The organism is Intestinibacillus sp. Marseille-P6563, from assembly GCF_900604335.1.
Classification (GTDB): Bacteria; Bacillota; Clostridia; order Oscillospirales; family Butyricicoccaceae; genus Butyricicoccus_B.
This window is the reverse complement of record NZ_UWOD01000002.1, coordinates 1,084,389-1,141,511: the sequence shown is the minus strand read 5'-3', so window position 1 is coordinate 1,141,511 and position 57,123 is coordinate 1,084,389. Positions and strand designations below refer to the sequence as shown.

The following is a 57,123-nucleotide window of genomic DNA, read 5'->3' as shown; positions in this document are numbered from 1 at the left end:
GATTATGAAGGCATTGCCAAAGCAGTCGCCGAGAGCGGCTGCAAGGTTGGAATGATCATCACCGGCCGCCTGAACACCGAGGGCAAGTGCGACCTGATGAGCGACATCCCATACATCACCAAAGCGGCCATTGACGGCATGAAGCAGTACATCGACATGGCGCAGAAGATCGGCGCCGAAGGCATTGTCGTGGGCTGGGTCAAGGGCAATGTGCCTGCAGGCGGCGACCGGGACAAGTATATGAACCGTCTGGCCCGCAACTTGAAGATTCTCAATGATTACGGCAAGGAGCGGAATATCAAGCTCAACATCGAGGTCATCAACCGGTATGAAGTGAATGTATTCACCACAGCCGACGAAATGATGAGCTTCCTGGAAGCGCATCCGGAGCTGGACAACTGCTATGCCCACCTGGATACCTTCCATATGAATATTGATGAGTGCGATCCTGTGGCTGCCATCCGGCGCTGCAAGGGACGTCTGGGGTATTTCCATCTGGCGGACAATTCCCGCCGCTATCCGGGCACCGGGCTGCTTGACTTTAAGCGCATGTTTGAGGCACTGGAGGAGATCGGCTACGATGGATACCTGTCCATTGAATGCCTGCCGTATCCCACCCACGAGGAAGCGGCCGCCAAGGGCATTGCTTATGTGAAGAGTATCTTGAACGCATAAAAAGAAAAGACACCTGATGAGTTTCCTCATCAGGTGTCAATTTTTTATGCCTTCCGGTTGACGAATGCGAACAGGATGAGCAAAACAGCCGGCACCAGCAAGACGCCTAAGCCCACGCGCATGCCAAACTGTCCGGCAACGGCACCGATGACCGACGGCGCAATGACCGAGCCGATGCCGGTCAGGGTGACGAAAAAGCCCATGGCCAGCGGATAGGTCTTGAATACTTCGGTGGCATTTGAAACCGTCGTGCCATACATCCCGGCCATGCACAATCCCAGGCCGATGGTGCCCAGCAGCAGGGGGACAAAGCTTGGGCTGGCGATGACGACCACCAGGAACACTGCAATGCCCAGGCTGGCGCAGCGTAAGAAGGTAGGCGGGGATACATGCCCGGCGATCAGGATGCAGCCGGTCCGGCCCAGCAGGATGACCACCCAGAGCAGGGCGGTCAGCATTTGTGCCGAGCTGGCGCTGGCGGCGCCCGAATCGATAAAATAGGTAACCAGCCAGCCCATGACTGAAGCTTCAATGCTCAAATAACACAGCATGATGGCTGCGGTCAGCCAAAAACGCCGTTCCCGCCAAAAGCCGAAGGGCTGCGCAGGCTGCACGGCCTGCCCGCCTTCGGGCGATACGCTGTCCATCTGCATGCGGGGAGAGGTCAGCATACTGACCACACCCATACCTATTATAATATATACGGCGGTGCGCCAGCCGCTGTCACCGCCGCTGGTGCAGGCCAGCACCAGGAAGGGCGAGAGCAGAGCGCCGATGGCAAAAAAGCTGTGCAGCATATTCAGTGGGCCAGACGAGCCATGGGATAGAAAATTGATGATTTGGTTATTATAGTAATTCACGGCACCGCGGCCAATACCGGTCAGCAGGATGGCCAGAAACAGGAGAATGGGGTTCCCGGTCACCAAGGTGATGGCAAAGCCCAGAAACGGAAGCACATTAAAGTAGAGGAGCGTCCGTTTGTAGCCCAAAAGGGCGGGCAGCATGCCCACGAACATGCCGGTGATCAGCGAACCGATGTTGTGGGCCGAAATCAGCGCACCGCCTACCTCATAACTAAGGCTGTACTCGGCTTTCATCATCGGGAGCAGCGAGCCGATGCCGATGACGAAGATACCTTGCACAAAATAGAGGAAAAACAGGTTGCCCACCATATATTTTTCACCCGATGACAGGCTTCTCCAAAAGGAAGTGCGCGAACGGTGCATAAAATTAACCACCTTTCAAAAATATACACACCGATTGATTACAAAATGCAAATCGCAAGAATACACAAAAATCAAAAACCCAAAGAAAAGACAGTTTTGCGGGGTGATGAGGGGGTAGAATTTTGAGATTTTGGATTGCTGCGCTATTATACAGCAACCGGGCACAAAAGTAAATTCTATTTCTTGCGATATTTGTGTTGCTTCTTGGTGGCAAGAAGGAGAAAAGCTGGAGCATCGTCGCGTGAAAAATGTATAAAAAAGTAAATTAAAAAGTCGTGTTCACAAAACCGTAAAATCTGGGCGGTAAAAAAGTTTGAAAAACAGGAAAAATACAAGAAAATCACGGTCTATTTGCTGAAAACTTGCAGTGCGCCAAAAATTATTTGTGAAAATTGTATAGTTTGCCAATATCCAAGCGGGGGATTTCTTTGCATAATGAAATAGACGCAAGAAATAACAACCGAAAACAGCAGCTGGCAAGATTCGCCCAAAGCGATCAGGTCTGGCAAAATGACGAAAAACATGGTATACTGTTGTTGATCGGTTGTGAATAGCGGACGATGGGGCATTTGATAAAGACAAGCCCCGCGCATCCGGATTGCCGCTGTTCGCCAGACAGGTGGACAAGCAGGCATCCACTGATCCTAGAGATTTTTTTCTTAGGGAGGAAAAAAGTATGGAAAAGAAAGTAAAAATCGGCGTGCTGGGCGCTGGCCGTATCGGCAAGCTGCACATCATGAACCTGTGCCAGTCGGTACCGAACGCAGAAGTCGTTGCGGTAGCGGACCCGTATCTCAATGATGAGACGGCAGAATGGTGCAAGGGCCTGGGCGTAGAAGTCACCTCGAAGGATCCGGAAGTTGTTTTCGGCAACAAGGACATCGACGCGGTATTCATCTGCTCGTCCACCAACACGCACGCAGATTTCATCATTGAAGCTGCTAAGGCTGGCAAGCACATCTTCTGTGAGAAGCCGATCCACACCGACCTGGCCAAGATCCACGAGGCTCTGGACGCTGTTGAGAAGGCTGGCGTAAAGCTGCAGGTTGGCTTCGTTCGCCGCTTCGACCACAACCACAAGAAGGTTCATGACGTTGTTGCTTCTGGTCGCCTGGGCGCACCGCACATCGTTAAGGTTTGCTCTCGTGACCCGGAAGGCCCCCCGATGAGCTACGTTGAAGTTTCGGGCGGCATCTTCCTGGATATGATGATCCATGACTTTGACATGGTTCGTTACCTGTCCGGTTCCGAAGTTACCGAAGTTTGCGCTTACGGTACCGTAAAGACCGATCCGGATTACGCAAAGTACGGCGACGTTGACACCGCAATCTGCATGCTGAAGTTCGAAAACGGCGCAATCGGCGTGATCGACAACAGCCGTGTAGCAAACTACGGTTACGACCAGCGCACCGAAGTACACTGCGACAAGGGCTGTGTACAGGTAAGCAACGACCTGGACAACCAGGCTATGATCTCCACCCGTGACGGCGTAGAAGTTGCAAAGCCGACCTGGTTCTTCCTGGAGCGCTACAACGACGCGTTCATCACCGAAGAGAAGGACTTTGTCGATGCAATCGTAAACGGCACCGACGTACCGGTTAACGGTCACGACGGTCTGATGCCGGTTATCATCGCAATGGCTGCTGGCAAGAGCCTGAAGGAAGGCCGTCCGGTCAAGCTGTCCGAAATCGAGTAATTCGTAAGTTGTCTGAGCATCCGGCGCGTGTAACGCGCGCCGGATGATCCCTAAGGAAGAGAAATTTGCCGGCATACTCGGCCGGTGGATAGGCCGACGGTCTATCTGCGAAACCGCGGAAACAGAAGGGTTCGCCCTTTCTGTGGCAGGGTACAAAAAATGGCCCTGTCGGATAGAAAGCTTCACTTTAAGGAGGAGAAAAGATGAAGAAGAAGAGATTACTGGCCCTGTTGATGGCAGGCGCAATGGCAGTGTCCATGACCGCATGTGGTGGCAGCGACAACTCCGCATCCGGTTCCGGTGCAGCAGCTTCCGGCTCTGGCGCTGCTGGCGGCGACAAGGAGTTCACCATTGTTGTTAAGTCCCTGGCTGACCAGTACTGGGTACTGCTGAAGGCTGGCGCTGAGGCAAAGGCGAAGGAGCTGGGCGTTAAGGTTAACGTTATCGGCCCGAACGCAGAATCCGAAGTACAGCAGCAGGTTGACATGATTCAGAATGCAATCGGCGCAGGCGTTGACGGCCTGGCAATCGCTCCGTCTTCTCCGGACACCGTTCTGCCGGTTCTGGAGCAGGCAGACAGCGCTGGTATCCCGGTTATCGCGGTTGATACCGACCTGCCGAACTACGAAAACAAGAAGTCCTTCATCGGTACCGGTAACGAAGCTGCTGGTAAGCAGGGCGGCGAATATGCTGCTGAGCTGGTAGGCGAAGGCAAGAAGGCTATCATCCTGCGCGGCCGTGCAGGTGACACCACCCACGACGACCGTGAAAAGGGCTTCAAGGAAGGCCTGGAAGCTGGCGGCGTAGAAGTTATCGAGGTTCGTGACTGCATGTCTGAGGCAGAAAAGGCTATGAACGCTATGCAGGACCTGATGAACCGTTATGACCAGATCGACGTTGTCTGCACCACCGCTGACTCCATGGCACAGGGTGCACAGCGTGCAATCGAAAACGCTGGCGCAGACATCCCGGTTATCGGCTTTGACGGCACCATCCCGGTAGCTGAACTGATCGCTCAGGGCAGCGTTATCAAGGGTTCGGTTGCACAGGCTCCGTACACCATGGGCGAGCTGGCTGTTGAAAACCTGCTCAAGCTGGTTAACGGCGAAGAAATCGAAGAGCGCATCGACTCCGGCACGCAGATGGTAACCCCGGACAATGCAGCTGATTTCAAGGCTGACCTGGAAGCAAAGGTTAACGGCGCAGCCTAAAAAAGGAAGTAGGCAGTTAGGAATCCTCTTAATTGCTTGGATTGGAGACCGGGGGGCGGACCCCCCCGGTTTTCTATACCCAAAAGAAGAGGAAAAAGAGAAATCCACATGTGCAAATGAAAGACGGTGATTCAGGAATTATGAATGAAGTAATCATGGAGCTCAAGAATATCACCAAATATTTCCCCGGCGTTGTGGCACTGGATAACATGTCATTTACCGTGCGCAAGGGTATGGTACATGGACTCATCGGCGAAAACGGCGCCGGCAAGTCCACACTGATTAAGGTTTTTACCGGCGTTAACCAGCCGGATAAAGGTGAAATCCTCATTGATGGCAAGCAGGTACATCTGAGCAACCCGATGGTCGCGAAAGCAGCTGGCGTGGGTTGTGTGTATCAGGAACTGAATATCGTACAGGAACTGAACGTAACGGACAATCTGTTCATCAATTACTATAAGAAGAAGGGCATCCTGCTCGACTACAAGGCAATGCACAAGCGTGCAGCCGAGATCATGGAAGATCTGGGCCAGCCGGTTAATCCCCGCACCGAATGCTCTAAGCTGGGTATCGGTGTACAGCAGACCATTGAGATTGGTAAGTCCATCCTGTCGGATGCACGTCTGATCATCATGGACGAACCCACATCCTCCCTGTCGGAATCCGAAGTACAGCAGCTCTTTAAGACCATTAAGATGCTGAAGGAAAAGGGCATTTCGATCATCTTCGTTTCGCATAAGCTGGAAGAAATCTTCGAGTGCTGCGACGATATCACGGTTATGCGTGACGGCCAGTGGATCTCGACCACTCCGGTCAAGGACATGACCAAGGACCTGCTGATTTCCCACATGGTTGGCCGCAGCCTGGACAACCTGTTCCCGAAGGAAGTTGCAGAAAAGAAGGGCGAAATGCTGCGTGTAGAACACCTCAACAGCGCAGGCGTTCTGTATGATGTCAGCTTTAAGGCATATGGCGGCCAGGTACTGGGCTTCTCCGGTCTGGTTGGTGCCGGCCGTACCGAAACCATGCGCGCCATCTTTGGTGCGGATCCGAAGGATTCGGGCGATATTTACTTAAGTGGTGAAAAGGTAGAGATCAACTGTCCGAAGGATGCGATTGAGCATAAGATCGCATTCCTCACCGAGGACCGTAAGGGCGAAGGTCTGATTTTGGACTTCTCGGTTATGAACAATCTGCACCTGGCAACCATTGACCGTGACCGCAAGGGCTTGTTCCTCGATTCGAGTAAGCACCGGAAGATCGCGGAAGAAAATGTTGCAACTTACCGCATCAAGACCCCGACACTCGATACCCCGGTCGGTACGCTGTCGGGCGGTAACCAGCAGAAGGTCGTTATCGGCAAATGGGTCAACACCGATGCTGATATCTATATTTTCGATGAGCCGACTCGTGGTATCGACGTTGGCGCAAAGATCGAAGTGTACAATGTTATGAACAGCTTGGTCAAACAGGGCAAGTGTGTCATCATGGTATCTTCGGAACTGCCGGAAATCCTCGGCATGAGTGACCGTGTCATCGTTATGCGTCATGGCCATATCATGGCGGAGATCGACCGCGATTCCGAACACTTCAATCAGGAAGATATTATGAAGGCTGCATGGGGAGGTAAACTGTAATGGATGCTACAAAAAAGAACTCGACGTTAAAAGACATTCTTGGTAAATTGGGGCCGCTGCTCGCCCTTGTAATCCTGTGTATTGCGCTGGGCATTGCAACCGGCGGTACATTCTTCTCGGCTGCAAACATCTCCAACCTGTTCCGTCAGGTGCCGATCGTTGCACTGATGGCAGTTGGTATGCTGTGCGTCATCTTGCTTGGCGGTATCGACCTGTCGGCTGGTTCTCTGCTGGCAATCGGCTGTATGGCTTCCGGCGTTATGATGCAGAAGTTCTTTGATGCAGATACGCTGGTAAACTCCATCATCCTGATCCTCATCTGCCTGCTGGTTTCCACTCTGTGCGGTGTCATCAACGGCCTGCTGCTGACCAAGCTGCATCTGCCTCACCCCTTCATCGCAACCCTGGGTATGAAGAACATCTGCCGTGGTGTTGCACTGCTGATCTCGGGTTCGGCTGCAATCTCCGGTTTCCCCAAGGCAATGCTGGTCATTGGTGCGAAGGACATCATCACGATCCCGGTTCCGGGCGGCGTGTTTGCTCTTCCGATTTCCTTCCTGGTAACGATCATTGTGTTTGTTGTAATGCACATCTTCCTGAGCCGTACGGCTCTGGGCCGCAAGATCTACTCCTTCGGCGGTAACGCGGAAGCTGCTCGTCTGGCCGGTATCAATACCGACAACGTACAGATCTTCTGCTATGGTATGTCCGGTTTCATGTGCGGCCTGGCAGGCGTTATCTACATCGGCCGTCTGAACTCTGCAGTTCCGCTGGCATCGCTGGAAGGCGACCTGGACGCAATCGCTTCCTGTATCATCGGCGGCGCTTCGTTCCTCGGTGGTAAGGGTAATGTTTGGGGCACCCTGATCGGTGCGTTTATGATCCAGGTTATCCGTAACGGCTGTAACCTGCTCGGCGTTTCGTCTGACCTGCAGCAGATCGTCATCGGCGCGATCATCATCATCGCGGTATTCATCGACGTAGTTCGTACCGCAATGGAAGCAAAGGCAAAGCGTCTGGCGGTTGCCAAGGAAAACGGCTAATCCCACGTACATTTGCAGAAAGGCAACCCATCCTTGGGTTGCCTTTCTTTTTGATGCAAAGGAGGGGTTCTTTATGGCGCGTCGCCCCAAAAGCGTTTTGAAACTCCTGTGCCGGGCCATCGCGGTACTGCTGGCGGCGATTGTGTTGTCCGGGGTGTGGATGCTGCTGCGTGAGTGCAACACCATGGGCATTGTGAATCGCACCGATGCCACCACCCAGATGCAACAGGCCCGGGCCGGAGAGCAATAAAAAAAGCCAATCGCAATCTTGCGATTGGCTTTTTTTAAAAGGGTGTGTGCAAATCAGGTGTCTAAATTTTAGATAACAAAGAAGAACACCAAAAGATAATGGCATAGACTGCCGACCAGCACAAACAAGTGAAACAGTTCATGGAACCCTAAATCGGGATGCAGATTGGGGCGCTTGGCGATATAGATGACGCCGCCAATGGTGTAAGCAATGCCGCCGGCCGCAAGCAAGGCAATGGCCGGAGCCGGCATGGATAAAACCACATCAAAATCCACAACAATGGCCCAGCCCAAAATCAAATACAAAGCCGTGCCGAGCAGACGAGGTGCATCGATCCACAAAAGCTTAATGGCAATGCCGAGCAGCGCAATGCCCCAAATGGCGGCCGTAAAATAAAAGGACTGGGGCTGTGCCATGAATTTCAGCACAATCGGTGTATAACTGCCGGCAATCAGGACATAGATCATACTGTGGTCGAGCTTTTTCAGCATACGCAAGACCGCTTCTCCGCGAAGGGAGAAATGATACACGCTGCTGGCCGCATACAAAGCGATGAGCGACAGGCAAAACAGGGTGACAGACAGCAGCGTCACACCGTTTGCACCGACCCACAGCATTCGCAGCAGCATGACGCCCAAACCGACCCCGGACAAGACAGCGCCGAGAAAGTGCGAATAGCTGGAAAAGGGCTCGCGCGCTTTGAGGAAAAGATGTGGCATAGAAAACACCTCCATGTAGTTTTTAAAACTATGTTATATTTATTATAACACGACTTTTGAAAAAGACAAGCACGACTTGAAAAAATATTGCAAAACATTTATAATAAAAAACAGGCATAGAAGGGGGAAGAAAACACATGCGCACGTTTGCGGAGATTTTGCGGGAGGTCTTTTCCGACCGTGATTTGACACCCGAACAGGTGCCCGAACTCGATTTATATATGGATCAGGTGCTGACCTTGCTCAGCGAAGGCTTAAGCGATACCAAGCGCCATCCGGATGAGAAACTCATCACCAAGACCATGATCAACAATTATTCCAAGGAAAAATTGATCAGCCCCATCCAGGGCAAGAAATACAGCCATCAGCATATCATGCAGATTTTGTGCATCTATCAGATGAAGCAGACCCTGGCGCTGGCCGATGTCAAGCAGCTGACCGGGCGCGACGATGTGGATTTTGAAACCTGTTGGCGAGCCTATCTGGACATCAAGCAGCGGGTGCGCGACCGCATCCCGGAGCAGCTTGCCAGCTTGGATGCCAACTTGGAAGATCCGGGGGAACGGTTAGCGCTTTGCTTAGCATTGTCCGCAATTTCCACTTATATGCGCCGGCTGTGTGAAACAATCATCGATGATACCATGCCGCAGGCATAAAAAAATCCCTGAACCGACCGGTTCAGGGATTTTTGATTTTATTCGTGTTCGATGGGCACCCAAATGTTGTTGTTGGCATTGGATTTCAGGCAGGCATCCACAAATTCAATGCCGCGTACGCCATCTTCGACCGTCGGATACCGGAACGAACCCGGGTCGCCGCCGGTCTTTTTGGCGATCAGATTCATGCAGAAGCCACGGTACAGGTTGCCGAACGCCTCATAGAAGCCTTCCATATGGCCAGAGGGCAGGCGGCAAAGCTCCTTAGCTGCCGGATACAGGTAATCGCGGTTGGTGGTATACACCTGGGGCGGTTGGTTGATGCGGGTGACCCGCAGTTCCCACGGCCGCAGATGATTCCATTCGACCGAACCCTTTTCGCCAAAGATACGAACACCGACTTCGGTTTCATGGCCCATGGCGACCTGGCTGGTCCAGATCATGCCGGGGATGCCGCCGTCAAACTCGACCATCATCTGGGCGTTGGTTTCCAGCGGGATGTCAGCCGGGATGCTGTCAAACCGGGCGATAACACGGGTAGGATGCAGGCCGGTCATTTTGGAAATCAGGCATTCGACATGGGTGCCGATGTCCGCGCAGCAGCCCGATGCGCCCGAACGGGCCGGGTCCTGCCGCCAGGTGGCTTGTTCCGAACTGCCCGATACCAGCGAAACGGCCAGCCATTCCTGGGGGTATTCGCCCTGGATGCAGGTGATGCGGCCGATTTCACCGGCGTCGATCATTTCCCGTGCCTGCCGAATCATGGCATAGCCAGTGTAGGTATAGGTCACACCGAACAGGAGGTCTTTTTCCTTGGCCAGTTTGGCCAGTTCGCGGCCCTGTTCGGCATTGAGCGCCAGGGGTTTATCGCACATAATATGAATCCCGTGTTCCAGGAAGCATTTGGCGATTGGATAATGGGTGTCATTGGGCGTGGTGATGGACACAAAATCGATGCCGTCCTCACGCGCTGTCTCGGCTTCGGCCATGGTCTGATAATCGGGATAGACCCGCGAAGGGTCGGTGATGTTCCATTTCTCCGCAAAGGCACGGTTTTTGTCCATATTCCGGGAGAAGCAGCCAGCCGTTAGAAGGGCCAGGTCATCCATGTGTGCTGCATGACGGTGAACGTCGCCAATGAAGCCGCCCGCACCGCCAACCATTCCGAATTTTAGTCGCATACGATAAAACACCCCTTTGTAAAAAAATAAATTTGTTCAAATATACTAATTCCAGTATAAACAAACCACGGGGCGGATGCATTAAGAATCTTGCGGAAACGGATGCTTTTCTTTGCTATCCTTGGGCAGAGCGGCACGTTTTTGCCGCAGCGTGGTCCGCAGCGCCTCGGGCAGTCGGCGGGATTCGAGCGCCTTTTGCAGCGTCTTGCGATAGGTCCAAAGGTCGAGCGGATGCGTTTCCAGGTGAGCTAAGGTTGATTCCGGGAATTTCACCAGGCATTCGGCCAGCGCCCAAGCGACCGCCATGCGGGCATTATAACCGTTGGCGGGCAGGGCGGTCAGGGTACGCAGCGTATCGTCCAGCGTATCCGGCCGGACAAAAAAGCGCAGCAGCATAACCGCGCCAAACCGCGCAGGAAATTCCTCGGAAGAGGTGACATAGGGCTCCAAAAAGGCGCGCACGGACGGCAGGTCGGCGTCGCGGAATTTCAAGCCACTGACAAAGGTATCGCACACCGCCCAGTTGACAATATAGGGCACAAACGCTGCAATTTGTTCCAGCCGGGCAGCAAGGTCCAGCTTGGCACAGGCGATCACCACACCGCGGATGACCGTTTCTTCATAATAGGTGTCCGGGGTGCGGTCAGCCAGGATGATTGCCGCATCCGGGCCTTTGGCCAGTTCGCGGCCCAGTTTGCGCAGGGCTGGCATACGAATCCCTAACATCTGGCTGGCATCCAGTTCGGGCACCAGTTTGACATGAAAATCCCGATAGGCCGGTTCGGCCAGCGGTAACAAGAGGGGCAGTAGATCGTAAGTCATGCGGCATCCTCCAGATCGGTGGTGTCTTGGTCATCCGGCGATACGTCGGTGTCATCCTCATAGACAATCAGTCCAAGCGCATGCTTCCAGTCGAGCACCCGGCGGACATGTTCATCGATTTCGCTCTCGGTCAGGGTCCCGTCGTAGACCGCATCCAGAACCGCCTGATACTGGGTCGGGAAATCCGAACTGATGATAAGATCATTGCCCGCCTGAATGGCCAATACGGCCGCGTCATGGTTTTGGGTAAAGTCGGCAATGGCGTCCATCGCAAGGTCATCGGTCAGAATGACGCCTTCAAAACCGAGTTCCTCCCGCAAAATATCGTGTACCGCCGGGGACAATGAGGCTGGCAGGTTTTCATCCATGCAGGAGATGATCAAATGACTGACGAGCACGGCGTCGGCGCCAGCTTCGATGCCAGCTTCAAATGGCAGGAAATCTTCGGTGCGATAGGTTTCCAGATCGCGCATGTCGATGACGGTCTGTTCGTGGGTGTCGCCGTTCGGACCATAGCCGGGGAAATGCTTGAGCACCGAGCCCATGCCGTCCTTTTCCATCTGGGATACGGTCGTGCGCACATATTCGGCAGTTGCTTCGGCATCCTGGCCGAGCGTGCGGTCATACATAAAGTCCTCTTCGTCGGTCGAAACATCGCAGACCGGCGCGAGATTGACGTTGATGCCCAAATCGGAAAGCAGATCATCCTTTTCGGCGGTGTCATATACAAACGCATCCATGCCGTTTTCTTCAAACAGTTCTTGCGGCGATTGGAACGGCCAGCGGCGGAAAGCTTCGTATTTGCTCACCCGGACGACCGTGCCGCCTTCCTCGTCCACGCCCATGAGCATGGGGATTTCCGAACCTTGCTGATAGGTCGCAATGGTGTCTCGGACCGAATCCTTGGTCTGGCCTTCAAAATCGCGGCTGAACAGCAGGAAACCAGCCGGACGTAGGGCCAAAGTCTCTCCCAGGGCATCTTCTTCCGGGCAGCGGACAAAGAAAAGCTGTCCGACTTTTTCTTCCAGCGTCATAGTGTCCAGCAGCGCATCGGCCGGATGGGATTCGAGCGAATCCGAGGTGTCGGGCGTTGCGGGTTCTTCTTCGGGCACGGTGCTGGACACCGCGCTGCTTTGTGCCGCCTGCGATTTCTTGTCGCAGTCAAACTGAATGGTCGGCATGCAGATGGGCAGCGAGATGCCAAAGACGGGCAGCAAAAAATAGGCCAGTGAAATCACCAGCAATAGGACGATCACAAAATAAAGAGCAATTTTCTTGAGCAAATGTACATTCCCCCCTGGGTCTATCTGCATTCAATTTTATCATAATTGCATCAAAAATGCTACATCCCAAAATCGCCGCAAACCAACGGGAAAGGGACCACGCCTTTTCAAATGAGGGCCGCAGTGGTACAATAACGGGGAGAGGAGGCGTTTGCTTGGAAACATCAACAGTCGGACGGTTCGCACCCTCGCCCAGCGGGCGGATGCACCTGGGCAATGTACTGTGTGCCCTGCTCGCCTGGCTGAGCGCGCGCAGCAAGGGGGGCGCCTGCCTGCTGCGCATTGAGGATTTGGACGAAATGCGCTGTCCGCGGAGCCATGCCGCACAAATCATCGACGACCTGCACTGGTTAGGGCTGACCTGGGATGACCCGGACCCGAAAAATCCGGGTGCGCAGCATTATGCGGCCGTGTTGGCAGAGATGCCGGAAAACGTCGTGCAGTCGGCATATCAGAGCGACCGGACACCGATTTATCTGTATTTTGAAAATATCTTGCGGGAAAAAGGACTGCTGTATCCCTGCTTTTGTTCGCGCGCCGCGCTGCACGCAGCCAGCGCGCCCCATCTGTCCGATGGACGGGTGGTGTATACCGGCACCTGCCGCGGTTTGTCGGCTGCGGAAGTGGCTGAAAAGCGCAAGACCCGGCAGCCGGCCACGCGCGTGATGGTGCCGGATGAGGAGATTTCGTTTACAGACGGCTGCATGGGGCCTTATCGTGAACGCTTGACCGAAGAATGCGGCGATTTTATCATCCGGCGGTCGGATGGGGTGTTCGCCTATCAGTTGGCTGTGACCGTGGACGATGGTTTGATGGGCGTGACCGAAGTGGTGCGCGGCAACGATTTGATCGGCTCGACGGCTCGTCAAATCTGGCTGCACCGGCTGTTCGGTTTCACACCGCCCGCGTTTTATCATATGCCGCTGTTGCTCGCGCCCGACGGGCGGCGGCTGAGCAAGCGGGATGAGGACCTTGATCTGGGACGGCTGCGGCAGCATATGCGCCCCGAACGGCTGGTGGGCGCGCTGGCGTTCGCCGCCGGGCTGATCGACCGGGATGAGCCGGTCGCGGCGCGGGATTTGGTCGAGGCTTTTTCGTGGGATAAAGTCCCCCAAACCGATTTGTATTTGCCCGACATCTTCCGCGATTTCTGAAAATTTACCTTTTTGCCGCGATAAGATAAAAATTCATGAAAAGTTCGCAGGAAAAGGCTTGAATTCCCCATGCCTTTGGGGGTATGATAATTGTTAAGGTGGGCTAACCGCCGCTTTGTTTGTAATTTATAATACCGAGAGGAAGTAAATCATATGACGAAAATTGACATTATTTCGGGCTTTTTGGGCGCCGGCAAGACCACGCTCATCAAGAAGCTGCTGGGCGAAGCCCTGAAGGGCCAGAAAGTCGTGCTGATCGAGAACGAATTCGGTGAAATCGGCATCGACGGCGGCTTTTTAAAGGAAGCCGGCATTCAGATCACCGAGATGAACTCGGGCTGCATCTGCTGCTCGCTGGTGGGCGACTTCGGCAAGGCGCTCGAGGAAGTTATTGAAACCTATCATCCCGACCGCATCATCATCGAGCCGTCGGGCGTGGGCAAGCTGTCCGACGTGATTCGTGCCGTGCAGGGCGTTGCCGAGCACGAACCGGTGGTTTTAAACAGCTTTGTCACGGTCGTAGACGTGATGAAGTGTAAGATGTACGCCAAGAACTTCGGCGAATTCTTCTTGAACCAAATCGAACACGCGGGCGCGATTTTGCTCAGCCGTACCCAGAATGCAAAGCCGGATAAGCTGGACCAGTGCGTCCATCTGCTGCGTGAGCACAACAAGGATGCGCGCATCGTCACCACGCCGTGGGACGAACTGACCGGCGGACAGATGCTGGATGTCATGGAAGCCAGCCATTCGCTGGCCGAGGAACTGCTCGAACAGATCAAGCACGAGCATCACCATGAACACGAGCATGAGCATCATCACGAACACCCGCATGACCATGAGCATCCGCACGAGCACCATCATGAGCATCCGCACGACCATGAGCACGAACATCACCATGACCATGGCCCGGAATGCACCTGCGGCTGCCACGATCATGACCATGAGCACCATCATCACCATCATCACCATCACCACGACGGCTGCTCCTGCGGCCATGACCACCATGCCGACGAAGTATTTCAGAGCTGGGGTGTGGAAACGCCCAAGAAGTTCACCGAGGACGAGCTCAAGGGCTGCCTGACCGAACTGGGCGACATTTCGCTCGGTACCGTGCTGCGCGCCAAGGGCATCGTGCCCAGTGCGGATGGCGGCTGGCTGCATTTTGACTATGTGCCCGGCATGCCTGAAATCCGTCACGGCGCTGCCGACTACACCGGCCGCCTGTGCGTCATCGGCGCCGAACTGGACGAGAGCCGTCTGGTCGAGATCTTTGGGATTTAAGGGGGCAAGCGCATGAAACCGCCTGCTTATATCTTCATTGGCTTGCTGGAAAGCGGCAAGACCACCTTTATTAAGGAAGTCATTGCAGACCCAAACTTTACGCTCGATGAAAAGACGCTGCTCATCCGCTGTGAGGATGGCATCGAGGAATACGATGAGGAATTTCTGGAGAAATACAACATTGTCCTGGTCGATGTCGAAGATGAAGACGAACTGACCACCGCAGCGCTCAAAAAGGCGCACGAGGCCGAAAAGCCCGACCGGGTTGTGATCGAGTTCAACGGCATGTGGGATTTGGGACACTTTGTCGATGAAGTGATGCCCAACTGCTGGGAACTGTATCAGATCGTCGCTTCGGTCTGCGGGCCGACCTTTGAACTGTATTCCAACAATCTAGGGCCCAAGATGTTTGAGCACATCACATCGGCTGATTTGATCGTCTTTAACCGCTGCACCCAGAAGGATAAGGATTACCTGCATCAGCGCAACATCCGCGCGATGAATCCGCGGGCAACCATCTTCCTGGATGATGTGGACGGCAATTCGGAAGATTACCGCGACAATATGGTCATGCCCTTTGACTTGGACGCCGATGAAATCGACATCAGGGATGAGGACTTCGGCCTGTGGTATGTGGACGCGAGCAGCGAGCCGCAGAAATACGACGGCAAGACCGTGCGCTTTAAGGCGCATGTGCTGGTCACGCCTCAGCTCCCCAAGGGCTGGATCGTGCCTGGCCGCCATGGCATGGTCTGCTGTGCGGATGATATTCAGTTTTTGGGCTTTGCCTGCAACGCGGGCGACCGTTTCCCGAATATCGAAAACAAGGGCTGGTATACCCTGACCGCGCACATCCATGTGGAGGAACTGCCGCAGTATAAGGGCGCGGGTCCGGTGCTCGATTTGGTCGATATCCAGCCGGCCGAGCCGCCCCAGGAAGAAGTTGTCTACTTTAATTAAATACAAAAAGCCGCATCCGATTTGGATGCGGCCTTTTTTTAAAATTTTTTTGTATAAGCCGGGGCGCGGCGGACATACTAACACCGTATCCTTTGAAGAAAGGAAGGTGAATGCCATGTCTCGCGAACGTAAGAACAATCAGAAGAACAGCGCGCAGAACCAGAAGAACACTCCGTCTTCCCAGAGCATGAAGGACTGCCCGTCTTCGCAAAGCCAGAAGGGTGAATAACGTCCCTCCATGATCCGATCCCCCTGATCCCATACAAAACGGGAAAGCGCCGGCCGTGTGAACCAAATGTTCATACAGCCGGCGTTTTTCATTCTTCATACACCACAGCAGTACCCGAGGCGCTGACCATCAGCATGTTATTCCCCGAGCCTAAAATTTCGTAATCGATATCGACTCCAATGACGGCATTGGCGCCGCGGGCCATGGCCCGCTGTTCCATCTCGGCCAGCGCCGCTTCGCGCGCCTGCTGGAGTTCATCTTCATACGAGTTCGACCGGCCGCCAAAGAAGTTGGTCAGACCGGCAGCAAAATCGCGGACAAAATTAACGCCCGAAATCACTTCGCCGAATACAATGCCCTTGTATTCCACAATGCGTTTTCCATCAATGGTGGTGGTTGTTGTCGTGATCATGGCAGATACCTCCTTATTTTTTCGCCAGGATTTCAGGGAAATCCTGCGAGATGACGGTATACAGTTGGTTCAGGCGATCGTATTCCCGGCGCAGATACAGCCAGCCGAACAAGGTTTCCAGCGCGGTAGCATAGGCATATTCGGAATGCGATGCTGCCTTGGGGATGGTTTTGGGCTTGGCGTTGCGGCCGTGGCGGAATACATCGGCTTCGGCTTCGCTGAGCAGCGGCAAAATAAGCTGCGCCGCGCGAAATTGGGACGACGCGCGCACCAGGGCAACCGTTTTGGCGTGCAGGCCACGGGCGGTCTGCATGCCCTGGCAGACCAGATACGAGCGGGTCATGATTTCATATACACCGTCGCCGATGTGGGCAAGCCCGAGAGCCGAAATGCGCCCGAGTTCGGCGTCATCCAGTTGCGGATGTAAAAAGTCAGTCATGGAAAAACACCTTCCGTTTCTTCTGGTTTCAGTGTACCATGTCGGGGGACAAAACACAAGATGCCGAAAAATCCAAATTAAGCTTAAAATTTGTCAGCGACTGTGATACAATAAGGGCATGTGAAATCGGTGGTGTGCATGCCGCATCCGACCACCAGACCGAAGGGATGTGAACCAAATGTATGAATATTCGGTCCCACAGTGGCTGATGATTTTTTACATCTATTGTTTTCTGGGCTGGGTGTTTGAGTCCTGCGTCGTATCGGTGCAGCAAAAACGGCCGGTCAACCGCGGCTTCTTGCGCGGGCCGATGCTTCCCATTTATGGCTTTGGCGCCGGGATCATGCTGCATGTATCCTTGCCGCTGGAAGGGCATCCGGTGCGCATCTTTTTGGCCGGTATGGTGGCAGCGACCGCCTTTGAATATGTGGTCGGCGTGGCGATGGAAGCCATTTTTAAGGTAAAGTATTGGGACTATTCCGAGCATCGGTTCCAGTTCCAGGGGCGCATCTGTTTGCAGTCCTCGCTGGCATGGGGCGCGCTGAGCGTGCTGCTGGTCTATGCCCTGCATCCGCCGGTCGAATATCTGGTGAAACAGTTTACCACGCTGCCGCTCCTCTTTACGACCATCGTGCTGTCGGTGTATTTTGTGACCGATGTGGTCGCTTCGGTCAAGACTGCGCTGGATTTTGCCAAGCTGCTCGAAGAATTGGACCAAAAACGTGCGGATATTATGGCTATGCGCGATCAGTTCGCGGCTGCCGCCTGGCAGAAGAAAGCCGAAATTTCGGCGGCTGCGCAGGAGCAGTATGACCGTTTGGCCGATGCGGCACAGGATAAGCGGGAGCGCTTGACGGCAACCGCCGAGAATGCACGGCTGCAAATGTATCTGGCCATTCAGGACGCTGAAGATCAGCTGAACGACGCCATTCGCAACATGAAGCGCACTCGCAAAAGCCTGGTGCGCGGCAACCCGACCTTGCGCTCAGCGAAATTTGACGGGACCCTGCGCGAGATCAAAGAGCGTCTGGGACGCAAAAAGTAATAAAAACAAGCCGCTGGAATGCTCCGGCGGCCTGTTTTATCGCAAAAAAGATTTCCCGGCGGCGCAGAGGCGCACCGCCGGGAAAGAGAGGATGGTTAGAAAATGGCAAATTAGTCTTCTGCGATCGCCATAATGGCCTTGACCGCGGTCTTGGTGTCCACCAGCGGGAACAGTTCGCTGCCCACGGTGCCCTGGAAGCCGAGCGAATCGATGTGCTTGGCAATGGCCTTGTAGTTCATGTAACCGGTGCCCGGCTCGTGACGGCCCGGAGCATCCGCAATGTGGATGTGGCCGATGACGTCGATGTAGGCGGACAGGGTGTCCATGACCTTGCCTTCGTTCAGTTCCATATGATAGGCGTCATACAGGAGCTTGAGGCGGGGCGAACCGATGATGCGCAGCATTTCGGCGCCCATCTGAGTGGTTTCCAGGAAGTTGCCGACATGGTCGGTCAGCACGTTGAGGGCTTCCAGATTCATGTCGATCTCGTATTTTTCCGCCATCTTAGCGCAGTCCTTCAGGGTGTCGAACATTGCGCACAGCTTGACGGTATGAGAAAGTTCGGTATAATGGTTGACAACAACACCACCATCGCCCAGAGCGTTGGAGTGGATGGTCACGCTCTCTGCGCCAACCTTCTTGGCTGCCTTGCACGATTCTTCCAGGGCTTCGAGGTACTGCTGCTTCTGGGAAGGATCGACGAGCGAATAATCGGCGTCGCCATTGAAGCCGCTGATGCGGATGCCAGCCTTTTCGGCCGCTTCACGGGTTGCATCCAGGTCGCGGATGCGCCAATCCCAAAATTCCACAGCGACAAAGCCGTCGTCCTTGGCCGCCTGGAAACGTTCCAGCCACGGCAGTTCCGTGTATAACGTATCGATGCAAGCGCATTGTTTGATCATGGTTTTGAATTCCTCCATCTCATCTTGTAAAAAAACGAAAAAAGTGGCGGCTGCCAAACGCAGACCGCGTCTTTGGGAATAGAAAATTTACATTCCCGATCTTTTTCTATTGTAACCGATTTGCAGAAGCATGTGAATATGCTATAATAAACAAAAATAAACGTTGGTTTTTTGATGGGGACGCGGTAAATTCGGTTTTCCCTAAAGAATTTACAGCAGAATCAAAAAAATTACCTCTTGACGTGTCCTTCCAGTGGTTTTGATTTTTTTCGCTTGCCCCGCAAGCAGGCAAAGGAGATATGCAAATGAAAAAATGGCTTGCTTACATATGCGCCTTTGTGCTGTTGGCCGGGCTGCTCGGCGGATGCCGCACATCCGGTCTGGCCGATACGGTCGCTCAAATCCGCATCGGGTTATGTTTGCCCACGCGAACCGATTTTCTGACCGCCATGGAAAGCGCAGCCATGCGCGAAGCATCCGATTCCGATGTCCGGTTGGATGTGGTCAATGTCGACGACGACCAGGACGCTCAAATCGCCCAGATTGAAGAATGGCAGGAAGCCGGGTATGCGGCAGCAATCGTGGTGCTCTGTGAGGACACCGCGGCCGCAGAGGTGCTGGAAAAGGCCGGCACCATGCCGGTGGTGTTTGTCAATCGGCAGCCCGCCGATATGAGCGTTTTGGAAAGCCGCAACAATGTGATTTACATTGGCTGCTGGGAGCCGGATGCCGGCAAGATGCAGGGCGAATTTTTGGCGGCCTATTTTCAGGTGCAGCAAAATGACTCCCCGCGAATTGCCATCATCGCTGGCGACAAAAAGACCAATGCTTCTGCCGCACGCATCGACGCTGCCAAACAGGCGCTGGCCGATGCCGGACTGACCCCTAAGTACCTGTTCGAAGAAAATGCCGAATGGGACCGGGCTTCGGCACAGAAGAACTTTGCCAAATTTTTAGAAGAAAAACCGGAGATCGACGCAGTGCTTGCCGCCAATGATGCCATGGGCATCGGCGCGGCCGAAGCCCTGGCCCAGGCTGGGTATGCGATCTCCAATATCCCAGTGGTGGGTGTGGACGCAACGGCCGAAGGCCGGGCGGCCATCCGCGATGGACGGCTGAATTTTACCGTATTCCAGGACCCGGATGCCCAGGGTGCGGGTGCGGTACAGGCCGCGATGAGCCTGCTGGGCGGCACCATGCCCGAAGGTGTGGTGGACAGTGTACTTTGGATCGACTACCAGCCGGTCGATGCCAGCACTATCGATCAATTATTCCCTGACGACTAAAAGGAAGCAAAAACTATGCAAACCATTACAAACGCGCTTCAGGCAGCCTTGGATGCCATTACCGGATTGGCTGCCGATTTTCCCATGTTCGGCACGTGGTATACAACTGTGATCCGGTTCGTGCTGCCCATTTTGGCCCTTCTTATCCTGCTGACGCTCATCCGCTCGCTGATTGCGGTCAAGCATTTGCCGGAAACCTGGGCCTATCTCAGTCTGCCCAATGGCGAACGCATCCCGCTGACCCACTGGGAAAATATCATCGGCCGCGCCAAAAACGCCGATGTCGTGCTCAGTTATCCTTCGGTATCGCGGACCCATGCGGCCATGAACCGCAACGACCGCGGCGAATGGACGCTGTATGATTTGGATTCCACCGGCGGCACGACGGTCAATGGCCGCAAGGTCGATGGCGATGCCATTGCCAAGGATGGCGATGTGCTGGCCTTCGGCGGGGTAGAGACTGTGTTCCTGCCTGTGCCGGTCGAAGAAAAACGCGCCGAACGGCGTGCCCGTGCCGAGGAGACCCGGCCGGTTTCGCCGTGGGGGCCGCTCATCCTGTTGACCCTGTTCCAGGTGCTGACCGCAGTGCAGCTGATTGTCAGCAAGGGAGCCGAAGCGACGGTCAACATTCCACTGACCTTCCTGGGCGCTACGGCAACCATGTGGATCTATTGCCTGACCCTGCGCGCCATGCGGCGGGTGGGCTTTGAGATGGAACTCATTGCCTTTTTCCTGTGTACGCTCGGTCTGGCGGTCACGGCTTCGGCGGCGCCGGACGACATGGTCAAGATCTTTTTGACCATGCTGGTGGGCCTGTTTGGCTTTTTGGTGCTTTGTACGATTTTGCGCAACCTGGAACGGGTGCAGACCATCCGCTGGGTCATGGCGGCCGGTGCAATCGGCCTGCTGGCGCTCACGCTCGTGATCGGTACGGGCGACTTTGGTGCGAAAAACTGGATTAAGTTCGGCGGATTCTCGATTCAGCCGTCCGAAATCGCGAAGATCTGTTATGTCTTTGCGGGCGCGGCTTCGCTCGAGCGTCTGTTCAAAAAGCGAAACCTGACCTTGTTTATTGTGCTGACGGGCATGTGCGGCGGCTGTCTGGCGCTCATGAACGACTTTGGTACGGCACTGATTTTCTTTGTCACTTTTATCGTCATCGCGTATATGCGCTCGGGCGACTGGGCGACTCTGGCCCTGATTTGCTCGGGCTGCGGCATCGGCGGCATGATGCTGCTGCGCCTGAAATCCCACGTGGCAGCCCGTTTTGCGGTCTGGGGTCATGCCTGGCAGGATGCGTCGGATAAGGGCTTCCAGCAAGTGCGCACCATGTCGGCATCGGCTTCGGGCGGCCTCATTGGCGTCGGCGCGGGCAACGGCTGGCTGAAAAATGTCTTTGCAGCCGATACCGACCTGGTTTTTGGTATGATTTGCGAAGAATTTGGCTTTGTCATCGCTTGCCTGTCCATTTTGTGTATCATTACGCTGGCGGTCTTTGCCGTGCGCGCTTGCCGCGCCGGCCGGTCCAGCTTCTATACCATTGCCGCTTGTGCGGCGGCATCGATGATGGTGTTCCAAACCTGCCTGAATGTGTTTGGCGCCGTGGATATTTTACCGCTGACCGGCGTTACCTTCCCGTTTGTGTCAAACGGTGGTTCGGCCATGCTATCGGCCTGGGGATTGCTCGCCTTTTTGAAGGCGACCGATACCCGGCAGAATGCAAGTTTTGCGGTCCGTTTGCCCAGCCGAAAGGAACTGCGCAGAGAGGAGGCGATGGGCTATGAGGAAGATTGAGCGGCGCGCGATTTTGTGCCTGTTTCTGGCGTTTGCCCTGTTTGCCGGCCTGTGCCTGTTTGGCTTCCGCTTTGTGACCCAGGGAGGGGATTGGGCTTCGTTCCCGGCCAACCGGCATTTATATGATAAAAGCGGCCGTCTGATCTCGGGCGCCATTGCCGACCGGGATGGCGATGTGCTTTCTGATGTTGTGGATGGCGAGCGGGTCTATTATCCGGATGAAACCGTCCGCAAAGCGACCCTGCATGCCGTGGGCGACCGGCAAGGCAACATCGGTACCGGTGCGCTCCATGCCTTTGCCGACCAGCTTTCGGGCTATAATCTGATTACGGGCGGCTATTCGCCGGTGGGCAACCAGCGGACGATGAATTTGACCATCGATGCAGCGTTTAATGTGACGGCATATAAGGCGCTGAATGGCCATAAGGGCACCGTGGGTGTCTATAATTACGAAACCGGCGAAATTTTGTGCATGGTATCGACACCGTCCTTTGACCCGGACAATCCGCCCGAGAATCTGGACAGTGAAGAATACGATGGTGCATATGTCAACCGCTTTTTGTCGGCTGCAATCGTACCGGGCTCAATTTTTAAGATCGTTACCTTGAATGCTGCGCTCGAAAACATTCCCGACCTGAACGAACGCACGTGGGAATGTGACGGCAGTGTGACGGTTGGAGGCACCGAGATCACCTGTCCTTCGGCACATGGCACCTTGGATATTGAATCGGCGTTTGCCAATTCGTGCAATGGTGTATTTGGCCAGCTGGCCGCCGAAATGGGCGGTGAAGTCATGCAGGAATATGTCGATAAAGCTGGTCTGACGAGCAGCTTGTCGGTCGATGGCATTCAAACAGCAAAGGGTACTTTCTCGTTTGAAGGGGAAGACGATGCACAGATTGCCTGGTCGGGCGTTGGCCAGGGCAAAGACGCGCTCAACCCCTGCTCGATGATGACGTATATGGGTGCAATCGCCTGTGAAGGCAAGGCAGCCGTTCCGCGTTTGATCGAATCGATCGATACCGGCTCGATTTTACCGGGCGGGATTTTCCGCACCAAGAAGACGGGGGAACTGATTTCGGCAGAAAGTGCACGCACTTTGCGCAGCATGATGCACAATAATGTCGTACAGACCTATGGTGCAGACCGTTTCCCGGACAATACCTGTGCGAAATCGGGTACTGCGGAAGTGGGCGGCGGTTTGACGCCCAATGCATGGTTTGCCGGATTTATCGATGATCCCGATCATCCCTATGCATTTATTGTTCTGGTGGAAAATGGCGGCGGCGGTTCCAGCGTTGCGGGTAATGTTGCCAGCGAAGTGCTGAACGCAATCGTCGAAAAAATGGATTGATAGAAAAATCCCTTGCCGGGTAGGCAAGGGATTTTTTTATGCGCGAAAAGTTGGGTATGGGCATAGAATGGTTTGAACCATTTTATGATAGGAGGGTGATCATTTGAATATGTATCAGCCAGATTTCTGCTGCCCATATCCGAACCCGATCTGTGGACCAACGGGGCCAACCGGTCCTACGGGACCCACCGGTCGGCCGGGTCCAATTGGGCGAAACGGTCCGATGGGTCCACGGGGATGTCCTGGCCCAACAGGCCCCACCGGTCCAATGGGACCGCGTGGTGTGCCGGGAGCCAATGGTTGTCCGGGTCCGACTGGCCCGACGGGGCCGACCGGTGCTACGGGTGCAACCGGCGCCACAGGAGCCATGGGCCCCACAGGTCCGACCGGTCCTGCTGGCGGCCCCACCGGCCCGACAGGTGCCCCAGGCGCAACGGGTCCGACCGGCCCTATGGGCGCCCCAGGTGCAACTGCCCCGTCAATATATGCACAACAAGGAAAATGCCGTAACCATGCGGCTTTCAGCACATTAAAGACAATTAAACACCCCCTATAATTACACCTAAAACGCCGTAGCAAGGTTGGACAAGCCTTGATATGGCGTTTTTAAGTGAGTAGGATATGTCGCCGCAGCTTGAAAAGAGTTGCGGTTTTTTTATGCCCGAAAACAGGCGGTAACGTGGAACGTTAGGCGCGAAAAAGCCCTTATAATACAAGGCTTTTCAGACGTAAAAACAGCAAAGGCATACTGCAATACCAAAACCGCCGAAAACGGCTTTCTAATATTCCACGCAGACCGAGAAAGGAAGTGATAAAAAAATGGCAGTTTTTCGAGTTGAGAGAAATACGGGCTATACCGTTATGAGCAACCACCACTTGCGCAATAAGGAACTCACCTTAAAGGCAAAAGGCTTGCTTTCGCAAATGCTGTCCTTACCCGAAGATTGGGATTATACCCTTGCGGGCTTATCTCACATCAACCGGGAGAAGATCGACGCAATCCGCGAAGCGGTCAAAGAACTTGAAAAAGCCGGATATATCGTCCGCAGCCGGGAACGCGACGAGAAAGGACGTTTGCGCGGTGCGGATTATGTCATATATGAGCAGCCGCAGCCCAAAGAGCCGGAAGCAGCTACCAGCAGTGAACAGCCGCCTACATCGGATTTACCTACATTGGAAAATCCAACATTGGATAATCCAACGTTGGAAAAACCTACGCAGGAAAAACCTACGTTGGAAAATCCAACGCAATTAAATAAAGATATATCAAGTAAAGAACAATCAATTACTGATCTATCAAGTACCCATTCCATTCCTTTCCATTCCCTAAATCCCCTGCCTTATGAGCAGGACGAAGCGGCTACGCCGCCGGAAAGGAAAAGAACGGAAGCGAAAACAAACAGCGCAATAGAGATTTATCGGGAAATCATCAAAGACAACATCGACTATGACATTCTCATTCAAGACCCCAAAATGGATAAAGACCGTTTGGACGAGATTGTAGAAATCATGCTGGAAACCGTCTGCACAGCCCGAAAGACAATCCGTATCGCCGGGGACGACTACCCCGCCGAACTTGTCAAATCAAAGTTTATGAAGCTGAACAGCAGCCACGTTGAGTTTGTTTTGGACTGCATGAGGGAGAACACAACCAAAATCCGCAACATCAAGCAGTATCTTAAAGCGGTGCTGTTCAACGCGCCGAGTACCATTGACAGCTACTATACCGCCCTTGTCAATCACGACTTTTACGGCAGCAAATGAGCATAGCCGCAGTTTACCGGGAAAGGAGTTGATACCTTGCAGGAGGAAGTAACCCAAAAAACGATTGCCCTATCCGTCAACGTGGGAAAAGGCGCGGCAAGGCTTACCGAACAGGCGTTGCAGAAAGCAATCCAAAAGTTTTTGGAGCAGAAAAGCAAAGCCCCGCATGGGAAACAGACCATGCGGCAGCTTATGAAGCAAAATGCGGGTGTTTCCAACATCGAGATCACCGACAGCAATATCAAAGCCTTTGAGAGTACCGCGAAGAAGTACAACATAGATTTTTCTTTGAAAAAGGTTAAGGGCGAACAGACCCGTTACCTTGTGTTTTTCAAAGGCAGGGACGCGGACGTTATGACCGCAGCGTTTCAAGAGTTTTCCGCAAAGAAGCTGATTAGGGATAAAAAGCCCTCTATCCGCAAAGCCCTTGCCGCAGCAAAGGACAAGGCGAAGCAGCTTAACGCCGCCCGCGACAAGGTAAAGAAAATAGACAGGGGGCGCGAGATATGAAGCAGATAAACTACAAAAAGCTGATAATCCCGAATATCCCCTATGTGTTCTTTGTCTATCTCTTTGATAAGGTGGGACAGGCGGTGCGGCTTGCCCCCGGCGCGGATATTTCCGAAAAGATACTCAATATCACACAGGGATTTTCCGAAGCGTTTTCAAATGCCTTGCCGAGCGTTCACCCGCTGGATTTGCTTATCGGCATTGTCGGTGCGGTGGTTATCCGTCTGATTGTCTATGTCAAAGGGAAAAACGCGAAGAAATACCGCAAGGGCGCAGAATACGGCAGCGCACGTTGGGGCAACGCCGAAGATATAAAGCCCTATATCGACCCGGATTTTCAGAACAACATCATTTTGACGCAGACCGAACGGCTTACCATGAACAGCCGCCCGAAGCAGCCGAAATACGCGAGAAATAAAAACGTCGTGGTGATCGGCGGCAGCGGCAGCGGAAAAACAAGGTTTTTCGTAAAGCCTAGTGCGCCCGTAAGGGCGGTATAAATCCTACCTTGAGCAAGTAGTAGGTAAAAGTATCAAGCGGCATTGTGCCGCAACCTATCATTCCCCGTCTTACCCCAAAAGGGAAACCGGAGGGCGACCATAGCATGACGGAGGACACGGGGCGCTGAAGCCTCAGAAGCGCCGGCGTGACGGAATGAAAATCCACGTATGAGGATGGAAGCTAGACTGCTTGAATGACAGCCTGAAATCGGGACCAAGAGCGTACCCCTGACGTAGAGAGGTTGTACTCGTCAGTGTTCCTGACAGTCGCATTGTTTGGCTATGCGGCTGCTGATACTCGGAGCAGGTTCAGCCACGGGAAAGTGGAAAAAGGCGAACGTCACATACCGACAACGTGGAACGCTTGTTTATACCGTACTAAACGGGGATTGCCTAAAGTGAAATGCCGAAAGGCTATGAAAACGCTGAAATGCGGGGTTCTGAATATTCACCATGGCAACAGAGTTCCCATAGTAGTCTGCGGACGGGAAAGCCGTCTACATGGCAAAGGGGAACAGTGAATCATTTTCAAAACAGAAAGGATGGTGTGTGAGACACTATGAGAAATCCGATTCATGTCTTGAAAAGCCTTGAAGAAAAGGCAAGTGTAAGTAACTACAAATATGAAAGATTATATCGCAACCTATACAATCCAGAGTTCTATCTCCTTGCATATGCGAACATTGCGAAGTCGCAGGGGAGCATGACGCAGGGGGTAGACGGGCAGACGCTGGACAACATGAGCCTGCCGAGAATTAACCGGATTATTGAATCCATACGCAACAGGACATATCAGCCAAAGCCTGCAAAAAGAAAGTACATTCCTAAAAAGAACGGGAAACTTCGCCCGTTGGGAATCACTTCTACTGATGATAAGTTAGTGCAGGAAGTGGTCAGAATGATTCTTGAAGCAATCTATGAGCCGACATTCAGCAACAATTCACACGGTTTCAGACCAAAAAGAAGCTGTCACACGGCACTTACGCAAGTGAAGAAAAACTTCACAGGTGTTACATGGATTGTCGAGGGAGACATTAAGGCGTGCTTTGATAACTTCGACCATCATGTGTTGGTTGAATTACTGCGGAAAAGGATTTCAGACGAGGCTTTTATCGGTCTAATCTGGAAGTTCCTGAAAGCCGGATATATGGAACAATGGCAGTACAACTGCACCTACTCCGGTGTTCCGCAGGGCAGCGGTATCAGTCCGATATGTGCAAACATCTACCTCAGCGAACTGGACAACTATATGCAGGAATACAAAGAAAAGTATGATTGCGAGCCAGAACGCAGAAGGACGACCAGAGAATACGAGCGGGCGTCCCGGAGATACAGAAAGGCACGTAAAGCGTTAATGGGCGCAGAAAAATCAACTCCTGAACTGGTAAAAGAATTTAAGGATTCCAGAAGGAAGAAGATGAATCAGCACTATTACAATCCGTTTGAGGAAGGCTTCAAGAAAATCCAGTACAACCGTTACGCCGATGATTTTGTAATCGGCGTTATCGGCTCCAAAAAGGACGCAGAAAAAATCAAGGAAGATGTAAAAATCTTTCTCCAAGAAAAACTGCATTTGGAAATGTCCGAGGAAAAGACGAAAGTCACCCATTCCAGTAAGCCGGTACGCTATCTGGGGTACGATTTCAAAGTAATCCATTCCAAGAACATGAAGCGTTGTAAAAACGGCGACATGAAACGGGTGTGGTATGGAAAAGTATTCCTGTATATGCCGAAAGAAAAATGGATTAAAAAAGCGATGGAACGGGGAGCGATACAGGTGAAACGCAACAATGACACAGGCAAAGAAATGTGGCGGCCTATGCCAAGGAAAGACCTGATGAACCGCAGCGACGCAGAGATTGTGTCTACTTTCAATTCCGAAATTCGAGGGTTATATAACTTCTATCGGATAGCAGAAAACGTAGGCGCATTGCACAAGTATTACTACATGGTGCGGTACAGCATGTTAAAAACTCTGGCAGGAAAGCACAGAACGAATGTCAGTGTTATTAAGAAGCGGCACATGGTAAACGGAGTACTGAGAATCCCATACGATACAACTAAGGGACGTAAATACTGCGAATTTTACCATGATGGATTCAGAAAGCACAGCGACGGCTATGACAATGTGGCAGACGTTATGCCGAGTTATAGGAAATATGACAGCAGGCACACGATAGTAAACCGCATAAAAGCCGGAGTATGCGAGATTTGCGGGGAACATGCAGACTATTTATGTATGCACCACGTAAGAACGCTGAAATCGCTGAAAGGCAGGGATATATTTGAGCAGAAAATGCTGAAAATGAGAAGAAAATCTCTGGCTCTCTGCCCTGACTGCTTTGAACTCTTACACGAAACCAAAGAATCAAGGTGATTCATGGAAAGCCGGATACGCTGAGAGGTGTACGTCCGGTTTGGGAGGCGGCTCCCTGAAACCTACTGATGAAAGTCAGCAAGGCGCAGGGTGCCTACCTCATATTTAATGCAACTTCATTCTTCCTATGTCTTGACAGACCCGAAAGGCACCGTCCTAATCGAGTGCGGAAAGCTGCTGCAACGGGCAGGCTACCGCATTAAGGTACTGAATACGATAAACTTTCGGAAAAGTATGCACTATAACCCGTTTGTCTATATCCGCAGCGAAAAGGACGTGTTAAAGGTTGTCAATACCCTTATTGTCAATACCAAAGGCGAGGGAGAAAAAAGCGCGGAAGATTTTTGGGTGAAAGCCGAGAGGTTATTATATTGCGCGTTGATCGGCTACATTTGGTATGAAGCCCCCGCCGAGGAAATGAACTTTACAACGCTGCTTGAACTTATCAATGCAAGCGAAGCACGCGAGGACGACGAGGAATACCAAAGCCCCGTTGATCTGCTCTTTGCCGATTTGGAAGAACGCAGCCCCGACCATTTCGCGGTGAAGCAATATAAAAAATACAAATTGGCGGCGGGAGCTGTATGCTCTAAGTGACTTCTTAATCATGGTTTTTGTCATGGTTAGTGAAGCAGTCACTTAGAGTATTTTCATGTCAGGAGGTACAGCCATGAGAAACGAGAAAATCACCCCTCTGTATGAGCGTTTGAGCCGCGATGATGAGTTACAGGGCGAGAGTAACTCCATAAGCCATCAAAAGCAGATGTTAGAGGAGTTTGCCCGCCGGAATGGTCTGCCGAACCCCACCCACTTCACCGATGACGGCGTATCAGGAACCCGTTTTGACCGCCCCGGCTTTCTGGCGATGATGGAGGAAGTCGAGGCCGGACGGGTGGAGGCCATTGTTATCAAAGACATGAGCCGCCTGGGGCGTGACTATCTGAAAGTCGGTCAGGTCATGGAGATTTTGCGGCAGCGCGGTGTCCGGCTGATCGCCATCAATGACGGTGTAGACAGTCTGAAAGGCGATGATGATTTTACCCCTTTCCGCAACATTATGAACGAGTTTTACGCCCGCGACACCAGCCGGAAAATCCGCTCCGTGTTCAAATCCAAAGGCATGAGCGGCAAGCACCTGACCGGCACCGTTATCTACGGCTATCTGTGGGATGAAAAGCGGGAACACTGGCTTGTGGACGAAGAAGCCGCCGAAGTGGTACGCCGTATCTTTTCCCTGACGATGGAGGGCTACGGCCCCTATCAAATCTCCAAGCTGCTGTCCGAGGCAAAGGTTGAAATCCCCGCTGTCCATCTGGCACGCTTTCACGAAGGAGTAAACAGGACGAAGCCGGTCAAAGACCCCTACGGCTGGGGATCATCCACCATTGTGAGCATCCTGAAAAAGCGGGAATACCTGGGCCACACCATCAATTTCAAAACCCGCAAGCACTTCAAGGACAAGAAAAGCCACTATGTTGACGAAAGCGAGTGGACGATTTTCGAGAATACCCATGAGGCCATTATCGACCAAGAAACCTTTGACAATGTGCAGCGTATCCGGGCAAATGTCAGGCGTTACCCGGACGGCTGGGGCGAGGCCCATCCCCTGACAGGCCTGATGTACTGCGCCGACTGCGGCGGCAAGATGTATGTCCATCGCGTCAATAATGGCAAGCGTGACCCACAGTTTACTTGCAGCCAGTACAGCAAAATACCATGCGGGACGCTTTGCGGCACACAGCACCGCATCCGGGCCGAGGCTGTCCTGACCTTGATAACCGATATGCTCCGGGCCATCGCGGAATATTCCAAGAATGACCGGGCCGAGTTTATCCACACCGTCCAGGAAACGCAGGCCGCCCAGCAGACCGCCGACATATCCAAGAAACGGAAACGGCTGGCCGCCGCCCAAAAGCGGGCTGGGGAACTGGAAAAGCTGATTTGCAAAATCTATGAGGACAATGCCCTGGGCAAGCTGCCGGACGCCCGGTATGAGGCCCTGGACGCACAGTATGCCAAAGAGCAGGACGCTCTCAATGCGGAAATCACGGAACTGGAAAAGGCCGTTACCGGCTATGAGCAGAGCCGGAAATCTGCGGAGAAGTTTATAGCCCTGATTGACAAGTATGAGAATTTCGACACGCTGACAAATACCATGCTCAACGAGTTTGTAGAGAAAATTCTTGTCCATGAACGCGCCCGCAAAGGCAGCCAGGACACTACGCAGGAGGTTGAAATCTACTTCAATTTTGTGGGCCGGTATATCCCGCCCGCCTTGCAGCCGGTTCCCCTGACCCCGGAGGAACAGGAAGAACTGCGGAAGAAGGAGGAACGCAAGGACAGGCTTCACCAGAACTACTTGCGCCGCAAGGCTAATGGCAAGCAGAAGGAATGGGAAGAACGCTACAACGCCAAGCGCAAGGCCCAGGTGGAGGCGGCAAAGGCCGCGATCCGGGCCGAGGACATGGAAAAAGGCATTTTTATCCCTGCCGGTCAGCTACCCAGGCAGGAGCCGCGCAAGGCCACCTTACCGGCCAGTGCCGCAGTTTAACCATCACAGTGCAAAGGAGAATGAACATGAGCAAATTGACTTACACCCGCTGCGGAGATTACTACATCCCCGACCTTAAACTTTCCGAGCAGCCGGAAGCTCCAATCGGCAAGTATGGCCGTATGCGGCAACGCTACCTGAAGGAACACCGGCCCGGCCTTTACAGCAGCTTGATTTTGAGCGAAAAGCTGTACCCGCACCTGTTGGAGATTGACCGGGCGGCGCGTGAACGGATGGACGCCATGCTGCCCCGCATGATGGAGGCGGCAGGCGTCACCGAGGAACTGAAAGCCCGTGACCCCATGCGCTGGGTGGGGCTGATGAACACGCTGAAGGTGCAGGCGGAGGAAACAGTTATTATAGAAATTATCATGGAGTGATTAAGGGTGCGGGGAATATTCTCCGCACCCTTAATTAAATCGTATTGCTTGTTGCTATCCCTGATATGAGATAAAATATTTTTAAGGAACTTGCTTTCCTGTGAGGTTTCTGTGACATTTGGTTGATACTCTATAAAGAAAAAGGATGTGAACGCGTGAAAATATTAGTGGTTGAGGATGACCGCCTTTTGAATAATACCCTTTGCTATAACCTGTCTGCCGCAGGCTATGAAGTAGATGCTGCCCTGACAAAAATCGTTGCCGAACGGTTTTGCAGAAAACAAGAGTATGATTTGATTGTCCTTGACATCAATCTGCCGGACGGCAATGGGTTTGATTTTTGCCGGGATATTAAGGAAAGCCACCCAGACACCGCTGTGATCTTCTTGACGGCAAACGATATGGAAAGCGATATGCTCAAAGGCTACGAGCTGGGGGCGGATGATTATGTGACTAAGCCTTTTCCCATGAGCGTATTTCAGAAAAAAGTGTCTGCATTGCTGGCTCGGATCAGAAAGCAATCTGGCGGTGACTTTTACAATGACGGCAACCTGTTTATCAACTTTACGGAAATGACCGCAACGCTGGGCGGGGAAACCATCTCTTTTACCCCGATGGAATACCGGCTTTTGAAAGTGCTGACGAAAAATCCGCAGATTGTTTTGACCCGGCAGGTGCTATTGGAAAAGCTGTGGGATATTGACGGGAATTTTGTGGATGAACACGCGCTGACTTCCACAATCAGCCGGGTACGAAGCAAAATTGAAAATCCAGGCCATGCCTATATCAAAACCGTCTACGGCATGGGATATATGTGGATTGGGGGCGGTAACAAATGAGGACGGAAAAACTCTCGGTCAATAAAGTGTGTATGGTCGTGTGTGCAGCTCTTTTCCTGCTTTCGTTCGCTATGCCATGTACCATATACTTTTTAACAGGGAACGTATTGGCGCTATGCTGTGGATTACTTTATGCGATTTTCGTTGCCGGGTGTATGGCTGCTTTTCTGGCCTTTGTGCGTCGGAAATTAACGCTGTTTTCGGACGCTCTGTGCAAGCTGCTGGATGATATGATGTCATCAGATCAGGCCCCGCCGCAGTACACAGAGGAAGAAAACCTGTTTTATAAAATCCAGCACCGGCTTTCCCGGCTCTATGAAGTGCTGCGGGAAAGCAAAAGCAGTATTGCAAAGGAACGGGCCGACTTGCAGGAATTGATTTCGGACATCTCCCATCAGGTCAAAACGCCGATTGCAAACCTAAAAATGCTTGACGCCACTTTGTTGGAACAAACTGTAACGCCGGAAAAGCAGAGAGAATTTCTTCTGGCAATGGACAGCCAGTTAGACAAGCTGGATTTTCTCATGCAGGCAATGATTAAAACATCACGGCTGGAAGCCGGGGTGATTGCTTTGGAGCCGAAGCCGCAGACCATCTATGATACTCTCGCTGCGGCGCTGGGCGGTATTCTGCTGAACGCAGAGCAGAAAAAGATTGCGGTCACGGTGGATTGCCCGGAAACGGTAACTGCGGCCCATGATCGGAAATGGACAACCGAAGCCCTGTTCAACATTCTGGATAATGCGGTGAAGTACACACCAGAGGGCGGGAAAGTCCATGTGGCTGTTGTGTGTTGGGAAATGTATGTGAAGATTGATATTTCTGATACCGGCATTGGTATTCCAGAACAACATCAAGGAACGATTTTCAAGCGTTTTTATCGTGAAAGCAGCGTACATGACGCCCCCGGTATTGGGATTGGTTTGTATCTGGCCCGTGAAATTATCACCCGGCAAGGCGGCTTTATCCGCGTATCTTCGGAACTCGGCACCGGCTCCACTTTCTCTGTGTTCCTGCCTCACTCTTGAAATGTCACAGGATTGTGACATTTCAAGGCGTTTTAAGGGGAAATTCAAGAACCGCCGTGACATTTCTGTGAGGATTGCGTTTTACAATGGAACCATCAAAAAGAAAGGTGGTAGAACTTATGCCTATTTTACAGACAACAGATTTAAAAAAATACTATGGTGAAAAACCGAACATTACAAAGGCGCTGGACGGCGTTTCCCTTTCAGTGGAACATGGGGAATTTGTCGCCATTGTCGGCACATCCGGCAGCGGTAAATCCACGCTGCTGAACATGATCGGCGGTTTGGATGTCCCTACTTCCGGCAAGGTCATTGTGGATGGAAAAGACCTGTCCACCCTGAAAGACGAGCAGCTTACTATTTTCCGCAGACGGAAAATCGGCTTTATCTTTCAGAACTACAATCTTGTCCCTGTCCTCAATGTCTATGAAAACATTGTTCTGCCGGTGGAATTGGACGGCGATCAGGTGGACAAAAACTATATGCAGGAAGTTGTTCGGATGTTGGGCCTGGAAGATAGGCTGAACAATATGCCGAATAATCTCTCCGGCGGCCAGCAGCAGCGCGTGGCGATTGCACGCGCTCTGGTATCGAAACCGGCGATTGTGCTGGCGGACGAGCCGACGGGCAACCTTGACAGCCGGACAAGCAGTGATGTTCTTGGCCTGCTGAAAGTAAGCAGCCAGAAATTTCACCAGACCCTTGTAATGATTACCCATAACAACGAGATCGCCCAGCTCGCGGATCGGATCGTCCGTATTGAGGATGGGAAAATTTCTGAATGAGGGGGTGTTGAAAATGAACGATATTTTATTTGGCAATAATAACAGACCCATTATTAAGAAATTGTCCAGGCGGTACTTTAAGGCCAGCAAAAGCAGGAATATCATTGCTATTGTTGCCATTATTCTTACAACCGTCTTGTTCACAACGATCTTCACACTGGGTTCCGGTTTAATTGATACGGTACAAGACCAAAATATCCGAAAGATGGGCGGGGACGGTCAAGCTGTTCTCAACTACATTAGTGACGAAGTTTTTGATGATGTAAAGGGCAACGAATTGATTGACCGAATTGCCTATACAAAGGCGGTTTCTTACCATCTTAACAATCCGGGGCTTGCGAAATGGCGTTCTGATATGTGGTATATGGATGATACCGCGTTGGAATTTGCCAGATACGAGCCGACAACAGGACACCGCCCCGAAGCTGAAAATGAGATCATAGCCGACACAAAGACATTAGAGGCATTGGGGGTTCCGGCTGAAATCGGCGCGACAGTCACCCTTGATTATGAAATCAAGGGCAAGGAGTACACAACTGATTTTACACTGTGCGGCTTTTGGGAAACAGACAGCCTAAGTAATATCGGGCGTATTATCGTATCGAAAGCCTTTATAGATAGCCATGCCGACTTACTCACCTATACCTATCCTGTGGACAATGATTATTCTGGCATTGTGACGGCGTATATCATGTTCCGTGGCAGCGGCTCCGTAGAAGAAAAATTGCAGCAGCTCCTTACAGAAACCGGCTACACCTGTGACACGCTTGGAGGACAGCCCACAGACGAAAACTATATTGTCGCCCGTGTCAGTCCCGCTTATCAAAGCAGCCCTATCAGTGAAAATTCCGCCCTGTTTATTGCCGGTATTGTGGGAATACTCGCGATTATGGCAACAGGCTATTTGATTATCTACAATATTTTTCAAATCTCTGTTATTCAAGATATTCAGTCCTACGGGCAGCTTAAAACATTGGGAACCACAAGGCGGCAGATCAAAAAGATTATCAACAAACAGGCCCTGCTTCTGTCTGCGGTAGGTATCCCCATTGGCCTGATTATCGGCTTTTTTATTGGCCGCGCTTTAGTTCCGGCTCTGATGAACGGCACAACTTATACTTCCGACGCTGGCGTTGTGGTGACAGTAAATCCGCTGATATTCATTGGCTCGGCTATCTTTGCTTTTGTTACTGTTTCTATCAGTGTGCGAAAACCGGCTAAGATCGCAGGTGCAATCTCACCGATTGAAGCTATCCGCTACACAGAAAATGACGCAGGCGCATTTCAAACAAAGAACCGTCTGGCTGTAAAAAAATCAACCAGCGGCGCAAAAATTCATCGGATGGCCTTGGCAAATTTGGGGAGAAATCGAAAACGAACGATCCTTGTAATCGTGTCTATGACATTGAGCCTGGTACTGTTTAACACCGTATTTACTCTATCCAGTGGTTTTGATATTGATAAGTATGTTGAGAAGTTCTTAAACAAGGATTTTATCATTTCTTCCGCAGACTATTTCAACTATAACTTCGCCCGCAGCGAAACATACTTGTCCGAAACCTTTATCAATGCTGTCCAACAACAGGACGCCTACGAGGATGGCGGCAGACTATATTCCAGCAAGGTGACAGAAGAAAGATTTTCCGCTGAAACAGACGCCGTAACAAATTACAACAAGGACGAATATGGAAATCCTCTTATTGCTCTGTATGGGGCAGACGATTTTCTTCTAAGCTCGATGGATGTAGTCGAGGGCGAAATTGATTGGGATGCTCTTAAAACGGGAAAATACACGCTGTACGCGCTTACAATGGATGACAATGGGAATATAATTGACAATCCATCTATCCATGTCGGAGATACGATCACCTTTCATCACTGGAAGATGAACGGGTTAGCCGGTACACTGGATAACAGCTTTGACCTTACCGTTATGGCAAAAGTTCTTATCAATGAAAATACCGATACAGAACGAAACACGGGCGCGGCACGTTTTTATTTGCCCACAGAACAGTTCAAGCCGCTCTGCCTCAATCTCCTTTTGGTAAGTTTCCCGTTCAATGTCAAAGACGGGATGGACAGCGACATGAGCAGTTTTTTAAGTAACTATGTGGAAAGCATTGAGCCAACTATGGATTTTGAGTCCAAAGAAACCTATATCAATTCCTTTAATGGTATGACTTCTCTGATTATTACAATAGGAGGTGCATTGAGTGTTATTATCGGTTTGATTGGAATAGTTAATTTCATCAACTCGGTGTTGACAAGTATTATCACACGGCAGAAGGAATTTGCCATGCTTCAAAGCATTGGTATGACCGGTAAGCAGCTTAAACAGATGCTGTCTTATGAAGGACTGTATTATGCCATAGGAACGATTATAGCCTCATTGATAGTAGGGGTGCTGTTTTCTCTACTTGTTGTGCAGGCGGTGGCAAGCAGTTTTTGGTTCTTCACTTACCATTTTGTGATTTGGCCTATGCTGGTTGTCTATCCGTTTCTTATCCTTTTGACGGTGATTATCCCGTCCATACTCTATCGCAAATTTTCAAAAAGAAGCATTATTGAAAGGCTGCATCAAAATTGATTGTATGATGGTTAAAGAAACGCAGTATATCAAAAGGCTTGCCTGATATAGTAACCGAACAAGCCGGATAACTTACCCGATACTTGCAGACATCTAAATATGCGGCTGGAACAATTAGAAAACCGGGGGCAATCCTGCCTTCGGTTTTCTAATTGTCACAAGTTTGCGAGATTTCAGCTTGTTATTATGTCGAAAAGACGATTTGCCGTGAGGATTTTGTGAGGATTATGGGCTAAGATATAAGAAATTGAGGAAAGAATGTACTGCCCGGCGGCAGAAAAGAAAAAAACCGCCGAAGGGCAGGCTGCTTAACGCGCCCGTAACATCTGGAACGGTGGTATCATGGAGGTATCGCCGTGTTTCTTTTCGTCGTTCATCCGCCTAACTTGTTAAAAAAAGCCTACCGACAAAACCGGCCCCGTCTGGCAGTCAGTGCGAAAATTGTCATAATGTAACTGAATACCGTGTTTTTTGCGCTCGAATCGCTTCATGCTGTCCGGGCGCTTTTTCATACCTATGGGGCCGGAACATCGGGCCAGCATGGCCCGAACCTTGCCCCCGGTGTCGTTCCCCGCCGCCCCGTTCAGATTTTCCCGCAAAAATCTGAACGGAGGAAAGGCCGATGGAAGTCACCATCAATTACAACGGACAAGCTGTGGCCGTGGAGGTCACGCTGGAAGTCTATGAATTTCTTGACCGGGCCGACCACAAAGCCGAGAACCTGTCCCATGAGCAGCGGCGGCATTGGGATGGCCGGGAGTTTGACGAATACATAGTTGCCACCGAGGGCGTGGGTATCTACGGCGAAACGCCGGAGGAATACCTTTGCCGCATGGAAACGCTGGGCGAGCTGATGGCCGTCCTGGACACCTGCACCGAGGCCCAGCGCCGCCGGTTCCTGCTCTATGCCCTGGACGGGCTGACCCTTGCGGAGATCGGGACGGTGTGCGGCTGCTCCAAAGTATCCGTCTATGAGAGCATTGACGCGGTTCGGAAAAAATTTTTGAAATTCTTTGCGAACTCCCCTAACGAATGACCCTTTTTCGGGCTACCAAGTGAAAGGGATTGTTTCCCTTATCCCAGCGGGAGGCGGACAGCGGACAAGCTGCCCGCCTCTCCCATTTTCAGTCCAATGGTATGAAGTCAAGTAGGTGATGCAAGAAAATTTCAAATGGGAATGAGTAAAAAGGACCATGTAGGCAGGAAAAAGACAACACCAATCCAAGCCCTGTCCCTGAGTTTTTTGAAACAGGGCCTATGCGCCAGAGCGGCAAGCGGTACGCTCAGCCCTCCGGCAGGATATACAGGCGGTTGTCCTTCAGCAGCCGAAAGATCAACCGAACCAGTTTTCTGGCAGTGAGAGCGAGTGCGCGTTTATGCTGATACTTGTTGACCTCTTGATACTTGAGGTCATAGTAGCGCCGGAACTCGGAATCGCATCTTCTCACAGAGTTGGCGGCTTCCAGCAGGTAGTAGCGGAGATAGCGGTTGCCGGACTTGATCATCCGGGAGTGTTCAGCCTCAAATTCACCGGACTGGTGCTGTGTCCAGACAAGGCCGGCGAACTTGGCAACCGAGGCTTGAGAGCTGAAACGGTGAATGTCGCCGATCTCGGCGATGATCCCGGCGGAGTAGACCTTGCCAATCCCGGGGATAGAGGTCAGGGTGTTGGGAATGATTTCAAACTGCTGTTCAATGGCCTTGTCCAACACCTTGACCTGCTTTTCCAGAGCCCGCATAGAGGCAATAGAGACTGCCATCGCCTGATTTACAGAATTGTTCACAGTAACAGGCAGGCGGTAAGAGTCTCTGGCGGCAGTTCGAATAACCTTGGCTTTGGCAGCCGGGTCAGCGAAGTTTCTGCCCTTCTCATCCAGAAAGGCAGTCAGTTCGTCCAGGTCGGCGTTTGCCAGATCATCCACAGTTTCAAACCGCTCCATGAGCGCGATAGTGGTGGCGCTGGTGTTCTGGATGTCCTTGTCCTGGGCTATGCCGGAGCATTTGAGGAATAAGTAGTTAGCGAATCTCTGTTTCTCCCGGGTCAGGTTTTGGATCACGTCAAACCTGGCCCTGGTAAGGGTCCTGAGCGCCTGGTAGCGGTAGTCGTCCATATAGACCTCCTTGGCGATCCTGCCGAAACGGAGATGGTCGGCAATCACAAAGGCGTCCACAAAGTCATTCTTGGGCAGGTCGGGATAGGCTTCCTTGAACTTTTTGACCTGCTTTGGATTCAGGACATGGATCTTCCGCTGGAACCGGCCCAGGCTGCCATCCTCCCGGAGAGCGTAAACCAAGCTGTCTCCGTAGATGGAGGTGGCCTCCAGGCCGATCACCACATCGCTGAGCTGCATGGAACGCAGTGCCGACACGATCTTCTCTGATAACAGTTTAGCACCACCCAGGTTGTTCTGTATGGAAAAGCTGGAGTGCTTGCTGCCGTCGGGTTTCATCAGGTAGGCCACATTGTTTCTGCTGCTCACATCAATGCCAACGAATAGTGGGTTCATAATTTTCACCTCCCCACATGGAGATTTCAGGCCAGCAGGCTTTGAGATACCCATGATAACCGAAGCATCCGCAACCTCGCGTATCAGAATCATTCCGGGGCAGACCAATGCGAAAGCCCTCACTGCTGAAAGGGCGGCCTTGCCTCCGGCAAACAGCCAATGAGTTTGCAGCTGACTTCCGGCTCAGGGGAACAGACTAAAAATGAAGCAGCCTTGTGGCTCAACAAGGAGGTGGAGAGCTTGACCCTGCTGTCCTACAGCTATTGTATCACGGGCATCTCAATGCCTGCTGATGCCTGAAATTATTAACTTTGAATCTTATTATACGAGGAGGTAAGCCTATGAAAACAATCAATCTGCGGTGGATTTATCCCCACTACCGGCATGACGAGTTTGTGGAGGTCAGCGATGAAGTTTGGGAGGTCATGCGGCAGGCCCAGCGCGAGATGAACAACTATGAACGCCGGAAGGTCTACCACCGCGCCTACTACTCCCTGGACGCATATAGCTGGACGGAGAACTATGCGCTGGAACACGGCAGATCGCCGGAGGAAATCCTTTTGGAGCGCGAGGAACGGGCCGCCCATCTGCGGCTGCTGGCCGCCTTGCCGGAGGCTCTGGCCCATGCCACCCCCACACAGGCCCGCCGCGTCCGGGCCTACTACATCGCCGGTATCAGCCAGCCGGAAATCTCCCGGATGGAGGGCGTAGACAGCAGCAAGGTCAGCGTTGCCATCCGGCGGGGCCTGCGGAATATGCGCCGCTGCTATGACTGCCTTTTTCCGGCAGAGTGAGGGCGGGCCTATGCAGACCATCAACCTCAAACAGTATTACCCGTTCTGCACCGAGGACACCTTTGTGGAGGTGTCGGATGAAATTGTTGAAGCGTTCCTGCTGGACAAGCGGGCCGAGGCCGCCAGGGAGCGCAAGATGTACCGCTACAAGGCGTTTTACTCCCTTGACTGCAATGATGGGATTGAGAACGCCGCCATCGGCTGGGCGCAGCCTTCGCCGGAGGATTACCTGATGGAAAAGGAGGCGCAGGCCGAATATGCCGAACTGCTCCGGCGGCTCTATGAGGCCCTTTCCTCTTTGCCCCCAACGCAGGCCCGCCGTGTCCATGCCCGGTATATGCTGGGGATGAAAGTGAAGGATATTGCCGCGATGGAAGGTATTACCCCATCCCAGGCAGGAAAGTCCATCCATGCGGCGCTCCGGCGGCTGCGCCGGTACTTCATACACCGGAAATGGACAGGCGGCCTATGAAAACCATCAACCTGAAAAAATACTACTACCCGATTTGTAAGAAAGACACCTTTGTGGAAGTGCCGGACGAGGTGGCAGACGCCATTGTAGAGGAAAGCCGCGCAGAGGACGCCAATGACGCCAAGCAGCACTATCACTGTTACTCTCTGGACGCATCCCCCGGCATGGAAAACCATTTCCCGGAGCAGGCCGTTTCCCCGGAGGATATTCTGATGGAGAAGGAAACGGAACGGGAACAGGAGGCCGCCCGCACCCTGATGGTGGAACGGCTCCAGGAGGCCCTTGCCACCCTGACACCCCGGCAGACAAGCTGCCTTCATGCCCGGTTTTGGGAGGGTAAGCCCTTCAAGGAGATTGCCGAGGCCGAGGGCTTTACCACATCGGCTGCTATTGTCACGGTACGCAACGCCATCATCAAGTTACAGAAATATTATATCAAGTGCGGCTGGATGAAGCCGCCAAAGGAGAAAGCGATATGCACAAAGACAGCACCACCCAAGCGAAACAGAAAAAAGACGAGCGCAAAGAAGTCCTGAAGGAAATCCAGCAGCTTGAGAACCACCAGAAGATTTTGGAGAACAAGCAGCGCAATGAGGAACGCAAGGCCCGCACCCGCCGCCTGATTGAGCGCGGGGCCATTTTGGAGGGCATTTTCCCTCTGGCCCCAGACCTTCCCGGCGTAGAGGTCAAGGCGTTCCTGATTGCCCTGTCCCATCTTCCGGGGGCGGCAGAACTGGCCGCAAAACTGCTGAAATCTGGGGACAAGCCGTAAGTCCCTTGTTTACAAGGGCGCACTTATACACCGTTTCCGGTGTCGTGCGCCCTGCCGGGGGCTGTTGCGCTCTCCGAGCGCGATGGGGCGCTACACTCCCCAAACCCCTTGTGCGCCACAGGTTACAGAACATCCGCAAGCGGCTGTCCCGTCCCCTGCGGCCTGAATACCCCTCACCGAAAGGAGGCGATCCCCATAGATTTTTGCCATATCCCCGTCAGTATCATCAAGCGCAGCGAGGGCCGTTCCGCTGTTGCCGCAGCCGCCTACCGCAGCGGAACCAAGCTGACGAATGAATGGGACGGCCTGACCCATGATTACACCCGCAAAGGCGGCGTTGTCCATGCGGAAATCATGCTGCCCGCCCATGCCCCGCCAGAGTTTGCAGACCGCTCCACCCTCTGGAACAGTGTGGAGCAGGTCGAGAAAGCCAGGGACAGTCAGCTTGCCCGCGAGATCGAGGCGGCCTTGCCCCGTGAACTGTCCAGGGAACAGCAGCTTGCCCTTGTCCGGGCCTATGTGAAGGACAACTTTGTGGACAAAGGAATGTGCGCCGACTTCGCCATCCATGACAAGGGAACCGGCAACCCTCATGTCCATATCATGCTGACCGTCCGGCCCTTAAAAGAAAACGGTGCATGGGGCGCGAAGTGTCGCAAGGCATACGACCTGGACGAGAACGGCCAGCGCATCCCAGACGGGAAAGGCGGTTGGAAGAACCACCGGGAGGATACCACTGACTGGAACGACAAAGGGAATGTGGAGATTTGGCGGGCGGCATGGGCGGCCTATACCAACCGGGCATTGGAGGCCGTCGGTCAGCCTGCCCTGGTAGACCACCGCAGCTACAAGCGCCGGGGCATTGATAAAATCCCCTCTGTCCACCTGGGGCCAGCAGCCAGCCAGATGGAGAAGCGCGGCATCCGCACCGACAAGGGAGAAGTCAACCGGCAGATCGCCGCCGACAACAAGCTGCTGAAAGAAATCAAGGCCCGCATTACCCGTCTCTACAACTGGTCGAAGGCCGAGGCGGAGAAGCCGGAGGGCCAGCAGCCCAGCATGATGGACTTGTGGGAGGCCCAGCAGCAGCTCAAGCGGCCTGACACCCGTACCGGAAAAATCCGGGCATTGCAGGAGAGCGCCGCCCTGTTCAATTTTCTGAACGCCAACGGCATCCAATCCATGCAGCAGCTCCATGAAAAAATTGCCGGTATGAACACCCGCTACTATGACCTGCGGCGAGAGATCGTCAAGGCCGAGCGCCGGATCGCTGTCCTCACCGAGCGCGGGGAGATGTGGGCGCAGTACAACGAGTACAAGGCCATTCATAAACAGCTTGCCAGGATGAAGCCGGAAAAGCGGGAGCTGTTCGAGCAGCGCCACAGCCGGGAGCTGATCCTCTATGACGCGGCAGACCGGTATCTGAAGGAACTGAAAGCCAGCGGAGAGGAACTTTCCCCGAAGGAATGGCGGCGCGAGATCGACCTGCTGACCGCCCAGAAGCAGGTGGACAGCATCGACATGAAGGCCATGCGGGAGGAACTGAAAGCCGTGGAACGGCTCCGCAAGGCCGCCGACCAACTGGCCCGCCAGGAACGGGACAAGCCCCGCGACCGGGGGCCGGAGCGGTAAAGGGTACGGTGTTTTGCCGACCCCTTGCGGTGCGTCGCGTTTCACGACACACCTTTGCACAGAATTGTCAACATTCACTCATGGAAGGAGATTGCCTTATGAAGCAGATTATTTTACCCGTCACTGTCCACCTGAATATCCGCCTGCCCCTTGCCCTCTTGCAGCCGGAACCGGCAGACGCGCCCACCGGCCCGGAGCCGGAGGCCCATGCCTGCCAGGGATGCGGTAACTGCGGCGGGTGCAGGAAGTGCCAGCATGAGGAAAAGCAAGCCTGAACCCATCCCCGTCATGGACTACCGCCAGTACCGCAGAGCGCGGCGGCTGGTACATGAGTGCTGCAACTATGACGGCGGCAACTGTATCGCGCTGGACGATGGGGAGGAATGTGTCTGCGTCCAGTCCATTTCCTACTCCCTGTTGTGCCGGTGGTTCCGGGCGGCGGTGCTGCCGCTGGACAGAGAACTGGAAACGGCCCTGTTCCACCGCCTGGACGCCAAGCGGTGCGCCGTCTGCGGGGCGCTGTTCACCCCCGGCTCCAACCGGGCCAAATACTGCCCGGAATGTGCCGGGCGCATGAAGCGTATCAAGGCCGCCCAGCGCAAGCGCAAACAGAGGGCTAAGTGTCACGCTTTAGGGGCCGAAAACCCCTTGTAAATCAAGGACTTTTTCGAGGGTGTCGGCGGGGGCCTGATAGATTTATCCTCTGACCCCCAAAACGGCCCTCTAAATGCGTACAGAAGCCCAAAACGAACCCCAAGGAGGAACCCATGTCAGACAATCGAAAATATTACTACCTGAAACTCAAAGAAAACTATTTTGACGATGACTCCATCGTGCTGCTGGAAAGTATGCAGGACGGTGTGCTGTACTCCAATATCCTGCTCAAGCTGTATCTGAAATCCCTGAAACACGGCGGGCGGCTCCAGCTTGACGAGAATATCCCCTACACGGCGCAGATGATTGCCACCATCACCCGCCAGCAGATCGGCACTGTGGAGAGGGCCTTGCAAATCTTCCTGAAGCTGGGCCTTGTGGAAGTGCTGGACAGCGGCACTTTTTACATGAGCAATATCGAGCTGCTGATCGGCCAGTCCTCCACCGAGGCCGAGCGAAAGCGGGCGGCGAGGCTCCAAAACAAGGCTCTTTCTGCGCCCCGGACAAACGGCGGACATTTGTCCGACATTCGTCCACCAGAGATAGAGATAGAGTTAGAGAAAGAGATAGAGATAAAGAGAGAGATAGAGAAGGGACACCCCGCCCGCACCTATGGCCGTTACCAGAATGTTTTCCTGACGGACGAGGAACTGGCAGACTTGCAGGCCAGCTTTCCCACGGTATGGGGCCAGTACATCGAAAAGCTGTCCGAGTACATGGCTTCTACCGGCAAGCGGTATCAGAGCCATGCCGCCACCATCCGGCGCTGGGCCAGCGAGGACGCCAGGAAAGCGGCCCCGTCCACCCGCAACCGGGATTACAGCGTAAAGGAGGATGAAACCGTATGATTGAGATTACCGCAGAAATCCGGGCGCTGATCGACAAGGCAGCCGCCGGTGTGGAACTGGCCGGGGACGAGTACATAGACCCGGCAGACGGCCTCATTCACTGTAAAAAGTGCGGCGGCCAGAGGCAGACCGTTGTGCCATGCTTTGGGAAACCCGGCTACTTCATGCCCCGCTGTATCTGCCAGTGCCAGCGGGAGGCCGAGGAACAGCGCAAGGCCGCCGAGGAACGGCAGCGCCGCATGGAGCGTATCAAGCGCCGGAAAGCCCAGGGCCTGCAAGACCGCTATCTGTACGACTACACCTTTGCCAACGACAACGGCCAAAATCCTCTGATGGACAAGGCCCGCGCCTATGTGGAGAACTGGAAGGAGGTTTACAAGAACAATACCGGCCTGCTGCTGTTCGGGGATGTGGGAACCGGCAAGTCCTTTTTCGCTGGTTGTATCGCCAACGCCCTGCTTGACCGGGATGTGCCGGTGCTAATGACGAACTTTCCCACCATCCTGAACCGCCTGACGGGGATGTTTTCCGAGGACAGGGCCGACTTTATCGCCAGCTTTGACGAGTACGACCTGCTTATCATTGACGATTTGGGTGTGGAGCGCAGTACCGAGTATGCGATGGAGCAGATGTTTTTCGTCATTGACAGCCGCTACCGCAGCCGCAGGCCCATGATTATCACCACCAACCTGAAGCTGGCCGAACTCAAGAACCCGCCTGACCTGGCCCATGCCCGTATCTATGACCGTAGTTCCTCATTGTGATATGCTGTATTCGTGTAGGGTTTGAGGCCCACATCGGATAACAGCATAGCAGCAATGGTTCGAGCATCTACATGGTCGGTCTTGGTCTTTCGCAGGCTGAGACTTTTCCGGTAGAGGTTCGTGCGTAAGGGATTCAAGACATAGGTGGCCAGACCGTTGTCAAGAAGAAATCCAAGCAGATTGTAGCTGTAATGTCCCGTAGCCTCAAGCCCTACCTTTATTTTGTCCTGGGATGCGGTGCAGACCTGGATTTTCTCCAGCAGTGTGTGAAATCCATCCATATTGTTGGAAATGGTAAACACATCTGCAAGCACTTCACCCCCCGAACTCTGAATAAAGCAGTCGTGCTTGTCCTTTGCCACATCAATACCAACAGAAACTACCATTTCTAAAACCTCCAACGGTAAATTTGTAATGCTGTTCCACAGAACACTTTGCTTTTGTAACCTTGTTCCACATAAACCGTCTGGCGGTATTTAACTGATTAACAAAACTGCAAAGGGCTGTGGTTGGAACCTTTCAGGAACCATCTTGTGGTAGGAGAATCGCACCAATCCACAGCATCCCTTACAGTGTAGCACAGCCCTTGGAGAGGGGCCTTAAAAACTACTACTCTATAATACAAGGAGTATTGCCTATGGCAGATAACAAGCAGCACGACACCCGCACAGCCCGCCGCCCCGACTGCGTGACGGAAATCCGCATGGGCAATTCCGTCCTTGTCGTGTCCGGCTATTTCAAGAAAGATACCACGACCACCGCCGCCGACAAAATGGCGCGGGTACTGGAAGCGGAAGCCGCTGCTACACAGGAGCCGACTTATCCGGCGTGAGCCGGAGCATGGGAAAAGCGGTCACACCGGGGAGCGTGGCCGCTGGAATATCAGTGACAATTTTATTTTTTTCGGAGTTTTAATGCAATGCCTTTATTGGCAGCTATATCCTGTAACTGCTTTGCAATAATAGAAGCCTGTTCTTTTTTACTCAAACCCTGAAACTCTTTATCAGATTTAACTGCTTGCAATATATTTTCAATCTCGCCAATCTCTAAGAGATTGACCGCAATACAGAATAGGTTTTTTCTGCGTCCGTCATTATAGCTTGCCAAGAGGAAATCTAATATTTTTCGCTTTTCTTCCTGTTCAGCATTATAAGCAGGAATCCCAATTTGCTGGGCTTTTCCCATGTCATTCATTTGATTTTGATGAGTTATAAAAGAATCAAAATCATCTATGTGAGCGTATTTGTCACAAGGGAAACTGCCGCATTGAAAGCAGTATTCGATTTTCTCATGTTCAATGCTACACCTTGCAATTTTACAGGATTGATTGTCAACGCCGCAGCCGGAACAATGCCCCGCTAAACTCATGGGACAGAGTTTGCAATTTAGACCACAAAGCGAAAGGTACTGATTATTACGGACAAATCCTTTCATTGCCACACCCCCTTGTATTGACTAATCTCATTTTACCATAAGGACAAGAGTTTTTCTACTACGGAGCCACAATAACCTGCTACACAAAAACCAGCAATTTGACAAATCATAAAGAAGCGGATTTTACACTTTTGCCGCTATACAGACCGCCGCCCCATGTGGTATGATAAACATACGGAATAGTGGGGCTGGCTGTCGGAAACGGAGGATTTTATGTTAAGACAAGCCACCCAAAACCTCATTACCGCCCTTTATCCGAGATTGTCCCATGAGGACGAATTGCAAGGCGAGAGTAATTCCATATCGAACCAGAAAAGGATTTTGGAAACCTACGCCAAGCAGAACGGCTTTACTAATCTGCGCTGGTACACCGACGACGGCTTCTCCGGCGCGAACTTTCAAAGACCCGGTTTTCAAGCCATGCTTGCAGACATTGAAGCCGGGAAAGTCGGAACCGTCATAGTCAAGGACATGAGCCGGTTAGGGCGAAACTACTTGCAGGTGGGATTTTACACGGAAATGCTGTTCCCTCAAAAGGGAGTGCGGTTTATCGCTGTCAACGACAATGTGGACAGTGCAAACGGCGGCATGGACAACGATTTTACCCCTCTGCGAAATCTGTTCAATGAATGGCTGGTGAGAGATACGAGCAAGAAAATCAAGGCAGTAAAACGAGCAAAAGGCATGAGCGGCAAGCCCGTTACCAGCAAGCCGGTCTATGGCTACCTCATGGACGAGGACGAGAACTATATCGTTGACGGGGAAACCGCGCCGGTTGTCCAGCAGATATACCAGCTTTGCCTTGCCGGGAATGGCCCGACCAAGATTGCCCGTATGCTCACGGAGCAGCAAATCCCCACGCCGGGGACGCTGGAATACCGCAGGACGGGCAGCACCCGCCGCTACCACCCCGGCTATGAGTGCAAATGGGCGACGAACACCGTCGTTCATATCCTCGAAAACCGGGAGTACACCGGCTGTCTGGTAAACTTCAAGACGGAGAAGCCCTCTTACAAAGTCAAGCACAGTGTAGAGAACCCCGTGGAGAAGCAGGCCATTTTCCCCGACCACCATGAGCCGATTATCGACACGGAAACATGGGAGCGCGTGCAGGAGTTACGCAAGCAGCGCAAACGCCCGAACCGCTATGATGAAGTGGGGCTGTTCTCCGGTATGCTGTTCTGCGCCGATTGCGGCCATGTGATGTACCAGCAGCGGTATCAGAACAAAACCCGCAAGCAGGACTGTTACATCTGCGGCAGCTACAAGAAACGCACCCGCGACTGTACGGCGCACTTTATCCGCACCGACCTGTTGACCGCCGGTGTCCTCTCCAATCTCCGGCAAGTGACGGAATACGCCGCCAAGCATGAGAGCCGCTTTGTGAAGCTGCTTATCCAGCAGAACGAGATCGGCGGCAAGAGAAAAACCGCCGCAGCCACCAAGCAGCTTGAACAGGCGCAGGAGCGCATTGCCGAAGTGAGCCGCATTATCAAGCGGCTGTATGAGGACAATGTGAACGGCAAAATCAGCGACGAGCGTTTCATGGAATTGTCGGCAGACTACGAGCAGGAGCAGCGGGAACTGAAAGACCGCGCCGCCGCTTTGCAGGCCGAACTGGACAAGTCGCAGGCCGCCACCGTCAACGCGGAAAAGTTTATGGGGATTGTCCGAAAGCACCTTGCCTTTGAGGAACTTACCCCCACCCTCTTGCGGGAAATGATTGAAAAAATCGTTGTGCATGAGTGCAGCTATGACGAGAACGGCACCCGCAGGCAGGACATTGAGATTTATTACAGCTTTGTCGGCAAGATTGATTTGCCGGAATAACCGCCCGACCTATCCGACACAATGGCCAAGTGCCGGATAGGAACGGCAAAATTTTTTACACTTCTATTACTTCTTTATCACACATTAGTAAAAAGCCAGGGCATGAAGCAGCTCATGGCTAAGTAGATGTAATCAAGAGAAGAAAGGAAAAGCACAATCCAGACGGAACCGGCGGTTGTATCAAGAAATGTTTGTGGAATAGCAAGAACTTTGATATAATAGGAGCAGGAACCCCGGAACCGGGAGAAAGGCAGGAGGATAAATGCACATAAGCTATAAACCCCTCTGGCATACGCTGGTTGAGCGCAATATGAGAAAAGAGGACTTGCGGATTGCCGCCGGTCTTACCACAAATATGATTGCTAATATGGGAAAAGGGAAAAATATCAGCATGGAAACGCTGGTTCGTATCTGCGAATCCTTGAATTGTGGCATTCTGGATGTGATTGAATTAGAAAATGATGAAATCGAAAAACCCCAAAAATAAAACAATGTGCTGAAATGGAGAAAAATAAAAGTGAAGAAAAAAATCAGAATCATTCTTATAATGTGCTTATTAGCTATCTTTTGTGAAATTAAAAAAATTATAAATATGTTGAGTAGAAGCAAAAGATTTGGCTTGGAATTTTTACAGCAGTGAATCGATAAAAGGAGCATGCTTGATGGTAGATAATATTATTAAATCAGTAGCAGAGAAATTATCCTCTCTGTCTTATATAGAAGGTATTGTTTTAGGTGGTTCACGTGCAAGGGGCACCCATACAGAGGATTCGGATATAGATATCGGCATCTATTACAATTCAGAATCATTTGACATAAATACTATTAATCAATTCGCTACAAAGCTGGATGATGAGCATAGAAATAACCTTGTTGTACCTCCCGGAGCATGGGGTGATTGGATTAATGGCGGCGGATGGTTAGTCATAAACGGGTATCATGTGGATTTAATTTTACGTGATATTAAACGTGTGGAACAAATAATGAAAGATACAGAGCACGGAATTGTTACTGCCAATTATCAGACTGGGCATCCCCATGGTTATATTAGTGCAATGTATCGAGGAGAATTAGCGATTAGCAAAATACTATATGCTAAGAATGAAAGCTTATGCGAATTAAAAAAACAGGCAGAAACTTATCCCAATGCTTTGCAGAAAAGTTTAGTTAACTTTTTTATGTTTGAAGCAGGGTTCTCTTTAATGTTTGTAAAAGCAAATTCGGGAACAGACGATAAATATTATATTGCGGGTCATGTTTTTCGTATAGTTTCATGTTTAAATCAAGTGTTATTTGCATGTAATAATGCTTATTGTATCAACGAAAAGAAAGCTATAAAACTGCTTGAAACTTTTGAACATAAACCTGAAAAATATACCGAGAAGGTAAATCATATTTTTGAAGTACTCGGTATCTCACTTTTTGAATGCTACGACATGACCGAGAAGCTTTATAATGAAGTGAATGAAATTGTATCGGAGATAAATAACTTTTTAAACGAGGAGAGTTCAGATGAAAGAAAACAAATATGATGATAATATATTTTTTCAAAAATACAGTCAAATGAGTCGCTCGCAGAAAGGACTGGCTGGTGCGGGAGAATGGGAGACTTTGAAAAAGATGCTACCTGATTTTAAGGGTAAGCGTGTGCTTGATTTAGGATGCGGCTATGGATGGCACTGTATATATGCGATGGAAAACGGTGCTTCCTCTGTAGTAGGTGTTGATATTTCTCATAAAATGCTCGAAGTAGCAAAAGGAAAAACCCATTTTCCACAGATTGAATATGAATGCTGTGCCATAGAAGATGTGGATTTCCCAGAGGAGAGCTTTGATGTAATACTAAGTTCGCTTGCGTTTCATTATGTAGCAGACTATGAGAATTTAATAAAAAAGATATATAGGATGCTGAAGGCTGGTGGCAATTTAGTTTTTACAGTTGAACATCCTGTTTTTACTGCTCATGGAACACAAGACTGGTATTATAACGAAAAAGGAGAAATACTGCATTTCCCGGTGGACAATTATTATTATGAGGGCAAACGGACAGCTATGTTTTTGGAAGAAAAGGTTACAAAATATCATAGAACACTGACCACATATCTAAATACACTGCTTTCAAATAGTTTTATAATAAATCAGATTGTGGAGCCACAGCCGCCAGAGAACATGATGGATATTCCGGGGATGGCGGATGAAATGCGACGCCCAATGATGCTGATTGTATCGGCAAAAAAGAAGATGTAATAATATAGAAAAAATAAACGAGGAGTATGTAAATGAGATCAGAAAAAGAAATGATGGATTTAGTACTTTCTTTAGCAGAACAGGATGAACGTATTCGAATTGTGACCCTTGAGGGGTCACGCGCAAATATTAATATACCTAAGGACGAATTCCAGGATTATGATGTCACATACTTCGTAACAGATGTGGAATCCTTTACTTTAAAGGATGAATGGCTTAAAAGCTTCGGGAATATTATAATGATGCAAAAACCGGAGGATATGGAACTATTCCCGGCTGAAGAGAAAGGCTACTCCTATATAATACTTTTTGATGATTATAATAAAATAGACCTTACCTTATTGCCCCTGGAAGAGTTGGGAAACTACCTGAATGACGATAAATTGATAAAGATTATTCTGGATAAGGATGGAAGGATTCAGCAAGCTGTAGTTCCGACCGACATGGATTATCATATAAGAAAACCCAGTGCCCGGGAATACGATGACTGCTGCAATGAATTCTGGAACACCACTACCTATGTGGTTAAGGGACTGTGCCGTAAGGAAATTTTATTTGCTATTGATCATTTTAATCAGATTGTTCGCCATGAGCTGCTGAGAATGATATCATGGAAGGTCGGCATCGAAACAGGCTTTAAATTAAGTGTAGGCAAGAACTATAAGTTTATTGAAAGGTATATATCCGAGGATTTGTGGGAGAAACTTTTGTCCACCTACCGGATGGATTCCTATGAAAACATATGGGAAGCATTATTTCTATGCCATCAATTGTTCAGGGCGGTATCCGGTGAGGTGGCGGAAAGGCTTCATTATGCCTATCCGGAGTATGATAGGAATATAACAAAATATACCAGGGACATGTATAAAAAATACACTGGTAAAACCGGCTGCCTGGATAGCACATATGCCGCTGATATAGAAGAGAGGCGGGAACAGTGATTACAGAAATGAAAGCAGGGCACCTGAAAGATATCGATAAACCCAGCGAACCATTTGAGGTGATAGGTAAGATTATACCGAGGTATGAAAACGAGAATTGGACCTTTACAGAATTACTCTATGAAGCGCCATATTTAAAAAGCTACCAAGACGAAGAGGATGAAGAGGATGAGGAGGCAGATTGCCTTGAATATATTGACAATACTGATAAGATAATATATCTTTACTACCAAGACGATAAATGCGTCGGAAAAGTTAAACTGCGAAAAAATTGGAACCGGTACGCTTATATAGAAGATATCGCCGTATGTAAGGATTTCAGGGGGCAAGGCATAGGCAGCGCGCTTATCAATATATCTATAGAATGGGCAAAGCATAAAAACTTGCATGGACTAATGCTTGAAACCCAGGACAATAACCTTATAGCTTGTAAATTCTATCATAATTGTGGTTTCAAAATCGGCTCCGTCGATACTATGTTATACGCCAACTTTGAAAACAACTTTGAAAAAGCTGTTTTCTGGTATTTAAGGTTTTAGAATGCAAGGAACAGTGAATTGGAGTTCGTCTTGTTATAATTAGCTTCTTGGGGTATCTTTAAATACTGTAGAAAAGAGGAAGGAAATAATAAATGGCTAAAATGAGAATATCACCGGAATTGAAAAAACTGATCGAAAAATACCGCTGCGTAAAAGATACGGAAGGAATGTCTCCTGCTAAGGTATATAAGCTGGTGGGAGAAAATGAAAACCTATATTTAAAAATGACGGACAGCCGGTATAAAGGGACCACCTATGATGTGGAACGGGAAAAGGACATGATGCTATGGCTGGAAGGAAAGCTGCCTGTTCCAAAGGTCCTGCACTTTGAACGGCATGATGGCTGGAGCAATCTGCTCATGAGTGAGGCCGATGGCGTCCTTTGCTCGGAAGAGTATGAAGATGAACAAAGCCCTGAAAAGATTATCGAGCTGTATGCGGAGTGCATCAGGCTCTTTCACTCCATCGACATATCGGATTGTCCCTATACGAATAGCTTAGACAGCCGCTTAGCCGAATTGGATTACTTACTGAATAACGATCTGGCCGATGTGGATTGCGAAAACTGGGAAGAAGACACTCCATTTAAAGATCCGCGCGAGCTGTATGATTTTTTAAAGACGGAAAAGCCCGAAGAGGAACTTGTCTTTTCCCACGGCGACCTGGGAGACAGCAACATCTTTGTGAAAGATGGCAAAGTAAGTGGCTTTATTGATCTTGGGAGAAGCGGCAGGGCGGACAAGTGGTATGACATTGCCTTCTGCGTCCGGTCGATCAGGGAGGATATCGGGGAAGAACAGTATGTCGAGCTATTTTTTGACTTACTGGGGATCAAGCCTGATTGGGAGAAAATAAAATATTATATTTTACTGGATGAATTGTTTTAGTACCTAGATTTAGATGTCTAAAAAGCTTTAACTACAAGCTTTTTAGACATCTAATCTTTTCTGAAGTACATCCGCAACTGTCCATACTCTGATGTTTTATATCTTTTCTAAAAGTTCGCTAGATAGAGTTCTATATTAGAGATGTAAAGAGTTTTGGTGAAGAGGTTTGTGAGTATGGCTTTTATAACCAGGGTGCAATGAGAAGCACTAACAGCAGCTAGCTTAAGAACGCATAGGATATACTTTTTATGGAAGTCACAGAGGAGGAATAAAATTTGAACAGGATTAACAGAGTAACCTCTATTCTTATTCAGCTGCAATCAAAAAAAATAATTCCTGCCAAAGAAATTGCACAGCGATTTAATATAAGCTTAAGGACAGTTTACAGAGATATCCGGACACTTGAAGAAGCCGGAATACCAATTGGATCTGAGGCCGGAAAAGGATATTTTCTTGTAGAGGGCTTCCTACTTCCGCCGGTAATGTTTACAGCGGCGGAAGTGGGTGCATTGATTACAGCAGGGAAATTTTTAAATTGCCATGGAGATGAATCATTTATAAAGGATTTTGATTCAGCTATGTATAAAATCACACGACTTCATCACTCAAATGTAATTCTTCTATCGGCGTGTTTTCATATTTCCGATTGTTGGTAAGGCCGAGCAGATAGTCAACGGACACCTGATAGAAGTCTGCCAGCTTCAACAGGCTGCCGTGATTGATTTCCTTGTATTCATCGTTGTCGTTTTCATAGCTGCCGAGGGCTGATTTTGAAATGCCGGTTTTCTGCGCCAATTCTTCCAGATTTAAGCCCTGTTCCACCCGTAAATCTTTCAGGCGTTCCTGTACGGAAATGCGGGTTTTCATAGATACATCGCTCCTTCCTGCGGCTGGCTGCCGCCGTCAATTTCATTATACCATACCCGTTCCGCAATCGTGGAAATTTTCGATTTTGGGGCGGTTTTCCTACTTTGTGGATATACGGGAGAAGGCTCAAAAATGTGCCATAATGGGCTTAGTTCATCGATGGATTATTCCAATCGAATGACCGGCCTGTATGGGATATGCTCCCCGGCGATGTAGCGCAACGACTTGCGGCAGGGAAATGGAGGAACCATGACCGCAACGAGCGTACCAAAGGGAGCGAAACGCCGTTGTGAGAGCCAGGGGCAGGAACGACATCAGGGAGAACCGGCGAAAATGAACACCGAATTGATACCGAAACACAACAATCCGATAGGGCATAGTCTACCCTATCCATAATACTACGGGGGATTTCCGGGCGGCTCTATGGCCGCTTTTTCCTTGAAAATCGCCCCGAAACACGACACTAAAATCTGCTATCCGTCTATTGCGGCTGTTACGGCTGAAATGGGCGGATTTTTGTTTAAGGAGGCACCATGCCGAGAATGCCGAAAAAGAGGAAGCTGGAACTGTCTTTCTTCCTCAATGAACGGGGGCGGGTAACGTACAACGACCTTTGCCGGAAATGCCAGCGCACTTGCAAGCAGAGTTTCCGGGCGGTCATTGTGGACTGCCCCTATTATCTTTCCAAACGCTCAAAACGAAAAGTAAAGGAGGACACCGATTGAATGGAAGTTGAATTTATGACCGCAGACACCGCCCTACCGCCCTGTATGCCGCTGCCGAGAGCCATGCTGCGGCTCCCGATCAGCAGCACCGCAAAGGTCATGTACGCCCGGATGTTGGATATTGTTTTCTTGTCAGGTATAGAGGACGCCAACGGGATTTTGTTTATCCATTTCCCTATCGTGGAACTGGCGGCGGCACTTGCCCGCAGCACCATGACCGTGAAGCGTTCCCTGAATGAATTGGAGGACGCCGGACTGATACTGCGAGTGCGTCAGGGCTTCGGGGAACCCAACAAAATATATGTACTCATTCCGAAGAAGGAGGCCAGCCGCCGATGAATGAAAAGCTGGAAAAACTCAATCAGGAGATAGAGAAAACGGAAAAGAAGCTGCGCTGGGCGCAACAGGAGGAAAAGCGTCTGACCCATCAGGCTAAGGCGCTGACCCGGAAGGAACGGACGCACCGGCTTTGCACCAGAGCCGCCATGCTGGAAAGCTACCTTCCCCACCCGGAAGCCATCACGGATGAACAGGTCAGTTTGTTCTTGAAGCTGCTGTTCCGGAAGGACAGCACCCGGCAGCTTATGGAAAAAGTGTTCGCCGGAAACGGCACAGAGAAGGAGGGCGCAGAATGAAGATGGATTTTTCAAAAGACGAGTTGGCTATGGTCTATCAGTACGCCGCCGGTACGAAGGAAGAAACTCTTGCGGGGCTGAAAGAAATCGTGCCGGTTATCCGTGACCGGCAGACAAGGGAGATTGTGGAGAATACCATCCGAAAGCTGGACGCCATCCCGGAGCCGGAGTGCCGCCGCTTTATCGCTGATACGAAGCAGCGGTTTATCCAGAAGCGGGACAATTCCATCCGGCGCAGGCTTGCCGAAGCCAAGGCACAGGCGAGGGCGGAAAAGCCACATCCCAAGAGAAAACAGCCAGACCGGGAACGGTCATAATTGCTTCCAGAGCCGCAGCCCGTGGACTGCCCCTCTGAAAGAGGGCGCAACTATACACCACCTGAAGGTAGTGTGTTGCGCCCTGCCGGGGGCTTCCTGCGGAAAGCGGATGATTGCCCGCAGCGTTCCGGCTCCTGTCAATCATCACAGAGGAAGCTACACTTCCCCTGCGCTGGCTGACGCCAGCTACCCCTTTGTGTACTTGCCGCCCGGGAACACCTTGCACTGCAAGCTGTTCCCGTCCAGCAAGTTTTACAATAGGCCGCTATACTTTTCTGAAACGATGAGGTATAATGAAGTCAACGACAAATTGGAATTTGGAGGGGATATAGCAATATGAAAAACAATAGATACTTAACTGTTGGCTTATTAACAGGATTTATTGTTGGTGGTTGCATAGGTGTGTTGGCATGGGCGTTTTTGCAAAATCTTTTTGCCATTCCTATTTGTGCAAGTATCGGAATGTTGATTGGAATTGTTATAGGCACGGTGATTGATTATGAAAAAACATCAAAAGAAATAGATAAAATAGATGATTCCTTAAAGGGAAAATCCTAATTTATCGGGCCACCCTGATCCGAACTTTCAAAACTGAATACCAGCCACCCACCGGCGGCACCACCGAGCAGGAAATCTTGAAACAGGTTCCCTGCTCTTTTTATGCCCGGACACCGGGAGAAAGGAGGACGTGACTTGCCATGCCCGCACTTTGATGTGAAAATCATCCAGCGCAGCAAGCGCCAGTCAGCCGTTGCGTCTGCCGCCTACCAGAGCGGGGAACGGCTGTTTTCCGAATACGACCAGAAACAGAAATACTATTCCCATAAAAGCGAAATCGTCCACACCGAAATCATGCTGCCGCCCCATGCCCCGCCGGAATACGCAGACCGGAATACCTTGTGGAACGCCGCCGAAGCCATCGAGAAGCAATGGAACTCCCAGCTTGCCCGGAGGTTTGTGCTTGCCATTCCGAGGGAACTTCCCCGGTCACAGTACGCCGACCTTATCCGGGACTACTGCCGGGAGTTTTTTGTTTCCAAGGGCATGATTGCCGACTTTGCCATCCATGACAAGGGGGACGGAAATCCCCACGCCCACATCCTGCTTACCATGCGGGCAATGGACGAACAAGGCAAGTGGCTCCCAAAGAGCCGGAAGGTTTATGACCTTGACGAGAACGGCGAGCGTATCCGGCTTGCGTCCGGCAGATGGAAAAGCCACAAGGAGGACACCGTGGACTGGAACGACCAGAAGTACGCCGAGATATGGCGGCAGGGCTGGGCTGACACGGCGAACCGCTATCTGGAAGCCATCGGCAGCCCGGAGCGCCTTGACCTTCGTTCCTATGCCCGACAGGGGATTGATAAAATCCCCACCGTCCACATGGGGCCAGCGGTCAGCCAGTTGGAGAAGAAAGGCATACAGACCAACATCGGCAACCTGAACCGGGACATCAAAGCCGCCAATTCCCTCATGCAGTCTATCCGGCAGATGGTACGCAGCTTAAAGGGCTGGCTGTCCGGCCTGAAAGAGAAAAAGGCAGCGCTGCTGGAAGTGCTGGAACAGGCAAAGGAGCCGACCATCCCCGAACTGCTTTCCCGGTATCTGGATATGCGGAGCGAGGAACGCACCGGCTGGACTTCCAAGGGGAAGCTGAAAGGCACTGTTGGCGATTTCAA

The 57,123-nt window shown here is 51.5% G+C and carries 55 protein-coding genes and 7 pseudogenes (2 of these 62 running past the window's edge); 50 read left to right on the top strand and 12 right to left on the bottom strand.

Annotated elements, in window-relative coordinates; all coding sequences use genetic code 11:
* Positions 1-675, top strand: the 3' portion of a protein-coding gene (locus tag EFB11_RS13875) for a sugar phosphate isomerase/epimerase family protein (RefSeq protein ID WP_122790731.1). Its footprint begins 153 nt before the window's first position; 675 of the gene's 828 nt are visible here — the last part of the coding sequence; the start codon falls outside the window, past its left edge; its stop codon occupies positions 673-675.
* A gap of 44 nt (positions 676-719) precedes the next feature.
* Here the strand turns inward: EFB11_RS13875 and EFB11_RS13870 are convergent, their stop codons facing one another.
* Positions 720-1,901, bottom strand: coding sequence for an MFS transporter (locus EFB11_RS13870; protein WP_122790730.1), 1,182 nt, complete (start codon positions 1,899-1,901; stop codon positions 720-722).
* Between the two features lie 676 nt (positions 1,902-2,577).
* Here EFB11_RS13870 and iolG point away from each other — a divergent pair.
* The 5 genes from iolG (at position 2,578) to EFB11_RS16925 (ending at position 7,738) form a co-directional block, all read left to right on the top strand.
* Positions 2,578-3,597, top strand: a complete 1,020-nt coding sequence (gene iolG / locus EFB11_RS13865) for an inositol 2-dehydrogenase (RefSeq protein WP_122790729.1) — start codon at positions 2,578-2,580, stop codon at positions 3,595-3,597.
* Between the two features lie 203 nt (positions 3,598-3,800).
* A complete protein-coding gene (locus EFB11_RS13860) occupies positions 3,801-4,808 on the top strand; it encodes a sugar ABC transporter substrate-binding protein (RefSeq protein WP_122790728.1) in 1,008 nt (335 codons plus the stop codon).
* A gap of 140 nt (positions 4,809-4,948) precedes the next feature.
* Positions 4,949-6,445 (top strand): sugar ABC transporter ATP-binding protein, encoded by a 1,497-nt coding sequence (locus EFB11_RS13855; protein WP_122790727.1) that lies wholly within the window; start codon positions 4,949-4,951, stop codon positions 6,443-6,445.
* A complete protein-coding gene (locus EFB11_RS13850; RefSeq protein WP_122790726.1) occupies positions 6,445-7,488 on the top strand; it encodes an ABC transporter permease in 1,044 nt (347 codons plus the stop codon). The genes EFB11_RS13855 and EFB11_RS13850 overlap by 1 nt, the downstream gene beginning before the upstream one ends.
* Before the next feature lie 73 nt (positions 7,489-7,561).
* A complete protein-coding gene (locus tag EFB11_RS16925; protein ID WP_164706781.1) occupies positions 7,562-7,738 on the top strand; it encodes a hypothetical protein in 177 nt (58 codons plus the stop codon).
* A gap of 68 nt (positions 7,739-7,806) precedes the next feature.
* On the opposite strand, the gene trhA is transcribed toward EFB11_RS16925, so the two are convergent.
* Positions 7,807-8,457 (bottom strand): PAQR family membrane homeostasis protein TrhA, encoded by a 651-nt coding sequence (gene trhA, locus EFB11_RS13845; RefSeq protein ID WP_122790725.1) that lies wholly within the window; start codon positions 8,455-8,457, stop codon positions 7,807-7,809.
* A gap of 137 nt (positions 8,458-8,594) precedes the next feature.
* Between trhA and EFB11_RS13840 the strand changes: the two genes are divergently transcribed.
* Positions 8,595-9,113, top strand: coding sequence for a DUF1836 domain-containing protein (locus EFB11_RS13840; protein WP_122790724.1), 519 nt, complete (start codon positions 8,595-8,597; stop codon positions 9,111-9,113).
* Between the two features lie 38 nt (positions 9,114-9,151).
* On the opposite strand, the gene EFB11_RS13835 is transcribed toward EFB11_RS13840, so the two are convergent.
* The 3 genes from EFB11_RS13835 to EFB11_RS13825 form a co-directional block, all read right to left on the bottom strand.
* Positions 9,152-10,294: a Gfo/Idh/MocA family protein gene (locus EFB11_RS13835; RefSeq protein WP_122790723.1), complete on the bottom strand. Its 1,143-nt coding sequence runs from the start codon at positions 10,292-10,294 to the stop codon at positions 9,152-9,154.
* A gap of 81 nt (positions 10,295-10,375) precedes the next feature.
* Complete coding sequence (locus EFB11_RS13830) at positions 10,376-11,116, bottom strand: DNA alkylation repair protein (RefSeq protein WP_122790722.1); 741 nt, start codon at positions 11,114-11,116, stop codon at positions 10,376-10,378.
* Positions 11,113-12,399, bottom strand: coding sequence for a glycoside hydrolase family 3 protein (locus tag EFB11_RS13825; protein ID WP_164706780.1), 1,287 nt, complete (start codon positions 12,397-12,399; stop codon positions 11,113-11,115). The genes EFB11_RS13830 and EFB11_RS13825 overlap by 4 nt, the downstream gene beginning before the upstream one ends.
* A gap of 203 nt (positions 12,400-12,602) precedes the next feature.
* Here EFB11_RS13825 and EFB11_RS13820 point away from each other — a divergent pair, with 203 nt between their 5' ends.
* The 3 genes from EFB11_RS13820 (at position 12,603) to EFB11_RS13810 (ending at position 15,797) form a co-directional block, all read left to right on the top strand.
* Positions 12,603-13,553, top strand: a complete 951-nt coding sequence (locus EFB11_RS13820) for a glutamate--tRNA ligase family protein (protein WP_243115255.1) — start codon at positions 12,603-12,605, stop codon at positions 13,551-13,553.
* Positions 13,554-13,706: 153 nt separating this feature from the next.
* The gene (locus EFB11_RS13815) at positions 13,707-14,837 is read left to right on the top strand and encodes a CobW family GTP-binding protein (RefSeq protein WP_122790719.1); all 1,131 of its coding nucleotides are present in this window, start codon (positions 13,707-13,709) and stop codon (positions 14,835-14,837) included.
* Between the two features lie 12 nt (positions 14,838-14,849).
* The gene (locus EFB11_RS13810; RefSeq protein WP_122790718.1) at positions 14,850-15,797 is read left to right on the top strand and encodes a TIGR03943 family putative permease subunit; all 948 of its coding nucleotides are present in this window, start codon (positions 14,850-14,852) and stop codon (positions 15,795-15,797) included.
* A gap of 317 nt (positions 15,798-16,114) precedes the next feature.
* Here EFB11_RS13810 and EFB11_RS13800 read toward each other — a convergent pair whose 3' ends face one another.
* Together EFB11_RS13800 and EFB11_RS13795 are read right to left on the bottom strand one after the other, a co-directional pair.
* Complete coding sequence (locus tag EFB11_RS13800; RefSeq protein WP_122790716.1) at positions 16,115-16,438, bottom strand: putative heavy metal-binding protein; 324 nt, start codon at positions 16,436-16,438, stop codon at positions 16,115-16,117.
* 13 nt (positions 16,439-16,451) lie between these two features.
* Positions 16,452-16,877 carry a Mini-ribonuclease 3 gene (locus EFB11_RS13795; protein ID WP_122790715.1) on the bottom strand — a complete coding sequence of 142 codons (426 nt, stop codon included), beginning with the start codon at positions 16,875-16,877 and terminating at the stop codon, positions 16,452-16,454.
* 178 nt (positions 16,878-17,055) lie between these two features.
* Here EFB11_RS13795 and EFB11_RS13790 point away from each other — a divergent pair, with 178 nt between their 5' ends.
* A complete protein-coding gene (locus tag EFB11_RS13790) occupies positions 17,056-17,922 on the top strand; it encodes a putative ABC transporter permease (protein ID WP_122790714.1) in 867 nt (288 codons plus the stop codon).
* A gap of 110 nt (positions 17,923-18,032) precedes the next feature.
* On the opposite strand, the gene EFB11_RS13785 is transcribed toward EFB11_RS13790, so the two are convergent.
* The gene (locus EFB11_RS13785; RefSeq protein ID WP_122791323.1) at positions 18,033-18,824 is read right to left on the bottom strand and encodes a TIM barrel protein; all 792 of its coding nucleotides are present in this window, start codon (positions 18,822-18,824) and stop codon (positions 18,033-18,035) included.
* Positions 18,825-19,129: 305 nt separating this feature from the next.
* Between EFB11_RS13785 and EFB11_RS13780 the strand changes: the two genes are divergently transcribed.
* From EFB11_RS13780 to EFB11_RS13700, 15 genes and pseudogenes are all read left to right on the top strand, one after another.
* Complete coding sequence (locus EFB11_RS13780) at positions 19,130-20,110, top strand: substrate-binding domain-containing protein (RefSeq protein WP_164706779.1); 981 nt, start codon at positions 19,130-19,132, stop codon at positions 20,108-20,110.
* Between the two features lie 15 nt (positions 20,111-20,125).
* Positions 20,126-21,904, top strand: coding sequence for an FtsW/RodA/SpoVE family cell cycle protein (locus tag EFB11_RS13775; protein WP_122790712.1), 1,779 nt, complete (start codon positions 20,126-20,128; stop codon positions 21,902-21,904).
* On the top strand, positions 21,891-23,258 hold the full coding sequence (locus EFB11_RS13770) for a penicillin-binding transpeptidase domain-containing protein (RefSeq protein WP_122790711.1): 1,368 nt from the start codon (positions 21,891-21,893) through the stop codon (positions 23,256-23,258). Before EFB11_RS13775 ends, EFB11_RS13770 begins: the two co-directional genes overlap by 14 nt.
* An 819-nt stretch (positions 23,259-24,077) precedes the next feature.
* Entirely contained in the window at positions 24,078-25,022 is a 945-nt protein-coding gene (locus EFB11_RS13760) for a DUF6017 domain-containing protein (RefSeq protein WP_021393628.1), read from the top strand.
* A 36-nt stretch (positions 25,023-25,058) separates the two neighbouring features.
* The gene (locus EFB11_RS13755; protein WP_021427512.1) at positions 25,059-25,532 is read left to right on the top strand and encodes a PcfB family protein; all 474 of its coding nucleotides are present in this window, start codon (positions 25,059-25,061) and stop codon (positions 25,530-25,532) included.
* A pseudogene (locus EFB11_RS13750) lies at positions 25,529-26,011 on the top strand (recombinase); the annotation flags it as partial. The gene EFB11_RS13755 and the pseudogene EFB11_RS13750, both read left to right, overlap by 4 nt.
* A gap of 580 nt (positions 26,012-26,591) precedes the next feature.
* Positions 26,592-28,409, top strand: coding sequence for a reverse transcriptase domain-containing protein (locus tag EFB11_RS13740; RefSeq protein WP_003504504.1), 1,818 nt, complete (start codon positions 26,592-26,594; stop codon positions 28,407-28,409).
* Positions 28,410-28,514: 105 nt separating this feature from the next.
* A pseudogene (locus tag EFB11_RS13735) lies at positions 28,515-28,988 on the top strand (type IV secretory system conjugative DNA transfer family protein); the annotation flags it as partial.
* A 91-nt stretch (positions 28,989-29,079) separates the two neighbouring features.
* Positions 29,080-30,960, top strand: a complete 1,881-nt coding sequence (locus tag EFB11_RS13730; RefSeq protein ID WP_122790709.1) for a recombinase family protein — start codon at positions 29,080-29,082, stop codon at positions 30,958-30,960.
* 26 nt (positions 30,961-30,986) lie between these two features.
* On the top strand, positions 30,987-31,340 hold the full coding sequence (locus EFB11_RS13725; protein WP_122790708.1) for a TnpV protein: 354 nt from the start codon (positions 30,987-30,989) through the stop codon (positions 31,338-31,340).
* A gap of 155 nt (positions 31,341-31,495) precedes the next feature.
* Positions 31,496-32,179, top strand: a complete 684-nt coding sequence (locus EFB11_RS13720) for a response regulator transcription factor (protein WP_122790707.1) — start codon at positions 31,496-31,498, stop codon at positions 32,177-32,179.
* Positions 32,176-33,207 (top strand): sensor histidine kinase, encoded by a 1,032-nt coding sequence (locus tag EFB11_RS13715; RefSeq protein WP_122790706.1) that lies wholly within the window; start codon positions 32,176-32,178, stop codon positions 33,205-33,207. Before EFB11_RS13720 ends, EFB11_RS13715 begins: the two co-directional genes overlap by 4 nt.
* A gap of 119 nt (positions 33,208-33,326) precedes the next feature.
* Entirely contained in the window at positions 33,327-33,992 is a 666-nt protein-coding gene (locus tag EFB11_RS13710; protein ID WP_076778896.1) for an ABC transporter ATP-binding protein, read from the top strand.
* 13 nt (positions 33,993-34,005) lie between these two features.
* Complete coding sequence (locus EFB11_RS13705) at positions 34,006-36,579, top strand: FtsX-like permease family protein (RefSeq protein ID WP_122790705.1); 2,574 nt, start codon at positions 34,006-34,008, stop codon at positions 36,577-36,579.
* Between the two features lie 622 nt (positions 36,580-37,201).
* Positions 37,202-37,615 carry an RNA polymerase sigma factor gene (locus tag EFB11_RS13700; RefSeq protein WP_122790704.1) on the top strand — a complete coding sequence of 138 codons (414 nt, stop codon included), beginning with the start codon at positions 37,202-37,204 and terminating at the stop codon, positions 37,613-37,615.
* A 247-nt stretch (positions 37,616-37,862) separates the two neighbouring features.
* Here the strand turns inward: EFB11_RS13700 and EFB11_RS13695 are convergent, their stop codons facing one another.
* On the bottom strand, positions 37,863-39,086 hold the full coding sequence (locus tag EFB11_RS13695; protein WP_122788753.1) for an IS110 family transposase: 1,224 nt from the start codon (positions 39,084-39,086) through the stop codon (positions 37,863-37,865).
* A gap of 341 nt (positions 39,087-39,427) precedes the next feature.
* On the opposite strand from EFB11_RS13695, the gene EFB11_RS13690 reads away from it, so the two are divergent.
* The 9 genes and pseudogenes from EFB11_RS13690 to EFB11_RS13655 all read left to right on the top strand — a co-directional run.
* On the top strand, positions 39,428-39,880 hold the full coding sequence (locus EFB11_RS13690) for an RNA polymerase subunit sigma-24 (RefSeq protein WP_106788803.1): 453 nt from the start codon (positions 39,428-39,430) through the stop codon (positions 39,878-39,880).
* A 10-nt stretch (positions 39,881-39,890) separates the two neighbouring features.
* Entirely contained in the window at positions 39,891-40,352 is a 462-nt protein-coding gene (locus tag EFB11_RS13685; RefSeq protein WP_122790703.1) for an RNA polymerase sigma factor, read from the top strand.
* Positions 40,349-40,888 carry an RNA polymerase sigma factor gene (locus tag EFB11_RS13680; protein ID WP_087284445.1) on the top strand — a complete coding sequence of 180 codons (540 nt, stop codon included), beginning with the start codon at positions 40,349-40,351 and terminating at the stop codon, positions 40,886-40,888. Before EFB11_RS13685 ends, EFB11_RS13680 begins: the two co-directional genes overlap by 4 nt.
* On the top strand, positions 40,828-41,124 hold the full coding sequence (locus tag EFB11_RS13675; RefSeq protein ID WP_087284442.1) for a DUF3847 domain-containing protein: 297 nt from the start codon (positions 40,828-40,830) through the stop codon (positions 41,122-41,124). The genes EFB11_RS13680 and EFB11_RS13675 overlap by 61 nt, the downstream gene beginning before the upstream one ends.
* Before the next feature lie 39 nt (positions 41,125-41,163).
* Positions 41,164-42,756, top strand: a complete 1,593-nt coding sequence (gene mobQ, locus EFB11_RS13670; protein WP_243115237.1) for a MobQ family relaxase — start codon at positions 41,164-41,166, stop codon at positions 42,754-42,756.
* A 98-nt stretch (positions 42,757-42,854) separates the two neighbouring features.
* On the top strand, positions 42,855-43,031 hold the full coding sequence (locus EFB11_RS16920) for a hypothetical protein (RefSeq protein ID WP_164706778.1): 177 nt from the start codon (positions 42,855-42,857) through the stop codon (positions 43,029-43,031).
* Positions 43,012-43,410: a cysteine-rich VLP domain-containing protein gene (locus EFB11_RS13665; protein WP_122790702.1), complete on the top strand. Its 399-nt coding sequence runs from the start codon at positions 43,012-43,014 to the stop codon at positions 43,408-43,410. The genes EFB11_RS16920 and EFB11_RS13665 overlap by 20 nt, the downstream gene beginning before the upstream one ends.
* A 113-nt stretch (positions 43,411-43,523) precedes the next feature.
* Positions 43,524-44,258: a phage replisome organizer N-terminal domain-containing protein gene (locus EFB11_RS13660; protein WP_122790701.1), complete on the top strand. Its 735-nt coding sequence runs from the start codon at positions 43,524-43,526 to the stop codon at positions 44,256-44,258.
* A pseudogene (locus tag EFB11_RS13655) lies at positions 44,255-45,007 on the top strand (ATP-binding protein); the annotation flags it as partial. The gene EFB11_RS13660 and the pseudogene EFB11_RS13655, both read left to right, overlap by 4 nt.
* Here EFB11_RS13655 and EFB11_RS13650 read toward each other — a convergent pair.
* Positions 45,001-45,408, bottom strand: a pseudogene (locus EFB11_RS13650) (IS110 family transposase); the annotation flags it as partial. The pseudogenes EFB11_RS13655 and EFB11_RS13650 sit on opposite strands and share 7 nt — an antisense overlap.
* 251 nt (positions 45,409-45,659) lie before the next feature.
* On the opposite strand from EFB11_RS13650, the gene EFB11_RS13645 reads away from it, so the two are divergent.
* The gene (locus EFB11_RS13645) at positions 45,660-45,854 is read left to right on the top strand and encodes a transposon-encoded TnpW family protein (protein WP_079697851.1); all 195 of its coding nucleotides are present in this window, start codon (positions 45,660-45,662) and stop codon (positions 45,852-45,854) included.
* Between the two features lie 62 nt (positions 45,855-45,916).
* Here EFB11_RS13645 and EFB11_RS13640 read toward each other — a convergent pair whose 3' ends face one another.
* Positions 45,917-46,456, bottom strand: coding sequence for a DUF3795 domain-containing protein (locus EFB11_RS13640; protein ID WP_002586607.1), 540 nt, complete (start codon positions 46,454-46,456; stop codon positions 45,917-45,919).
* Between the two features lie 213 nt (positions 46,457-46,669).
* On the opposite strand from EFB11_RS13640, the gene EFB11_RS13635 reads away from it, so the two are divergent.
* The 8 genes and pseudogenes from EFB11_RS13635 to EFB11_RS13595 all read left to right on the top strand — a co-directional run bounded on the left by EFB11_RS13635 (position 46,670) and on the right by EFB11_RS13595 (position 53,556).
* Complete coding sequence (locus EFB11_RS13635; protein ID WP_122790700.1) at positions 46,670-48,286, top strand: recombinase family protein; 1,617 nt, start codon at positions 46,670-46,672, stop codon at positions 48,284-48,286.
* Positions 48,287-48,501: 215 nt separating this feature from the next.
* Positions 48,502-48,752 (top strand): annotated as a pseudogene (locus EFB11_RS13630) (helix-turn-helix domain-containing protein); the annotation flags it as partial.
* A gap of 196 nt (positions 48,753-48,948) precedes the next feature.
* On the top strand, positions 48,949-49,818 hold the full coding sequence (locus EFB11_RS13625; protein WP_000228166.1) for a nucleotidyltransferase domain-containing protein: 870 nt from the start codon (positions 48,949-48,951) through the stop codon (positions 49,816-49,818).
* On the top strand, positions 49,799-50,533 hold the full coding sequence (locus tag EFB11_RS13620) for a class I SAM-dependent methyltransferase (protein ID WP_000662263.1): 735 nt from the start codon (positions 49,799-49,801) through the stop codon (positions 50,531-50,533). Before EFB11_RS13625 ends, EFB11_RS13620 begins: the two co-directional genes overlap by 20 nt.
* A gap of 32 nt (positions 50,534-50,565) precedes the next feature.
* Positions 50,566-51,474, top strand: coding sequence for an aminoglycoside 6-adenylyltransferase (ant(6), locus tag EFB11_RS13615; protein WP_024400881.1), 909 nt, complete (start codon positions 50,566-50,568; stop codon positions 51,472-51,474).
* Entirely contained in the window at positions 51,471-52,013 is a 543-nt protein-coding gene (gene sat4, locus EFB11_RS13610) for a streptothricin N-acetyltransferase Sat4 (RefSeq protein WP_000627290.1), read from the top strand. The genes ant(6) and sat4 overlap by 4 nt, the downstream gene beginning before the upstream one ends.
* 92 nt (positions 52,014-52,105) lie before the next feature.
* Complete coding sequence (gene aph(3')-IIIa / locus EFB11_RS13605; RefSeq protein ID WP_001096887.1) at positions 52,106-52,900, top strand: aminoglycoside O-phosphotransferase APH(3')-IIIa; 795 nt, start codon at positions 52,106-52,108, stop codon at positions 52,898-52,900.
* Between the two features lie 275 nt (positions 52,901-53,175).
* Positions 53,176-53,556 (top strand): helix-turn-helix transcriptional regulator, encoded by a 381-nt coding sequence (locus EFB11_RS13595; protein ID WP_434800617.1) that lies wholly within the window; start codon positions 53,176-53,178, stop codon positions 53,554-53,556.
* Here EFB11_RS13595 and EFB11_RS13590 read toward each other — a convergent pair.
* A pseudogene (locus EFB11_RS13590) lies at positions 53,492-53,767 on the bottom strand (helix-turn-helix domain-containing protein); the annotation flags it as partial. The gene EFB11_RS13595 and the pseudogene EFB11_RS13590 sit on opposite strands and share 65 nt — an antisense overlap.
* Before the next feature lie 533 nt (positions 53,768-54,300).
* On the opposite strand from EFB11_RS13590, the gene EFB11_RS17055 reads away from it, so the two are divergent.
* From EFB11_RS17055 to mobQ (EFB11_RS13550), 6 genes and pseudogenes are all read left to right on the top strand, one after another.
* On the top strand, positions 54,301-54,492 hold the full coding sequence (locus EFB11_RS17055; protein ID WP_171031583.1) for a hypothetical protein: 192 nt from the start codon (positions 54,301-54,303) through the stop codon (positions 54,490-54,492).
* Positions 54,493-54,831 carry a DeoR family transcriptional regulator gene (locus EFB11_RS13575; RefSeq protein WP_033126276.1) on the top strand — a complete coding sequence of 113 codons (339 nt, stop codon included), beginning with the start codon at positions 54,493-54,495 and terminating at the stop codon, positions 54,829-54,831.
* Complete coding sequence (locus EFB11_RS13570; RefSeq protein ID WP_033126277.1) at positions 54,828-55,127, top strand: DUF3847 domain-containing protein; 300 nt, start codon at positions 54,828-54,830, stop codon at positions 55,125-55,127. The genes EFB11_RS13575 and EFB11_RS13570 overlap by 4 nt, the downstream gene beginning before the upstream one ends.
* Positions 55,124-55,444, top strand: coding sequence for a transposon-transfer assisting family protein (locus EFB11_RS13565; RefSeq protein WP_052084072.1), 321 nt, complete (start codon positions 55,124-55,126; stop codon positions 55,442-55,444). Before EFB11_RS13570 ends, EFB11_RS13565 begins: the two co-directional genes overlap by 4 nt.
* A 336-nt stretch (positions 55,445-55,780) precedes the next feature.
* A complete protein-coding gene (locus tag EFB11_RS13555) occupies positions 55,781-56,002 on the top strand; it encodes a hypothetical protein (RefSeq protein ID WP_033126279.1) in 222 nt (73 codons plus the stop codon).
* Positions 56,003-56,137: 135 nt separating this feature from the next.
* Positions 56,138-57,123 (top strand): annotated as a pseudogene (mobQ, locus tag EFB11_RS13550) (MobQ family relaxase) (its annotated part continues 259 nt past the right edge of the window); the annotation flags it as partial.

Bases quoted from the DNA above. Each gene is read 5' to 3' on its own strand.
- EFB11_RS13870 (WP_122790730.1), bottom strand. From the start codon at position 1,901: ATGCACCGTTCGCGCACTTCCTTTTGGAGAAGCCTGTCATCGGGTGAA.
- iolG (WP_122790729.1), top strand. From the start codon at position 2,578: ATGGAAAAGAAAGTAAAAATCGGCGTGCTGGGCGCTGGCCGTATCGGC.
- EFB11_RS13860 (WP_122790728.1), top strand. From the start codon at position 3,801: ATGAAGAAGAAGAGATTACTGGCCCTGTTGATGGCAGGCGCAATGGCA.
- EFB11_RS13855 (WP_122790727.1), top strand. From the start codon at position 4,949: ATGAATGAAGTAATCATGGAGCTCAAGAATATCACCAAATATTTCCCC.
- EFB11_RS13850 (WP_122790726.1), top strand. From the start codon at position 6,445: ATGGATGCTACAAAAAAGAACTCGACGTTAAAAGACATTCTTGGTAAA.
- EFB11_RS16925 (WP_164706781.1), top strand. From the start codon at position 7,562: ATGGCGCGTCGCCCCAAAAGCGTTTTGAAACTCCTGTGCCGGGCCATC.
- trhA (WP_122790725.1), bottom strand. From the start codon at position 8,457: ATGCCACATCTTTTCCTCAAAGCGCGCGAGCCCTTTTCCAGCTATTCG.
- EFB11_RS13840 (WP_122790724.1), top strand. From the start codon at position 8,595: ATGCGCACGTTTGCGGAGATTTTGCGGGAGGTCTTTTCCGACCGTGAT.
- EFB11_RS13835 (WP_122790723.1), bottom strand. From the start codon at position 10,294: ATGCGACTAAAATTCGGAATGGTTGGCGGTGCGGGCGGCTTCATTGGC.
- EFB11_RS13830 (WP_122790722.1), bottom strand. From the start codon at position 11,116: ATGACTTACGATCTACTGCCCCTCTTGTTACCGCTGGCCGAACCGGCC.
- EFB11_RS13820 (WP_243115255.1), top strand. From the start codon at position 12,603: ATGCACCTGGGCAATGTACTGTGTGCCCTGCTCGCCTGGCTGAGCGCG.
- EFB11_RS13815 (WP_122790719.1), top strand. From the start codon at position 13,707: ATGACGAAAATTGACATTATTTCGGGCTTTTTGGGCGCCGGCAAGACC.
- EFB11_RS13810 (WP_122790718.1), top strand. From the start codon at position 14,850: ATGAAACCGCCTGCTTATATCTTCATTGGCTTGCTGGAAAGCGGCAAG.
- EFB11_RS13800 (WP_122790716.1), bottom strand. From the start codon at position 16,438: ATGATCACGACAACAACCACCACCATTGATGGAAAACGCATTGTGGAA.
- EFB11_RS13795 (WP_122790715.1), bottom strand. From the start codon at position 16,877: ATGACTGACTTTTTACATCCGCAACTGGATGACGCCGAACTCGGGCGC.
- EFB11_RS13790 (WP_122790714.1), top strand. From the start codon at position 17,056: ATGTATGAATATTCGGTCCCACAGTGGCTGATGATTTTTTACATCTAT.
- EFB11_RS13785 (WP_122791323.1), bottom strand. From the start codon at position 18,824: ATGATCAAACAATGCGCTTGCATCGATACGTTATACACGGAACTGCCG.
- EFB11_RS13780 (WP_164706779.1), top strand. From the start codon at position 19,130: ATGAAAAAATGGCTTGCTTACATATGCGCCTTTGTGCTGTTGGCCGGG.
- EFB11_RS13775 (WP_122790712.1), top strand. From the start codon at position 20,126: ATGCAAACCATTACAAACGCGCTTCAGGCAGCCTTGGATGCCATTACC.
- EFB11_RS13770 (WP_122790711.1), top strand. From the start codon at position 21,891: ATGAGGAAGATTGAGCGGCGCGCGATTTTGTGCCTGTTTCTGGCGTTT.
- EFB11_RS13760 (WP_021393628.1), top strand. From the start codon at position 24,078: ATGGCAGTTTTTCGAGTTGAGAGAAATACGGGCTATACCGTTATGAGC.
- EFB11_RS13740 (WP_003504504.1), top strand. From the start codon at position 26,592: ATGAGAAATCCGATTCATGTCTTGAAAAGCCTTGAAGAAAAGGCAAGT.
- EFB11_RS13730 (WP_122790709.1), top strand. From the start codon at position 29,080: ATGAGAAACGAGAAAATCACCCCTCTGTATGAGCGTTTGAGCCGCGAT.
- EFB11_RS13725 (WP_122790708.1), top strand. From the start codon at position 30,987: ATGAGCAAATTGACTTACACCCGCTGCGGAGATTACTACATCCCCGAC.
- EFB11_RS13715 (WP_122790706.1), top strand. From the start codon at position 32,176: ATGAGGACGGAAAAACTCTCGGTCAATAAAGTGTGTATGGTCGTGTGT.
- EFB11_RS13710 (WP_076778896.1), top strand. From the start codon at position 33,327: ATGCCTATTTTACAGACAACAGATTTAAAAAAATACTATGGTGAAAAA.
- EFB11_RS13705 (WP_122790705.1), top strand. From the start codon at position 34,006: ATGAACGATATTTTATTTGGCAATAATAACAGACCCATTATTAAGAAA.
- EFB11_RS13700 (WP_122790704.1), top strand. From the start codon at position 37,202: ATGGAAGTCACCATCAATTACAACGGACAAGCTGTGGCCGTGGAGGTC.
- EFB11_RS13695 (WP_122788753.1), bottom strand. From the start codon at position 39,086: ATGAACCCACTATTCGTTGGCATTGATGTGAGCAGCAGAAACAATGTG.
- EFB11_RS13690 (WP_106788803.1), top strand. From the start codon at position 39,428: ATGAAAACAATCAATCTGCGGTGGATTTATCCCCACTACCGGCATGAC.
- EFB11_RS13685 (WP_122790703.1), top strand. From the start codon at position 39,891: ATGCAGACCATCAACCTCAAACAGTATTACCCGTTCTGCACCGAGGAC.
- EFB11_RS13680 (WP_087284445.1), top strand. From the start codon at position 40,349: ATGAAAACCATCAACCTGAAAAAATACTACTACCCGATTTGTAAGAAA.
- EFB11_RS13675 (WP_087284442.1), top strand. From the start codon at position 40,828: ATGCACAAAGACAGCACCACCCAAGCGAAACAGAAAAAAGACGAGCGC.
- EFB11_RS16920 (WP_164706778.1), top strand. From the start codon at position 42,855: ATGAAGCAGATTATTTTACCCGTCACTGTCCACCTGAATATCCGCCTG.
- EFB11_RS13665 (WP_122790702.1), top strand. From the start codon at position 43,012: ATGAGGAAAAGCAAGCCTGAACCCATCCCCGTCATGGACTACCGCCAG.
- EFB11_RS13660 (WP_122790701.1), top strand. From the start codon at position 43,524: ATGTCAGACAATCGAAAATATTACTACCTGAAACTCAAAGAAAACTAT.
- EFB11_RS13645 (WP_079697851.1), top strand. From the start codon at position 45,660: ATGGCAGATAACAAGCAGCACGACACCCGCACAGCCCGCCGCCCCGAC.
- EFB11_RS13640 (WP_002586607.1), bottom strand. From the start codon at position 46,456: ATGAAAGGATTTGTCCGTAATAATCAGTACCTTTCGCTTTGTGGTCTA.
- EFB11_RS13635 (WP_122790700.1), top strand. From the start codon at position 46,670: ATGTTAAGACAAGCCACCCAAAACCTCATTACCGCCCTTTATCCGAGA.
- EFB11_RS13625 (WP_000228166.1), top strand. From the start codon at position 48,949: ATGGTAGATAATATTATTAAATCAGTAGCAGAGAAATTATCCTCTCTG.
- EFB11_RS13620 (WP_000662263.1), top strand. From the start codon at position 49,799: ATGAAAGAAAACAAATATGATGATAATATATTTTTTCAAAAATACAGT.
- EFB11_RS17055 (WP_171031583.1), top strand. From the start codon at position 54,301: ATGCCGAGAATGCCGAAAAAGAGGAAGCTGGAACTGTCTTTCTTCCTC.
- EFB11_RS13575 (WP_033126276.1), top strand. From the start codon at position 54,493: ATGGAAGTTGAATTTATGACCGCAGACACCGCCCTACCGCCCTGTATG.
- EFB11_RS13570 (WP_033126277.1), top strand. From the start codon at position 54,828: ATGAATGAAAAGCTGGAAAAACTCAATCAGGAGATAGAGAAAACGGAA.
- EFB11_RS13565 (WP_052084072.1), top strand. From the start codon at position 55,124: ATGAAGATGGATTTTTCAAAAGACGAGTTGGCTATGGTCTATCAGTAC.
- EFB11_RS13555 (WP_033126279.1), top strand. From the start codon at position 55,781: ATGAAAAACAATAGATACTTAACTGTTGGCTTATTAACAGGATTTATT.